We start from the raw sequence: 57,671 nt of genomic DNA, 5'->3' as shown, positions 1-57,671 counted from the left end.
AAATAACTATTTACAGTGTCTAATGCTACAACATCTCCATTAATTACATTATTTTCAATATTTTTAACTGCCACATCCCATACTGATGACCATGAACCAACATCACTCCAACCAGCATCCATAGGAACGACAATCGCATCAGAAGTCTTCTCCATAACAGCATAGTCAATAGAATCCGATGGGCAGGTTTGGAACGACTGCTGATCAATTCGAATAAAATCTAAGTCAGCATGAGAAAGTGCTAATGCTTTTGTACAAGCCTCAATGATATCTGGGCGGAATTTTTTCAACTCTTCAATATATTTACTTGCTTTGAAGAGAAACATGCCGCTATTCCAATAATATTCCTGACTTGAGACATAGGTGGCTGCTTTTTCAATGTCTGGTTTCTCGACAAAAGCTGAAACATTGAAAGCTAAATAACTTGCGCAAGTATTAACCGAATCTCCACGTTTTATATAACCATAACCGGTCTCAGGTTTAGTCGGAACAATTCCAAATGTAACTAACTTATCACTCTCGGCATAATAGCAAGCTGACATTATCGCTCGTCGAAAAGAGGTTTCATCGTTGAATACATGGTCTGCCGCAAGTATTAACATCAATGGATCTTTTGCATCTTCTATATTTTTCAAAGCGGCTAATGCTATAGCTGGCGCTGTATTTCTTCCAAAAGGCTCCAGTATTATACTTTCAGGCTTTCTATTAGTGGCACGAATTTGCTCAGCCGTAATAAATCGATGTTTTTCATTACATATTAAAACCGGGGCTTCTACAGGTAACCCTTCTAATCGACTTAGGGTACGCTGAAGCATCGATTCACTTGCATTAATATTAAGAAATTGTTTTGGAAATAACTCTCGAGACAAAGGCCATAATCTCGTGCCATTCCCCCCACAAAGAATAACTGGTTGAATATAATTCATATATTATTTCTCAACATTAATATAAGGTGCTGAACGTTTATGCAACAAAAAAGCATTTTTACAATACATTATCCAAAAAAATAAAGACTTATGGAAAGAAATCAATTCGATCTTTCTGTAAATATGCCAAACCGTTTTAACTGCTCTAAGCTTATTTGAGGAGCGTGTATTCTCTGAAAGTCTATATCTAGCAAGATCATATGGAATACGATGCCCTACATAGCCTCTTTTTAAAAGATCACTCCATGCAAGAAAATCTTCTGCAATAACATTTTCAATACTAGGGAAAAAGGGTAAGTCTCCCAAAGTTCGGTCAAACATTATAGTTAAGCAGCCCAATCCACGTCGGGTATGAAGAGTATACCAATCTAATATATTGGAACTACATACAATATCCCCAACCAGCAGTCCATCACTACTCATATGTCTGTAATCATGATACGAGAAATGATATTGATTTTTCAACATTTCAGATACTTGAATTTCTAGTTTATTTTTACACCATTCATCATCAGCATCTAAAAATGCAATAAAACGTCCTTTTGCGAGCTTAATCGCATTATTCCTTGTGCTCCCCGGACCTTGATTGGAGGCATTCTTATAAACTTTTATTCTATGATCATTTTTTGCGATATTATTCAAAACTTCAAAAGTGTTATCAGTAGAACAGTCGTCAATTATAATCATTTCCCATGACTGGTACGTTTGTTCTTTGACTGTTTTAAGCAAATTATCAACCCAAGTAGCGGAATTATATATAGGAGTTATAATTGAAACCAAATCATTATTCATAAGATTTTATCTGCGTTAACATATTTTATAATTCGACACCAGCTATAATTAACATCTAGAGCAAGCAAATGTTATTCTATGGCTAAGAGAACATCTAACTCTTTCCCAGTAAATCTTTTTAGAGAATAGTATTTATCCTGCATTGAGCTGATAACATCCTTATTGAAAATATCATTTTTAATTGAGTATGCTATTGGTGCGTTAACATCTTTTATAACTGTAACGCAGTTTTTATCATTAACAATATCCTCATATCCTACCATCGTATGTTCTGTAGCATATATATGCAGTCCATATGATAAAGCTTCAGCAACCTTTGTCTTCATTCCACTCCCCATAACTAATGGAGAATAAAAAATATCACATGCACATAATAAGGAAGACATTTCTGAATTAGATAGATCGTTGAATGCAATCAAATTATCTAACACCGGTAAATGTAAGGTTGATAGTTTACGTCCTGCGAGAATAAAAAGAATATCTTTCTCATTTTTGGCTTGACTAATTATTTTATGAGCGGCATCTATATTCGGAAAAAAATCGAATGAGGCAGTAAATATTAACTTACGCCTTTCATCAACCTGCACTTTCAAAAGACGTTCTGAAAAATCTTTAGAGAGAGTTTCTTTGCATACACCAGGAGTAAAAATGACAGGCAGTATTAAGCTTTTTGAATTAATTTCCCCATAGTAGCATTCCATTGATATTTTATCATGATTAGTTATATATGAAACTAAATTTGCTTTTTTCAATCCTAACCATTCATTGAATTTTACAATGACTCTTTCCCATACTATACCTAGAGATAATTTTTTTTGGCTAACTAAATCATATTCAAAATTATCGGTAAACAGAATTATTTTCTTATTTGGATAAAACAATCTACATAACAAACAAAGCAACCCCAGTCTAGAATTATGAAACCCAATAATTTCATTTTCTTTAAAAATTTTCATTAACGAAAATAAGTATGGTATATAAAAAGAGGGTAAAAAAAGTAAACGTGAAAAAATATCCTGAAAATAACCTTTTGTAAAAGATAAATGTTTAAAATCTTTATCATCAAAAATAAACTTAGATGAATACTTATCAATCAATGTTAAATCAACGTTATTTTTTTTAAGAAAAGAAACAATTGTTCGTAGATATAATCCTCCACCTGTTAATTCATTATAAGAATTGATTGATACCAGACATATCTTTTTAGTTACCACAACGAAATTCCTTTTTTAACAACTCCATATAACATACATCAGAGAACACATCACGATTATTATAAATATTCATTCTTAAATTATGATATTCTCTATCAGGCAATGACATTATATATTCAATTTTTGAAATCATATCATCTTTATTATTTACCATAAAGACACCACAATAATTTTCAGTAGACAATTCACGTATCGCCCCCACATTATATCCAACAACCGGTGTACCACAACACAATGATTCGACTGTTACTAACTCAAACCCTTCATATTTAGATGGTAAAATAAGCACTTTAGCATTTTTGAATATATCTGGCATCGACTCATATGATACACCTATACTAATTTTAACATTAGAAAGCTCATACAATTCAACTGTTGGTGCAATACTTGATACAAAGTGAAAAGTATAACCGGAGAGAGTAGTGCATATATCAATAAGCTCCGATATTCCTTTACCTTTCTCCAGACGGCCTACAAAAATAATTTCTTTACTATTAGCGGGACCTAATTGATTAAACTTATCAATATTTATGTAATTCCGAACAACGCAAATTTTATTTGTATTAACTGAGTACAAATCGACCCATTCCTGCATTACTTTTTTTGATACAGCCCATATTTTTTTTGAGAGTCGGCCTGAACATTTTTCATAAAATGCTGTAATACCACTACCAGAAAAATTTTTTATTTCTGTTTGGTTGATGGTTTCGAAGTAACATTTCATATTCCCATGGGCGATAAGAAGATCATTTTTATAAAAGGGACAAGAATAACCATGTGATATTGTTAAAAATTTATTTCTTATAATTCGCTTAAAATTGAAGAATATAGAAACAATTAGTGGGTATAAAAATAGCGAAGCCTTCCTGCTTTTTATTTTCCTTGTGAGTAAAAAGTAATTTCTGTCTATTAATATTACTTCAAACCCTAAATTAGTTAGCATATTCTTTTGTTGAGCGACTACTCGCTCAACTCCACCCTGTCCTCCTTCCCCATTAAAAGCAGCAATGTAAACTTTCATTTAATTAATTTCCTCCCAAACGCAATAAACTTTGAATAAATAAATAAAAATTGTCGATAAAATATCGTATGATTATCATTTGTGAGATTATTTATTTCTGCATTATACCTTTTTAAAAAGGTATAATTATTGATTATGCTTTCATAATGATATTTAACTTTATTTGATGTTCTTGCCCCCCCCGTTGCCTTCTGAGGAGGTAAATTTATTAATAGCGCTTGAGAGTCGTAAACAAATTTGAGGCCTTTTATATATAAAGAGAGCATAAAATCAGTTTCTTCTCGGTAACAGTTACCAAAATAACTTAAATTAAACCGATGATTACCAAGCTTACTTTTCTCAACTAAGATAAGCGCCTGAGCATAAAAACACTCCACTGGTTCTCCTAAATCAGCAGTGAAGTTGAATTCTAGTTTACTAAGATCACTGCGGAATAGACCATGTTTTTTATGTCTATGAATACATTGTTCAAATGCGCTCTCCTCTTTATTCATATATAAAATCCTAGCGCCAATAACATCAGCGTTAGTTAATAACTTCGTTTTCAACAACTGTTTAATAGCCCCAGGCATTAAAAAAGAATCATCATCTCCAAAAAAAATATACTTACCTTTAGCAACTTCAATACCTTTATTTTTTGAAGACATCTGTTTAAGATTTCTATCATTCACAAGAATAATTAGATCTGGGTATTTTTCCTTTATCTCTAAAAGAACTTTTTCAGTATTATCCGTTGAGCAATCATTAATTACAATAACCTCAAGAACCTCTTCCTGAAAATAGCTGGGAATTATTTCCCATAACAAATGAGCTCTATTATAACTAGGTATAATTATACTAACATTGCGTTCAACCATTATTAAATCTTCTCATTTTAATATTCACGTAAAATGTAAATAAAAATACCACAATAATGCCTTTAACTGCATAAGGGAAAAAATAGAACAAGGTTTCTCTGGGTATAAATAAAACAGATGGTAGAGAGCTATAATATACAAAATAAAAAGTTTTATTATATCTGGTAAATACTTCCAGCTTATTAATAAGAAATAAAACTATAAATGGAATAATAAAGCATCCTATTAGTCCCATAGCTAGATATGATTCACCAAGATAGCTTCCTCCTAATCCAAACCCTTGTTCATATAATTGTGGGTTCGCAGTTTTAGATGCCAAATGGCTGTAACTAATTCCAGGTAAATATACCTGAACTCCTAACACTGAAGATATAGTAATTAATAGTTGACTGATTAAATAATGAAATTCAAACATTCCCGAGATCAAACTTATTTTAACCGATTGGTAAAGTGTAATATATGATACTCCCATTCCATATATAAATTGCACGAGTGGATTATCGCCTTCAATAAGAGCAATAAAACTGCCGCCTGACCGCCACATCGAAACAAATTCACTTATAATAAAAACAGCAATAAATATTAAAAACATTTTCAATAGTAAGCTAATATTGCTTACTTTCCTCTCATTATAATAAATACAAAAGACTGTAAGCAAGAATGTAACAAACTCCCCTCGACTACCTTTCATGGCACTAAAAGCAGCAATCAATATTGATATTAATAAAAATGATTTATTAACTCGGAATTTGTCATAAAATGCACATATGAGGAAAAATGAACAATAAAAAAGATATGATAAAAAATTATATCCCATGGGTAAATTTACTTTATCTTGATAAATTCCAACATAACTATTCGACTCAATGAAGGAATAAAAATAAAAACCTTTAAGGATTTGTCCTAATGAGCCAAAAAGAAAAAGTATAGACAAAAATATAATATTAGGTTTTATTTTATTTATATTGTAACATTCTCTATGTGCTGAATTATTATTACTTAATATCAATGCAACACTATATCCAAAATACATAAAAGAAACAGCATAATTAGTATAGATAACATTCTCATCTAAATAACCAGTTATAAACCAATCGGCATTTCTATAATCGAAACTTGTGAATAATGAGAGAAATGGCCTACAACCAAGGAAAACAAAGGAAGAAATAATTAATAAACTTGCAGGGGAGGTTATTTTATTACAACAATAGCATATAAAAAAAACGCTTAGTGTGGATATACAAAGTATGTATAAGGATCGATTTATACCATCATCGATAATTAACGACATCAAGATACTTAATAACAAAGTTAAATATAATATTAACAATGGTTTTTTTCTGGTTTTAATCTGAAACATATCCCATCCATACCCTCTTAGCTATATTTAATAAGAATAAAAAAACCAGAAACTCACCCATTAGATTAAGAATGACTCCACCAAGAACGTTATAATATGTTATAAAATACCATGATAAAGAAACTACCAAAATTCCTGATATCAGATTAGCACTACGTAACGATTTAACATTATCAGTAGGGATAAGCAGTTGGACGCCAAGAACATTATTCAAAGATGAAAATATAGTAATAATCGATGCAGTCGCTATAATAGTAAATGGAACATCCACTTTTCCAATAATTTTTGCAACAAACTGGCCCAGCACAAGATAACATAAGCATGCCAAAGAACTTATAATTAAATGGATATAAAAGCTTTTCCGAATTCTAAGTAAAAAATCTTTTTTTATGCTATCTCTTGATACTTCTGAGAGCATAAACTGTGAAACTGGTGTAATTAAACTTTGGCATGCGGTTGTTAGTTTTTGGATAATAGAGTAAACAGCCAGACTTGAGTTACCACAATAGTTACCGATTAGTATTGGAATTAATCCACCATACCCTATAGTTCCCAGAACGCCAATGAACACATTTCCAGCCTTCTTAAACTCAAGGAAACATTCTTTGAAATTGATATCATCTTTATTAATTTTATATATTTTTCTATTAAGACTAATATAACATAAAACCAACGTGCTATTTTGTAATAAACTAATAATAAATATATTTACTCCACCACCCAGCAAATATAATATCAAAACGATAAATAATGTTACCCTACTTATTATTTGTGATATTGACAGTAGTTTGAAATTTCCTGTACCTTGAAATAACCACAGTGGCATCAACACATTACCAAGAGCGCACAAGAAGATTGATAATATATACATCGGTGTTAAGTTAAGAACACTAAAAAATGACATTAACAAAATAAAAGTAATTACAATAGCAAAAAGAATAAATTTTATAAAAATTATTTTCGAATAATATTGTTGTAATTTACATTCATTATCCCGATACCGAGAAGCAACAACTGGTGCTGTATACGTAAAACCAAAATCAATAAATAATGAGGACACTTGATAAATTGATGTAATATACATTAACTCACCATAGTCCGCTAAACCAATATGACTTATTATAATCGGTATAATAATAATCGGTATAATGTAATTACATAATTGTAATGCATAAAGCCCTAAAAAAACATCTCTTACAATTTTTTTGAAGCCAATATAATTAAACAAGATTTTATCCCTATATTATTCTCATAATTTTATTTGTACAATATCGGCGACGTTTTAATCAAAGATGATATTATTTTCAATCATGCTACAAACTATAAATTTAAAGATAATGACTTACTATATATTATCTTTAACCCATTTAAATCACTGTCAACCTACAACTAACTATCTTATACGCTTATCAAATCAAATAATATCATGCGAGATATTATTAACTTATCCTTGATTATTCCTATAATATTATAAAAATAACAATATTTAAACCTCTCACAACAGCTACCGTATTACTTTTAGCCAATAAAGTCCAGCCCATGCTTATCAAAGACATAACCATTATATACCAAGCTATTACGCTTGATTCAATAAACTTTAAAATTATGACTGTATGAGGTGATTATATGCTTTTTAGCATATAGTGCTACTGTAATTTTATTCTATCTTCACCAAAATATTTTCCTTGTTAAATTTATGGTTCAACTCTCTTTATATCCAACAAAGAAGGAAAAGAAAGCTATTCACCATCAAAAAATTGTAACGAGCAAGATTCCAAGCTTTTTTAAAATAAGCCCCGATTTTTAGTTATCCGAACATACCCTAATATATAATTAATATCATTTTTCAATATGAGTTGGTATTATTTATTACACTAACTAACCAGTGCCGACAATATCTATAATCAGATCTTAGATTACTCAAAAATAAAAGTAATATAGTATTTCTTATCATGTGCAAATTTGTATTGAAATAAACACTCCAGTCTCTGTAATATAAGATATATGGAGCAACAACTCCAGAATTATGCAATTTTGTTTCATCAAACTGAGGCACTGTGCAGGCAGAACTCACTGCATACTTTTTACTAATTGCCTTGCTCAGAATGTCAAAGCAATATCCGCCTAACATGCCCAGTGGATAAGACAAATGCACGGATGAAAACTTTTTCTCTTAACCTTTTTTCGATTTCAGCCATTAATTGATTCATATTTAGGTCTGGCTTATCAACATAATTATAAACTTCATAACTTTTCGTTATATTCTTAAGCTTGTACTTAATGAACTCAGCGATGTTTCCAATATAAGCCATTGATTTATAGTTATCCACAGGCCCACTATTTCAGTAGGTGTAAAATTAACCTGGATTTCAGTGATTTTTTGCCTCTGTTGCCGTACTACTACTTTTAATTTTATTATCGTAAATGCAATTCAATTAATACCATGTTAATATATTAATGATTAATAGCCATCTGGGTTTTTTATTTGCCAACGCCAAACATCCTGCAGCATTTCTTTTAAATCTTTGGTTGCTATCCATTTTAATTTACTTCTAGCCAAATCGGCAGATGCCCATGACTCTGCTATATCCCCAGTACGTCTTTCACAAATCTCAAATGGTATTGTTGTATTGGCAATTTTTTCGAACATACGCACTACTTCAAGTACAGAATATCCACGACCAGTTCCTAAATTGAATACCTCATAATTAACATCATTTAAAAATATATAATCTAATGCTTTTACATGGCCTAAAGCCAGGTCAGAAACATGTATATAATCTCTAATGCCTGTTCCATCTTTTGTGGGATAATCATTCCCGAATACATGTAACTTTTGTAATTTTTTTTGTGCAACCTTACTTATATAGGGTATAAGATTATTAGGTATACCATTGGGATTTTCTCCCATCATCCCAGAGGAGTGAGCACCAGTAGGATTAAAGTATCTTAAAGAAACAATAGAGAAATTTGGGTCACTCTTACAAAGATCTTGAAGTATTAATTCCATCATATATTTTGATGTCCCATAAGGATTAGTTGTTCCTCCTATGGGATCACTTTCCTTATTAGGTGCAATATTTTTATTGCCATAAACTGTAGCTGAGGAGCTAAATATCATTTTCCTAACATCAAACTGTTTCATTACTTCAAGTAAGCTAAGTGTCCCTGTAAGATTGTTAGAATAATAATCTAAAGGATAAGCATTTGATTCTCCAACAGACTTTAATGCGGCAAAATGTATGACTGCATCAATTTTATTATCCAAAAAAATATTTTTTAAAAGAGATTTATCACGAACATCTCCTAAATAAAAATTTATTTTTTTGTGCATTATTTTTTCAATACGCTTTATAGATTCAAATGATGAATTACATAAATTATCAAGCACAATGACGTTATAATTATTTTCAAGCAACGATATTATAGTATGCGAACCTATATATCCCGCCCCACCAGTAACTAAAATCAACATCTTTTGTCTCCCACAAAAGACTAGCAATTTATTTACACACGCTACCGCCCCTGGCTCATCAGCTACCAGTGCACTGCGTACATATCGACTTGTTACAAACCTCGCCCATACAGGGCAAAGCTCACTAAAACTTAAACGCCAATTGTCTTATCAATTGCCGTTAGAAACAAGGATAAATCTTATAAAATCAGCATTAAAATGCTCCAGATAACCCCTTGTTACTTAAGTCCTTTATACAAAACTAAAACGGCAGTCAACACTCGTTTCAGCCAACTTGCCGCTTCGAATGTTCACTGCCGTTATTATGTTTATCACCAACCATTTATCACGGTTGTTAATACTTATTCATGCAAAAGCTGCTCTATGCTCTTACGGAACTTCGTCCCTTCTTTCAGGTTACGCAGCCCATATTTCACAAATGCCTGCATGTAGCCCATTTTTTTACCGCAGTCATAGCTGTCGCCCGTCATTAGCATCGCGTCAACCGACTGTTTTTTCGCCAGCTCAGCAATGGCATCGGTGAGCTGGATACGGCCCCAGGCGCCCGGTTCGGTTCTTTCCAGTTCCGTCCAGATGTCGGCTGAAAGCACATAACGGCCTACTGCCATCAGATCGGAATCCAGCGTCTGCGGCTGATCCGGTTTTTCGATAAACTCCACGATCCGGCTGACTTTGCCTTCATTATCCAGAGGTTCTTTCGTCTGGATAACGGAATACTCCGATAAATCACCTTTCATGCGCTTCGCCAGCACCTGGCTACGACCCGTATCATTGAAACGCGCCACCATCGCCGCAAGGTTATAGCGCAGCGGATCGGCGGTAGCATCATCAATAATAATATCCGGGAGTACCACAATGAAAGGGTTATCGCCCACGACCGGACGCGCGCACAGAATAGAGTGCCCCAGCCCTAACGGCTGCGCCTGGCGAACGTTCATAATCGTCACGCCCGGTGGGCAGATAGATTGCACTTCCGCCAGAAGCTGACGCTTAACGCGCTGCTCAAGAAGTGATTCAAGTTCATAAGAGGTGTCGAAGTGGTTCTCAACGGCATTTTTAGACGCGTGAGTCACCAGTACGATTTCTTTGATCCCTGCAGCCACAATCTCATCGACAATGTATTGAATCATCGGTTTGTCGACGATCGGTAGCATCTCTTTTGGGATTGCCTTGGTGGCAGGCAACATGTGCATACCCAACCCTGCTACCGGTATAACTGCTTTCAAATTAGTCATTATCTCTCCTACCTCTAAATGGCTGATAAAGTATAGACTTTCGCTACGTGTTAGCCAGTTTATATAAATAGCCCCCCAACTTGCTGTAATAACTACAGTTATGTTGCGGTAAACCATCTACTAACACTACACTTCATCAGCTATGTGGGTATTCAGATTACTCGGAATTGAGCGCATCAATATACCCAAGTATGGCATGCGGTACTTCATGGCAAACATAGCAGCATCACTCGGAAACGAATGTAATGTCATCTTGCTTTGCATGAACAAACTCATATTGCAGTGTACGATCCAACCCCTGAGATAAGGTGTATGGCGCAACAAAACCAGAAGAATGCACTTTTGTTGCATCAAACTGCGTTGTCGCACAGAATTTTTTAACACGAACCGAGCTTACAGCATACTTCTTGCCCGTTACTTTGCTCAGAATATCGAAACAGTAGCCTCCCAGCATACCTAATGGATATGGAAGGTGCATCGATGGGATTTTTTTCCCCAGGCTCTGTTCTACCTCGGCAACCAGTTGATTCATATTCAGATCAGGTTTATCAACATAGTTATAAACTTCATAGCCCGCCGTAACATTCTTGAGTTTGAATTTGATAAACTCGACGATATTACCAACATAAGCCATTGATTTATAGTTAGTTCCCGAACCAACCATCGCAAATTTACCACCAGCGATCTGTTTCAAGAGATTGTAGACATTACCGCGGTTACGCTCCCCGAAAATAACGGTAGGACGAATTATGGTCAAAGAACGCTCATTCGGCGCTTTAGCATGCCACTCACGCAAAACTTCTTCTGCTTGCCATTTGCTTTTTCCGTAATGATTAAAAGGATCGTGAGGGTGCGTTTCGTCAGGATTTTTCTTGTTGAGGCCATAGACTGCAACAGAACTGGTGAAGATGATGTTTTTTACGCCATTTTTTTCCATCGCCGCCAGTACGTTACGTGTCCCCTGGACGTTGACATCATAATAAAGCGAGGTAGGACTGACGTCATCACGATGCTCTGCAGCCAATAGTACGACTGTATCAAAACCAGCCAGCGTCTGATCAAGGATTTGTTGGTCACGAACATCGCCAATCCGGGTAATCTCTGGATAGAAATGGCTTTGCTGTTTATCCAGATTCTTGATATTAAAATCATCCACAGCCGTTTCAAGGAGTCGGGTTCCTACGAATCCGGAAGCACCAATGAGCAAAACGTTATCGTTCATAAATCACTTAGTCTGGTTGAAATACAAGAAAACAAGATAAAGATGAGTATCTTCCCTGAGTAGTCAACGCTGCTCAGTCCCAGCTTTAACGGTATCGGATGATTATAATCTTTTACTGGATGATATCCACTAAGATTGTGCCGCCTGGATTTTACCCTCCCCGCTTCGGCAGCGGAAAATTCACCGCTTCGACATTCACGGTTTGGTGATTAATCCTGTCGATATCCACAGAACTCTGCCCGTTTTCATTGATGGCATGAACATTAGCGAGGGAAAGCAGCGTGTCCTGGCGGGCCATAAATTGACCACGGACATCTTTACGCAAATCGAAGTGCATTTTTAACGCCGGGCCAATCGCTGAAGTTTGCATCACGTTGATATTACGCAGAAAGAGGTGCTGCGGTTGATTATGCAGTTCCAGCGTAGCACGCGTCATCCGTACATTGGTGATGGCGACAAAAGAGGGGGTGTTGCCGGAGGAAATTTGAATACCGCGCAATTTATAAGCAACCTGGCGGTTATCCAACCGAATAGCGTTTAATTTAAAGTTTTGCGGAATTGACAGGTATTTTCCTTTAGCGACGCCATAGCCGATGAGCATCCCGGCACTATTCGTCATATCAATATTATCAATGACAAAATTATCACAGCCATAAATTGCGATCGTTGCGTTATCAATACCCGCATTTTTACTGAAATCGGGCGTGATGTTTTTGGCTTTGACATTGCGAATGACGAAATGTTTGCCATTTTCTACGTGTACCAGCTGTCGGCAATCAGATCCGGTAATATTGGCCACCACAAAGTTTTTTACTGCCTGGTCTTCAGGATAACTATTGTCATAGGTGCTACCCGCCAGCCCGATGCCGATCCCCCAGTTGATTTTGCCATTGGTACAATCAATGCGTTCGATGACATGATCGGAAATCAGGATGTCGCGGTCGTGAATCGCGACATTCCACTCAATGGCGTCCCCCTGTAAATCGCTAAAACGGCTATGCGTAATCCGCGCGCCGTCCATTTGGTTATGAAATCCCTGGCGGAGAATGGCGTAGTTGGCGTGGGTAACGGTGATGTCATCGATAATGAGATTACGCATCACCTGCGGTTCCTTACCGCCGATGAAAATTTGCGCGACGGGGCCAAAGCCGCTCATCGTCACGCCTTTAATCACACAGTCCGACCCGCGAACATCCAGCGTCACATTGTGCAGACTGCCGCCCTGCTCCCCCACCACCTGACACCCGTCCTGCAAAATAAACCGTCCCCGGCCATTCCCACGCACCGCGCCCTGTATCCGCAGCGTTTTTCCCGCCGGAATCGTTATCGCCGCATTGATATTTTCACACACCCATCCTGGCGGTACGACCACGGTCTGCCCGTCGGCGAAGGCCTGTTTGAACGAGGCGATACCGTCATCCGCCGGATAATCCTTAATATCGACGGTCTGGCGAGGTTCACGCGCCTGTACCGGCAAGGCGCGCAGAAAAGGAAGAACAGCAAGCGCGGAACCTGCCGTCAGGAGGGTACGTCGGGAGAATTTAGTCGTGGGCATACCACCTCGTTTATATCGTTTGTAGCAGGCTGGCTAACTGACGATTAATCGCCTGCTGATTAAAATCTTGCGCCACTTTTTCACGGGCACGCGTGATCACCGACTCCAGCGTGTCGTGGTCAATCCGGCTGAACTCAGCGAGTCGGGCCGCCAGCGCCTGCGCATCGTGTTCCGGCACCAGCCAGCCGGATTTGCCGGCCTCCACCAGTTCCGGAATACCGCTATGCACGGTAGACACCACGGGAATCCCCACCGCCATCGCCTCCATCAGCGCTACCGGAATACCTTCCATATCGCCATCCGTACCGGTAATCGACGGCAGCAAAAAAACATCGGCGTCATCCAGCATCGCCTTCACTTCATGGCTCGGTTTAAACCCCGGCATCTCAATGACATCCTCTAACTGATACTGCTCGATGAGCGTGCGCAGCCGACGTTCCCACGGGCCAATCCCCAGAATGCGGTAGCGAAACGCCACGCCCTGCGCTTTCAGTTGCCGACAGGCTTCAATCGCCACATGCAGGCCTTTTTTCTCGGTCAGGCGCGCGACGGAAATCATCTCCAGCGGCATTCCTGGCGCTTTCACCGGACGATGGGTAAAACGCGTCATGTCGACGCCCATGCGCGAAACGGCAATCTTTTCCGGCGGGCAGCCCATACTTTTCAGACGACCGGCCCACAGATCGCTGATGGGCAGCATCAGATCGCCACGACGAAACAACTGCTGATACTCCGGCGTGTAATGACTGAGCACTTCGCGGCTGGAGATATCAATCCCGTGGAAAATAGTCACGATTTTGCCGCGAAGCACGCCCAGTTCGCGTAGTTTGGCCGCCGTCACGCCCGCCGGACCAAAGTGTGCGATGAACACATCCGCCACAAAAGGCTGGCCCACCTGCGCGCAAATCGCGGAAAGGATCAAATTGCGTGATTCATCGCCATAGCGGGTAAAATTGAGCGCTTTCCAGGTCGCCGCCCGATGCAGCCCCGGCAGCGTTTTACATGCCCGGTAGCGCAGTTTCGCCAGCCGTCCCTGGGGCTCATCCTGTAACCAGCGGGTTTTCGCCGCCAGGCCATACTTCTCCCAGGCGGCGTGAGTATGTTGGGTATCGCCTTTTTGTAACGCGACAATCTCCACCTCATGGCCCATATCAATAAACGCAGTAATCTGATTCAGCACAAAGGTTTCCGATGAGAGTGGAAATTTCAGCAGAAAAAAGCTGACTTTCATTGTTCCTCCCGAATTCTGTCGAGAACGGATTTGATCATCGTGAACCCTTTCGCTCGCTCCCCGGTGACGGCGTTAGCCACTTTTGCCTTTAGCGCAGGCAATTGACTGAGCGTATCGGCCACCACGCTTTGTAATGAACCGTTCAGCAAGTGACGGATATCGATGGCCAATTCCGCCAGGCCTAGCTGCTGCATAATCCCGGCGGATTTATGCTCATAATTAATGGCGATGGCGGGCGTGCCAAAATTCATGGAGATAATGGCGGAATGCAGGCGCGTCCCGATGGTCAGTACGCAGGATGCGAGGATCTTTCCGATTTCCACGTCATTGAGTTCGTCCATCGCGATATGGAAATGCTCTGAGTCGTTTACATACTTCGCCATCCGTAACGCAACCATCCGGTCATCGCGGTTATAGCGATCAATACTGGTGCAGGTCGACAGCGCCAGTACCTGATAACCGTCCGCAATCAGGCGATTCACGACCTGGGCAAATGCCTGCTCATAGGCCTGCTGAGTGGTGCCCAGGCGTTTATCAAACGGCTCCAGATCGCGCAACGTAATCGCGACGGTTTTGCGGCGCCCGGTGACGTCCAGCCAGTGCTGCACAGCATAACTGGCGACAAACTCGTCGTGACGGCGTTCGACTAACCAGGCGGTATCCACCCCCTGCTCCACTTTCCGGGTATCGATCTGCGCGGCGGTCATCAGATCGCGGCTGACGGTTTCACGCAGGATCAGCGCACTGGTGCGCCCAAAAACATAATTGGCGAGCTGGTTAAAGTCAGGGTTCTGGAAAGGGCCGACGCTATGTCCCACCATATAAATTGGTTTATTCGCCATAAACGCGCACAGCGGATATTCAAAGTGAGTCAAACCGTATAAGTCGACATAGTTTGAACCGCCCACCTGAATGACGGCGTCATACTGCGCAATAAATTGCGCGAATTCGGCAAATTCCGGCGCGATAGCAAAATTACGCAGCGATCCTTCCTGGGCGACTTTAGACAATAAAATTTTATGCTGAAAACGACGGCGTAATACTTTTTTCACCCGACCGTTAAGCCCTGCCGCCGCCTGCTGTTTCTGGCTTAACTGATACAGCGGGTCGGCAATAATCGGGCGCCCCTGCAACCAGGCGGAACTCACCGGGAAACGGCTCATCACATCCATCTCCGCCTCTGGCGCCTGTTGACGGATGGCATCAAGCAAACCGCGCATAATGGCGCTATCACCACGGTTGCCGCATGTGTGGTTGCCTAAAATTAATAATTTCATAAATAGCCTCTTATATCCCCGTCATCCGACACGTAATAACTTTTTCAGTTTTGCACTGCCAACAAGCTGATTTTTTATTTCCATCACCAGCGCATTGCGTGAAAAAATAATCATCAAAATAAAACTCAAAATACCGACCATAACCTGTAGTGCGAATACCCCTGACAGCGGTAAATAGCCGTCGACCAACTTTCCTGCGCCGTAGCTGGTAATAAATGTTGGCAATGAGAGATAAAACGGTAGCCACAGGCTGAGAATATACTGACGATAGCTGGAGCCGAGTACCGGCTTAATCATCACGAAATAGCTCAGAATGGTGTTGATGATTTGCACCACCAGGAACCCCAGCGTCACGCCAATCGCCCCCGCCAGATGGCCGCCAATGAGAATTGCCGGGATAAACAGAAACGTTTTAAAGACGTTGAATTTAAAGCTGATATCCACGCGCGCTTTCGCCATCAGCAGCGAACCAATCGGGTTGCCGACCGAGCGCAGCAGCCCCACCACGCACAGCAATTGCAAGATCGGGATAATGCTGTTCCACTTCTCGCCAAACACTAACGGCACAAAATTGTTCGCCACTACCATCAGGCCCAACAGCGCGGGAAAATTGATAATTCCCACCACGGAAAGCAACTTATAGAAGTTGACGCGCAGCTTCTCGGTATCGTCCTGGATTTTGGCGAATGCCGGAAATAGCACGCGAGTAATGATGGGGTTAAGCTTCGCCGGCGGCACAACCGCCACGTTGTACGCGAGGTTATATCCCCCGGCGACGCTTGCGCCGAGAATTCTCGCCAGTACCAGCGTCGATAAATTCGTGTTGATGTAATTGACGATACTGTCCGCCGTCAGCCACGCGCCAAAACGCAGGTTCGTGGACACCGATGTCAGCGAAAAATGCAGTCCCGGACGGTAAATCTTGCGGCCAAAGTAACCAAAGAGCAGCGTTCGCACCGCACTGTTCACCAGATAGCCGAGAATCGCGGTTAACGCCAGCGGCCAGTAATGGGCGCTAATCACCGTAAAGGTGAACCCCGCCAGCACGGAGGTCGTTTCGATCATGCCGATCTTATTGAACTCCAGCTCTTTTTGCATCAGCGCGCGGAACTGCTGCCCGTGAGGGATCACAATAAACGCCAGCGACAACGTTTTGATTAACGGCGCGAGATCCGGGTTATGCAAAACATGGGCAATCGCATCGCTCAGCCAAAAGACCACCGCAAATACCACAATCCCAAGCCCAACGTTTAGCCAGTAGAGCGTGGTCAGCTCCAGATGCCCAATCGTTTTACGCTGGATAATCGAGTTCGCGATGCCAAAGTCCGAGATCGTGTCGGCCAGCGCGATAATCACCAGCGAGACGGTCAACAGGCCAAACTGGTGGTTGTCGATGATTCGCGCCAGCACCGTCATCTGAATTAACCCCAGACCGATAATCACTATCGTGGCGATAGCCGACCATTTCGCACCACTGATCGTTTTTTGTCGTAAACTCATTCTTTTCTCCAGAACCTGTTCACAAGGCATCATTGGCGCAGCCAGATTGAACACTGCCCTGGTGCAATATGGCAAGTAAAATAGCCTTGTGGGTCAGGTTCTTAATACGCTGCTTTATTAACAAACCCTTTAAAAATCGTCAGAAAAACGATTTTGATATCGAACCAAATACTCCATTCGCGGATGTATTCCAGGTCGAATTCCACGCGTTTTTCCATTTTCTCCAGCGTATCGGTCTCACCGCGCCAGCCATTAATTTGCGCCCAGCCGGTGATGCCCGGCTTCATCTTGTGGCGTAGCATGTAACCTTCAATCAACTGACGATACTGTTCGTTATGCGCCACCGCGTGAGGGCGAGGACCGACGATGGACATCCCGCCGGTTAATACATTGATAAACTGCGGCAATTCATCCAGCGAGGTACGACGCAAAAAGTTACCTACCCGGGTGACGCGCGGATCGTTTTGTGTCGCCTGGGTAACGACCTTATCGTTTTCCATCACCTTCATTGAGCGGAACTTCCAGACCTTGATCGGCTTGCCGTCCATCCCGTAGCGCGTCTGACGGAAAATCACCGGCCCGGGCGAACTCAATTTGACCGCCAGCGCAATGCAGCACAGTACCGGTGAGATGAGCAGCAGAATCAGCGACGCCAGCACGATGTCTTCTGCCCGTTTAAGCAGACGGTTAATCCCTGATAGCGGCGTGTCATACAGCGGAACGACCGGAACGCCGCTCATCTCCTCCACGCGCGAGTGGAGAATATTAAAGGTGAACACATCGGGAATAAGGATCACCGAGCAGGTGGTGTCGGCCAGCTCGCGCACCAGTTTTTTCACCATGGCGCCGTCGCTCATTGACATGGCGATATAAACATTGTGAATTCGCGAGGCTTTCGCATCGTCAATTAACTGCTCGAAGTTCCCGGCCCAGTCAGCAGAGACGCCGCCCGGTTTGGGATCGTGATAGACGCCCACCACCTCAAAACCCAGCCACGGCTCATTACGGAAGCTATCCAGCAACGTCTGGCCCGCAGGCAAATCTCCGGCGACGGCGACCCGGCGAGTGTTATAACCACGATTGCGTAGCCAGCCCGCGCCGAAACGAATAAATGAACGGCATAACACTAAGCCCAGGCTGGACAGCGCATACCAGGCCAGCCAGGTGGCGAGGCGGTTGTCAAAGTCATCATTAAACGCCACCAGACCGGCGCTGAAGATCAGGCTCAGCGTCCAGTTTTGCAGTAACAGCGTTAACTCTGTCGACATTTTGACGCCGCGCCAGGAGCGATAAAAATCGGTCATCCCGCCCAGCATTTGAAAAACAACCAGCGTAATCAGCACCACCAACAGGTGCATGTACAGGAATGGCAGTCCACTGACTTCACAGATGAACCACAGCCCGCCAAACATGATGGTGATATCTGAAAAGCGTTGCACCATAGAGATTAACGATGCATTGGTTTTGGCTCGTTCGCGCTTTTTTAGATTTGTCATCGTTGTTCCTGTGATTGGCCCCTTACCCGCAGGCGGTAAGGGGAGATCTGACGTTACTGATTCAGCAGCGCCAGCAGAGTACGTGTTCGCGCTTCCATCAGCGGAATATCGCCGCGTGATTCCACATTCAGGCGCACCACCGGTTCGGTGTTCGACGAGCGCAGGTTGAAACGCCAGTTGGCGAACGACATGCTGAGACCGTCCGTGCGGTCCACTGCCTGCGCCTCTTCCGCGAAGTGCGCTTCCACCCGCGCAATGGCCTCCGCCGGCTCCGCCAGCCTGCTGTTGATTTCCCCGCTCGCCGGGAACGCCGCCATCCGGTCGCGGACCAGTTCACCCAGCGACTGCCCCTTCAGGCACACCAGCTCCGCCACCAGCAACCACGGGATCATCCCGCTGTCGCAGTAGGCAAAATCACGAAAATAGTGATGCGCGCTCATTTCCCCGCCATAAATGGCATCCTCCGTACGCATCCGCTCCTTGATAAAGGCGTGCCCGGTTTTTGACATCACCGGCGTCCCGCCCGCCGCCGTCACCACTGCCTCCGTGTTCCAGGTCAAGCGCGGGTCGTGGATAATCTTCGCCCCCGGGTGTTTTTCCAGAAACGCTTCCGCCAGCAGCCCGACGATGTAGTACCCCTCGATAAACTGCCCTTTCTCATCGAACAGGAAGCAGCGGTCGAAGTCGCCGTCAAAGGCGATGCCCATGTCCGCCCCGTGTTCAATAACGGCCTTGCGGGTGTCGTCGCGACACTCCGGCAGCAACGGGTTGGGAATGCCGTTCGGGAAGGTGCCGTCCGGGATGTTGTGGATTTTGATGAACTCCACCGGCGCGCCCAGCGCCTCCAGACGCGCTTCGATGGCGTCAATGACCGGCCCCGCCGCCCCGTTGCCGGAATTCACCACCAGCTTCAGCGGGGTGAGATTGTTAACACTGATATAGCCGAGCAGGTGGTCGATGTAGGCGTCGCGCAGGCTGATTTGTCTGTAGCTGCCGCGCGCGGCCTCGTTCACCGGCGGGAAATCGCCCGCTTCCGCCAGACGCTGAACGTCGCGCAGACCGGTGTCGCCGCTTATCGGGCGGGCGCCCTCGCGCACCAGCTTCATACCGTTGTAGTCCATCGGATTATGGCTGGCGGTCACTTCAATACCGCCGTCCACGCCGAGGTGGAAGGTGGCGAAGTAAATCTCTTCGGTGCCGGACATACCGATATCCAGCACGTCAACGCCCGCGTCCTGTAACCCTTTCGCCAGCGCCAGCTTCAGCGCCTCGCTGGTCAGGCGCACGTCGCCGCCCAGCACGATGGTTTTCGGTTTTAAATATTCGCCATAGGCGCGGCCAATCCGCCACGCGATATCTTCATTGAGCTCTTCGCCCAGCCTGCCGCGAATGTCGTAGGCCTTGAAACAGGTTAATTTTGTCATGTTCTTACCCTTCTTCAGGCAACAGTTAGCCCTGACCGTAAATGGCCAACATCGTTATTGTTGTTCATTGCCGGATGGCGCGTTGCGCTTACCGGGCATAATTGCAGGCGTCAGACCCGCCCGTAACGGTCCTCGAACCGCACCACGTCGTCCTCTTCGAGATACGAGCCGGAACGCACTTCAATTAAATCGAGCGGTATTTTTCCCGGATTTTCCAGGCAGTGGGTCGCCCCCAGCGGAATATAGATGGACTCGTTTTCACCGAGCAGCTTAACCTCGCCGTTGATGGTGACTCTGGCGGTCCCCGCCACCACCACCCAGTGCTCGGCGCGGTGATGGTGCATCTGTACCGACAGTCCTTCCCCCGGCTTGACAGTAATGCGCTTCACCTGATAGCGCTCGCCCGCGTCGATGGAGTCGTATTTGCCCCACGGACGGTAAACCTCGCGGTGCATGTGGTGCTCATGGCGTCCGTCGGCCTTGATCTTCTCTACCACCTTTTTCACGTCCTGCACCGCGTGGCGATCGGCAATCAGCACGGCGTCTTTGGTCTGCACCACCACCAGATCCTTCACACCGACGGTGGTCACCAGGCCGGATTCGGCGTAAACGTAGCTGTTTTCCGTTTTATGGCTGATGACGTCGCCGTGATGGACGTTTCCCTCCGGGGTGTGGGCGCTGATTTCCCACAGCGAGGACCACGAGCCGACATCGCTCCAGCCCGCGTCCATTGGCATCACCACCGCGTCCGCCGTCCGCTCCATCACCGCGTAGTCAATGGACTCTTCCGGACAGGCGAGGAAGGCCTCTTCATCCACGCGAATGAAGTCAAGATCCGGATCGACGCCGCGCATCGCCTGCTCACAGGCGGCCAGAATATCGGGGCGGAACTTTTTCAGCTCCTCCAGATAGCGTCCGGCGCGGAACAGAAACATGCCGCTGTTCCAGTAGTAATCGCCGCTGGCGACGTAGGCCTGAGCGGTTTCCAGCCCCGGCTTCTCAACGAACTGCGCCACCTCAAAAGCCACCGCATCCGTCGCGCCCGGCACGACATCACCACGCCGGATATAGCCATAGCCGGTTTCCGGCAGATCCGGCACGATACCGAAGGTCACCAGTTTGCCCGCGTCGGCATAGGGCATGGCGCCGCGCACTGCGTCGCGGAAGGCCTCTTCATTGGCGATCGCATGATCCGCCGCCAGTACCAGCATCAGCGGATCGCAGTCCGTATGCTGGCGCGTCGCCGCCAGCGCCGCCAGCGCAATCGCCGGCGCGGTATTGCGCCCGGCGGGCTCAAGAATAATGTTCTCCGTCAGCTTATTGAGCTGGCGGAGCTGTTCGGCAACGATAAAACGGTGCTGTTCGTTGCAGATAACCACCGGGCTTTCGCACTCCACGCCGTTCAGACGGCAAATGGTGGTTTGCAACATGGTGAGATCGCCTTTCAGGCACAGAAACTGTTTTGGATAAAGCACGCGAGAAAGCGGCCACAATCGGCTACCGGAGCCACCGGCCATCACAACCGGGTAAAGTTTTGTCTGACGCATTATCATCCCCGAATATCTGCAATAAATTGGCGTAGCACGTTCTCTTTATTGAGCGTGCGTTCGGCGTATTCACGTGCCGTCGTGTTGTTTTTCGGCATGGCGAGCGCCTGGCTAATCCCGTCGACCAGCGCGTCGGTCGACTCCGGTTCCACGCAAACGGCGATGCCCGGATAGCGCGCGCAAAGTTGCCCTAATTCGGTGTGCGGCTCAGCGGTAATCACCGCATTACCGCCGACCGCCAGAATGTTAGTCAGCTTGGAGGGCAGTACCGCATCCGCTGCGCCGCGCTTTTGCACCACCAGATGGCAGTCGCCCATTTTCAGCAGCGCGGGTAAGGCGTCGTAAGGCTGCAGCGGGAGGAATTTAATATTTGCCAGGCCGCGTTCGCGGGCCATGTTCTCCAGCCGCGCCTTGCCGCCCCCCTGGCCGACAATCGCAAAAATCAACGGTCGATCGCGTAATCGTTCCGCGGCGTCAATTACCTTTTCCAGCCCTTGCTTTTCGCCGATATTGCCGGAATAGAGCACAATTTTTTTGCCCTCTGGCAAGCCAAGCTGCTGACGCAAAGCCGTCACGTCAGCGTCATTAACGTCCTGAAAGCGCGCCACTTCCGACCAGTTCGGAAAAAAGAGGATTTTTTCCGCCGCGACGCCCTTTTCCCGCGCTTTATTCATCATGGAGCGAGAGATGGTCGAAACATTATCAACGTTACGCAGCGCGCTGCGTTCAAAGGCCGTCGCTAACCGTGCTACGCTGCCGCGCTTGCCTTTTCCCGCCATTCCTAAGCCGAGCATGGCGTCCACTTCGTAATCCTGAATATGCAGTACAGTACGCGCGCCGGAGAGTGTCGCCAGCAGGCGCATTCCCGGCGTACAAAAGAGCGTCGGTACAACGCCGATAATCCGATCCGGCTTCCAGCGACGCTGCGCCATCAGTGGGAAAAAACTGCTCAATGCAAAGCTCCCCAGATGAAGCAGTCGTTTTAGGGTGGAGGGCTGTTTCGGCACATACAGCGGGCAGCGCCAGACGGTAGCCTCGCCCTCTTCCCGGCGATAGCGCCATGCGGAATAGCGCTCGCCAACCTTCCACTGCGGGTAGTACGGCGGCGCGGTGATTACCCGCACCTCATGGCCTTCCCGCGCCATCCACGCCACCATTTCGCCGGTATATTTGCCAATACCGGTCAGTTCCGGCGAATAGTTAATGCCATAGACCAGGATCTTCATAGGCCCACCGCCGGCGCGTCAGGAAAGAAGTAGGCCCGACTGTTCTCATGAACATTGTCGCTTGCCAGAAGCTTTTCCGGCGACAGCCAGCGGTAACTGCCATGCTGGGCGTCAGGCAGGCGTAAATCGCTCTCCGCCACGCGCAGACGAAAGCCGAGCACGATGTAGTGAGTTGAAAAATCCTCACCGGAAAAGTTGTCGTCATAGAAGTGCTGCCAGACGCCATAAAACGTCCCTGCCACCAGCGGCAGACGCACGCCCAGTTCCGCCTGCGTCAGGCGTGCAAAGGCGGCCTCCAGCGTTTCGTCTTTGCACACCCGCCCCCCCGGCACAAACCAGTAGCCCTGCGCCGGACGGTTGAGTCGCTGGCCCAGTAAAATTTCCCCCTGGCCGTTTTCCACGATGAAATCGAGGGAGATGAGGGGCGTCGCCCGCACCACGGCGGCGAAATCTTCCTGACGTAAAAACATTGTCACCCCCGGAACCGTTGCTGATTCTCAAGGAACCACTGGTAAGTACCGGCAAGCCCTGCCTCCAGTGAAATTTCGTGATACCAGCCAAGCTGATGCAGGCGCGTGACGTCGAGCAATTTACGCGGCGTGCCGTCCGGCTTCGCGGCGTCGAACACCACCCGGCCCTGGTAACCCACCACCTTTGCGATAGTCTGCGCCAGTTCGCGGATAGTGCAGTCCACGCCAGTGCCGACGTTAATGTGCGACAGCATCGGGTCGGTGTTCTCCTGCCACACCTCGCGCGCCAGCTCCATCACGTGAATGCTGGCCGCCGCCATATCGTCAACGTGCAGAAATTCGCGCATCGGCGTGCCGCTGCCCCACACCACCACCTCCGGCGCGTGGCTCTGCGCAGCCTCATGAAAGCGGCGCAGCAGCGCCGGGATCACATGTGAATTGTCCGGATGGAAATTGTCATGCGGGCCGTACAGGTTGGTCGGCATTACCGAACGGTAGTCGCGGCCGTACTGCCGGTTGTAGGACTCGCACAGTTTAATCCCGGCGATCTTGGCGATGGCATACGGCTCGTTGGTCGGCTCCAGCGTCCCCTGCAGCAGCTCGCTTTCCGCCATCGGCTGCCTTGCCAGTTTCGGATAGATACAGGACGAACCGAGAAACAGCAGTTTGTTCACGTTGTGCAGGTGCGCGGCGTGAATAATGTTGCTCTCTATCATCATGTTTTCATAGATAAAATCCGCCGGATACGTGTTGTTGGCGACAATGCCGCCCACTTTCGCCGCCGCCAGATAAACCTGGTCGATACCCGCCCCGGTAAAGAACGCCTGTACCGCGCGCCCGTCGAGCAGATCCAGCTCATCGCGGGTGCGCAGCACCAGTTCCACGTCGCCGCGCTGCGCAAGCTGCCGTACAATGGCGGAACCCACCATCCCGCGATGGCCCGCCACAAAAATTCGTTGCTTGTTCATTCTCAGGACTCCAGCGCGATGGCCACCTCGTAACCGTGAGATTTCAGCAGTGAGTGTTTTTTCGCGGCCTCCAGATCGTTCGCCACCATCTCGGAGACCATCTCCGAGATGGTGATTTCCGGTTTCCAGCCCAGTTTCTCATGCGCTTTGGACGGGTCGCCCAGCAGGGTTTCCACTTCCGCCGGACGGAAATAACGCGGATCAACGGCCACAATCACATCCCCCGGTTTCACGCCCGGCGCATCGTGTCCGGTAACGGATACCACAATCCCTTTCTCATTAATGCCTTCGCCTTCAAAGCGCAGTTTTATCCCCAGTTGCGCCGCCGCCAGCTCCACAAACTGGCGTACGGAATACTGCACGCCGGTGGCAATCACAAAATCTTCCGGCTGCTCCTGCTGTAACATCATCCACTGCATCCGCACGTAATCTTTCGCATGGCCCCAGTCGCGCAGCGAGTCCATATTGCCGAGATACAGGCAGGACTCCAGTCCCTGGGCGATATTGGCGATGGCGCGGGTGATCTTACGGGTGACGAAGGTTTCGCCGCGACGCGGGGACTCATGGTTGAACAGAATGCCGTTACAGGCGTAAATACCGTAGGATTCACGGTAGTTGACGGTGATCCAGTAGGCGTACAGTTTCGCCACCGCATAGGGGGAACGCGGGTAGAACGGCGTGGTCTCTTTCTGCGGAATTTCCTGCACCAGCCCGTACAGTTCAGAGGTGGAGGCCTGGTAGAACCGCGTTTTCTTTTCAAGACCGAGGAAGCGGATCGCCTCCAGCAGGCGCAGCGTGCCCATCGCATCCACATCGGCGGTATATTCCGGCGACTCAAACGACACCGCCACATGGCTCATCGCGCCCAGATTGTAGACCTCATCCGGCTGCACTTCCTGTAAAATGCGGGTCAGGTTGGAGGCGTCGGTCAGGTCGCCATAATGCAGATGAAATTTCGGGTTGCAGCTGTGCGGATCCTGATAAATATGGTCCACGCGCTCGGTATTAAACGATGACGCGCGGCGCTTGATACCATGCACCTCATACCCTTTTTCCAGCAGAAATTCTGCCAGGTAAGACCCATCCTGTCCGGTTACGCCAGTAATGAGAGCGACTTTTGACATTTTCATTTCCTCAAATAGTCCCGTTAGGGAGTAACTTTCTGAACGCGCTGGCGCGTTACCACTGCGGGATTGCCCCGACAAATCGCATTTGCCGGTAATGATTTAAATACACTGCTGCGCGCGCCGACGACGGTGCCATGGCCTATCGTCACGCCGGGCGCGACAAAAACATCGGTCGCCAGCCAACATTTTTCGCCAATAACAATCGGCGCGGCGTTAATATCGAAATGGGCGCTGGTATAATCATGGCTACCGGTACACAAATAGCCTTTTTGTGAAATAACCGCATGTGCGCCAATATTAATTTCACCCAACGTATATAACACAGCGTCGTCGCCTACCCAGGCATAATCGCCGACGGTTAATTTCCACGGATAGGTAATTTTTACTGACGGTCGAATAACCACATTCTTTCCAATTTTGGCGCCAAACAGACGCAGCAAAAAGGCTCGCCAGCGATACAATATTTGCGGCGATCCGGCGAATAATGTCGCCTGTACCGCCCACCATAATTGTACCTTTAGCGCATTAGCGCCGCGGAACCCTTTCGGCACCGTAAAGCCGCTAAGATCCTGCATAATAACTCCCGGTGATTAGACTTTGTTATACCGCGCTTTTGTTTTACCCGTCGTTTTCAGACGTAATAAATAGGATAATTGCGCCCAAAATCCTGGCACACGTAATATTTTTCGCTGTACATTTTTTGCATCCTGACATAATTCCAGATTATTCGAGGTTGACACGCCGCCCATCGAAAATTCAGATACCAGTCCGTTAATTCGCCGAAAAGGATAGCCTGCTTTATAGAGACGGGCCGCCAGCGCATAATCTGAAGAGACATGATATTGCAGATCATAAGGATACTTTTTTAACGCTGCTGTCGGGAAAAATATCGCCTGATGGCTGGCTGGCAAACTATGGTAGATATAATACCCGGGTTTAGCCTTCCGGCGTATTTTATGCCCGCCGCCGAAATCCAGCAGCGCGTCGCCAATATACATCGCCTCGCCCTTTTGTCGCGCCAGTTGGCGGACAAACAGCGCGGCATCATCATGGAACGCATCACCGGAATTAAGAAACAGGGTATAGCGCCCCTGCGCCAGCGCAATGCCTTTGTTCATGGCATCATAAATACCGCGATCCTTTTCGCTGATAAAACGCAGGTTAAACTCACCGTGACGTTTTTGCAGAAATTCGCGCGTGCCGTCCTCCGAACCGCCGTCCACTACGATCCATTCAAATGACAGACCCGGATCGCGTGCCAGATTGCGCAGCGAGCGCCAGGTTTTTACCACCCCTTCGTAATTGCGAAAGGCGACGGTAACGACGCTTAAAAACATGCCACCACCCCGTTATGAAATTTTTAACGCCTTGCGCAAAATGAACGGACAGACGATTAAAAAAGCATATTCCGGGCTAAATATTGAACCGGTAAAAAACAGCGACACCGGCGTAAAAAGATAGAGCTGTACCCGAAAATTGCGATTATCGCCAAACGCATTTAGCGCCATTTTTAAAACTTTCCCCATATACCACAGCGTCATTAGCACTGCGAACCAGGAAAAATAAATAATCAGTAGATACAATCCATTGTCTATGGTTTTCCCGACATCCGCACCGTTAAAGATTCCGAATGATGCGACATATTCATAAAGTGAGCCAAATCTGACTACACCATCAATATGGGTCAAGGAATATCCGACCATGACTAACGGGCCCACAATACGATAATAAGAAGATGAGCCTTCCGTCCCTAAATCGCCAAGTCGTGTCGCGATATAAGGAAATGCAATAATTACCCCAACCAAAAACAGGGTTAATGAGACCAGCGCCAGTGGAAGTTTTTTCTTTATCGCATCCTTATTCAAATATTGGAACGCCCACTCCAGAAGGTAAAACAGGATAAAGGTCATTACCCCTGAAAATGATCCTGATAATATTATCCCTGCCAGAATCATAGCATCGCTTTTCGGTGTTTTGATACCAAACTGTTTGATGCTCAGCCAAATTGAGATTAGTGCCAAAGCGAAAAATGCCGGTTCAAAATAAAGTGCAGTGGTACGCTTACCGCCAAATTTTATGAAGTTCAGTACGTAGCTATTACTGTAAATGAGATATTTCGAAATTCCTTCCATAATACTGCTGCCGCCGGTAAGGATAATTTGCGCCATCTCAACCGCGGCGAGCGCGACCACTATACCCACCACCAGATAAAAAAAACGCAAAATCTTTCGGTGGTTATGCGCGGAAATGGTTTTGAATCGGATACTCCAGACCATCCCGATAATGACCACAATATAGACAAACAGCATCGTGGACGTGACATATTTACCGGCATTCAGCGACTGGCCGAACAGGAAGTTAAATGCCGTAAGCCCTGCGCCGATGCCTAAGGCGATCATCAATTTTTTTACACTAATGCGTTCCACAAATAACAGCAGCAACAGAGGTAAAAAAGTGACAATGGTAATGGGAAAACTTTCCCCCAGTTGGGCAATCTTGACATTGACCAGTAGGTAGATCAGCGGCAGCAGCAGGTAGCTACAGATTCTGATAGAACGAGACATACTCCTCCAGCATCTGTTGACCGCTGTACGCGACGCGGCTACGCATACGAAAGGCGTCCAGCGTTGCACCAAATACCGCCTGAGCAATCTCTGGCTTACGCCGCTGCGCCAGGCGCAGTACATCTGTAGCGGCAAAGGTCTGGCCGCCGGATTTCGCCAGCACCTCCTGCGCCGCCTCGCTGTGGGTAGCGAGCACCGGTACGCCGATCGAGAGCGCTTCACACAAGATCAGCGGATAGTTATCGACCCGCGAGCTAAAGACCAGCGCGTCCATCTCATTGAGCGCGCTCATTAATTTACGCTTATCGGTTTCAAAACCGTGATTAACAACGTTTTGGCCAGTAAAAGGCGAAAATTTACCAAAGGTATGCAGTTCAATTTTTTCGCCCAGCGCCATCATGTCGTGTACCAGACGCTGGTCAGTTTTGCCGTCATAACGCAAGTCATGCGCCACAATGGCAATTCGCGGTTTGCCCGGATTCAGCGGCACAGGTGATAGCTGCGCGAGAATCGCCTCGGTCGCCAGATCGATACCGTTGTTAATAATCTGGCAGCGCCCCGCGCCATAAACGCTGTTAAAGGCCTCGGCCACGTGCTGGCTCGGCGAAATAAACTGGCAGCCCAGCCGCAGCATGTCCCGAAAGCGCTGACGTTTGCCGTCAATAAGCTGGTGCGCCCGATCCACCCTGACCGGCGGATAATTGCTTAGGGTCGGGCATTTTTGGCAGCCGCTTTTCCAGCCCTCGCAACCGTCGGTGAAGGCGCAACGCCCGGTGACGCTCCAGTGATCGTGCAGCGTCCAGACCAGCGTGACGTCCGGTTTTTGCGCTTTGACTTTTTCGCAAAACGTCACGATGTCCGCCAGGTTTAGCCAGTAACTGTGGAGAACATGAAAATGCAGCACCAGCGGGCCGGATGTCTGGATAACCGTGCGGTAAAGATTGTCGAGATTGCCAAACAGATCGCGATTCAGGAAACGAAACAGCGCGATATTAGCGATTGCCGTGCCGCGCGGCGTCTGTTTTATCACCTGCGGATAACGGTGGTGGCTGACGCTTTTTTTTCCGCCTTTGCCATAACCATAGACAAAACGCGACGTCAGCCCTTTTTGCAGCGCCCGCAGATGGAGATCCAACGCCACTCCCGCCGCGCCGCCTTCCGCCAGCCGTACATTAAATTGCAGAATATTCATGTGCTGACCTTTACCCGTGCTTTTTCCCCCACCACCAGCGCATGGTCCGGAATACTGTCAAGCACCACGCTACCCGCGCCAATCGTGACGTGATTACCGATAGTAATATCGCCAAGCAGGATGACATTCGCTCCCAGCTCAACGCCGTGACCAATCACCGGACAAGCCAGGCTGTCCGCGCCGCGATTGCCAATGGTGACGCCGTGGCGAATGGTAAAATCGTCGCCGGCGACGACATGTTTGTTGATCACTACCGCGTAACCATGATGGATAGTGAACCGCCGACCAATGGTCGCGGCGGCCTGGATTTCATACCCGAACAGGCATTCCGTGATCACGCGATACAGCACCAGCACCGGCGCGGCCCACAGATTATTCAGCACATTCTTTTTGCGCCAGACGGAACAAAAATGAGCGATACGGTAGGCCAGCACCATGCAACAGGGGCGTAAGCTCCAGCTATTCGCGCGTAAGTCTTCCAGCATCGTTATCGCCCCCGCAGCCCGGCCGCCAGGCGTTTGCTGTTACGCACGGAGAGCAACGTCAGCAACGTGCGCCAGGTCATTCGCTTATTGCGAATTTGGTACAGCGTAAAAAGCTGGTATTTTTTGCTGGCGCGATCAAATTTATCTTTGTGCTTACGATAAAAATGGAAATAGCCGGAGAACTTTTTCGGCGAAGAGGTAATCTGCATCTCGCCGTGGTTGATATGTAAAATTTGCGTCGCCTCTTCGACTTTCCACGGTTCGCCATATTCCACCACCATGCGCAGAAAAATGTCGTAATCCTGCGCCGCCTTGAGTTCGGTATCGAACAAACACGCTTTAAAACGCCAGGCCCAGGTAAAAACCTGATTGCCAATAATATTGCGCTTGTAGAACAAACGGCGCGAATAAGGGGATTTCGGATACAGCGGCAGGCTGGCAGGCTGAGAGTAGACCTCGCCCTCGCACACATAGTCGTTGGCATACAAAAAGGCGTGCGTAGTCAACTGGTGTTTATGGGCCAGAAACACGCTCAGACGGTTTGGCGTCCATTCATCGTCATCATCAATACCGGTAATGTAGTGCCCTTGCGCCTGCATAATGGCCTGGTTGCGAACCGCGCAGGCGCCGGTATTCCTGGCGTTATGGGTATAACGGACGCGCGGGTCGTTCAGCTCCTCAACAAATTGTTGTAGCTGCTGATAAGATGAGGAGCAATCATCCACGATGATCATCTCCCAGTGACGGTAGTCCTGACGTAGTACTGATTTAATCGCCCGGATAGCCAACTGCTGCCTGTTCCAGGTTGGCATATAAATTGAGATCAGCGGATTGTCTGTTGTCATGCTTATTCCCCAGATAGTTTTGCCGCATGGCGCTACGCTTGTCCGGCCTACAGTCACAGGCCGCGCCATCCGGCACGCCTTATTTTTTATTTGGAATCTGACTGGTATTCATACTCGTAATAGCCATAATCCTGGTAGCCCGTCGCCCGGCGGAAAATGGAGTTGAGAATGACGCCTTTGACCTGAATGCCATTCTGGTCAAAACGGCTCAGACTGGTTTCCACCTCTTTTAAAGTGTTGACGGCATAACGCGCCACCATCAGCGTCGTCCCGACGTGACGACCCACAATCGCGGCGTCCGTCACGGCCAGAATCGGCGGCGTGTCGATTAATACCAGGTCGTAGCGGCTGCTTGCCCAGGCGATCAGCTCGCCGAAGCGCTCGCTCATCAGCAATTCCGATGGATTAGGCGGTACCTGACCGCGCGGAATAAGATCAAAATTAGCGATCGCCGTGGGTTTCGCGCAGGAGGCTATCTCGCCTTTGCCCGCCAGAATGTCAGATAAGCCGTCCACGTTATTGGTGCCGAGCAGTTCATGGGTGTAGCCCTTGCGCATATCGCAGTCGATCAGTAATACCCGTTTATGCGTCTGGCTGATGACGGCCGCCAGATTGGCGCAAACAAAGGTTTTGCCGATAGAGGGGCTGACGCCTGTGAGCATGAGTACATTATTTTGCGCCTGCATCATGGCGAAATGCAGGCTGGTGCGCAGGCTGCGAATCGCCTCAATCGCCAGATCGGTCGGATTGCCCACCGCCAGCAGTTGGCTCTGCTTGTAACGCTTAATTCCTTTAATGGTTTTGACGCTATCGCGCGCTTTTTGCCATTCCGACAGCGGAATACTGGCATAGACGCTGATCCCGTGCTCCTCCAGCGCCTGCGGGCTTTCGATACCGCGATTAAACAGCGAGCGCAGCAGCACGCCGACAATCGATAACATTAATCCCAGAATAATGCTGCCGAGAATAATCAACGCCTTTTTCGGCTTCAGCACGCCTGGCTGGGTAATCGCCGGGTCAACGATGCGCACGTCGCCAACGGTGCTGGCTTCGGTGATTTTCAGCTCCTGCTGTTTATTAAGCAGTTGCATATAGACCTGCTGGCCGGACTCCACATCACGGGTCAAACGCACAATCTCCTGCTGGGTTTTCGGCATCGCCGTCACCCGCCCGTTCAGTTTGGCTTTTTCATCTTCCAGCGCTTTACGTTTTTCCAGCAGGGTGCGGTAAGCCGGATGCGCTTTGGTAAAGAGCTTGGAAATTTCCGCCTCTTTAAACGTCAACTCATTCAACTGGGCGTCGATATTAACCATCGAATCGAGCACCGCCTTCGCCTCCAGCGGTAAATCCACCGAGTCTTTATCCTGGCGGAAAGCGTTTAGCTTGTTTTCCGCCACATCCAGACGGCTGCGGACTTCCGGCAGTTGTTTTGCCAGAAACGCCAGACTCTTCCCCGCCTCTTCAGATTTCCGCGCAATATCCTGTTGCAGATAGTTACGGGTAATACTGTTGAGAATGTCGCGGATTTGGTCGCGATCCTCTCCCGTGAACGTCAGACTCAGAACGCCGGTATCTTTGCCGGTTTCCGTTACGGTGAGGTTATTTTGCAGGTTATTAATCATGCCAGGCGTTGAGAATTTACTCACCGTAAATTCCGTATCAGGACGGGCGTCAATCGCCTCTACCTGCATCGTCACGCCGTCTTTATTAAGTGGCTGGCCCACAACGCCCTGCGCGCTAAATCCGCCGTCGCTAACCAACTGATAACGTTTGTCGCCCAGCACTTTGAGGGTGAAGATCTGTCCGCTCATCGTCTCTGGTCGGGTGAATGTCGTGACTTTCACCCTTTCATTGTGACGTCCCATCAGCCGCTCCCACCCGGCGCCGAACAGCGGAAAGGTGTTTTTGGTGACGGCAATATCCAGATCCAGATCGTCAACGGTCTTCCCCAGCACCAGACGCGATCGAATGAGCTGAATTTCCGCATCGGAAGCCGGCGGCTTATTCGCTAATGCGCTGTTGATATCCTGTACCAGCGAATTACCGGTGTTTTGTTCAATCTGCACCAGCGCATCGGCGCTATAGATGGGCGTGGCGAAGAGCGTATAAATTACCGCGCACAGCGCAAATATGGCCGTCGTCCCCAATACCCACCAACGCGCCTCAATCACCGTTCCGACCAGACGCCCGATATCGATTTCATCGCTACCCGTAACCGCCGCAGATTGTTTTACTTTTTCTGTCATGATTTTCCCTGCTCTGCATTCAGTGCCTGCGCCCACTGGCGGGCAGACCTTTCCAGTAATGTGTACACCGCCTCAAACGCATCGCGGCTTTTGCGATACGGGTCCGGTATTTCACGCTCGCTGTCCCAGTGACCAAACAGCATTACCTTGCCGCGCATTTCCGGCGCAATGTCGCACAGGGCGGCGATGTGACGTTTCTCCATCGTCAGAATCAGGTCATATTCCCGGCACAGACGCGCGGAAATTTGCCTTGCACAGTGATTTTCCAAAGACAGATCGTGGGCGCTCGCCACGCTCGCCGCCGCAGGATCGGCTCCTTTGCCGACCAGCGCGCCTAATCCGGCGGATGCAACCGTCAGCGAGGGATGAAAGCGCTTTAGCAAACGTTCCGCCGTCGGAGAACGGCAAACATTCCCCACACAGACCACTAAGATTTTGTTAAACATAACGATTACCAGGAATGAATGTCGCTGGCCGTATCCGTCATATAACGGACACCGCTAATGGTCGGCAGCAACTGATTGATCAGACGGTTCCAGCGAGCAACCGGCGCGGTCGTGACGTACACCACATCGTAAGGCTGAAGTCGGAATTCCGTCGCCATCACCAATGACGTGGCGTCAGACATATCAAGCTGGTAGATATTGGCGATCTTGCCGCCGCGTCCTCCCTCGCCTTTCAACGGACGAATCACAAAAATGCCGCTGGCGTTGGAGGTGGTCAGATCGATGCCTTCCGCATTGCCTAATGCTTCGGTGAGCGTCATGCCGCTGAAATCCATTTTGAGGGTGCTCTGTTTTTTCACTTCGCCCATGACAAAGACTTTCAGATCGTCATTGCGCGGCACATACAGAATGTCGCCAGGGTAGAGCAAGCGGTTCTGGCTAAGATCGCCATTTTGCATCAGCGCCTGTAGCGAAATGCGCTGTTCTTTGCCGTTGTGCGTCAACACGACGTTGCGCCAGTCCGCCATATCGGTCAGGCCGCCCGCAGCGTTAATCGCATCCAGGACTGTTAGCGGTACGTTAGTAATGGCCTGCTGACCGGATTTATTCACCTGCCCGGAGATGTACGCTTTTTGCGAGCGGAAAGCGGCGATATTGACATCCACCTGCGGGTCCGCGATGTACTTCGCTAAACGCCCGGTAATATCGCTGCGAATCTCTGACAAAGTTTTACCGACGACGCTAACCTTGCCAATGTAGGGATAAAACATGGTGCCGTCCGGCTGAACCCAGTTGCCGGTATCGCTTGAGCTGCGGTACTGGCCTGCTGGCGTGGTCAATTCCGGGTGATCCCAGACGGTGACATTCAGCACATCGCCAGGCCCGACACGATACTGATAGCTGGCGATCTCATGGTCCAGCGACATATTCGGTTGCGCGACATTGGGTCGCGGGCGTAATTGCTCAACCAGCCGTGGCGTCAGCGGATACACATTGACCATCCGGTCGAGATCAAAGTCAGCGTCTTGCTGTTTGATCACATCTTTCCCCATCGTAGACATATTGCTGCCCGGAAGTACTGTGCAACCACTTATCAAGCTGAGCGACGCCAATAATGGCATCAATTTCATTTTGGATTTCATCATTGATTATTTATCACTTTGGCAGAGTCATTATCCTGTGCAATTTAAATAGCGGCTTCGTCCGTGCACATTTACCTTGCAGTTAATGGCAGAGAAAATTAACTGGCATCATTCTGAAAAAAAATCAATTCATCCGCAGGCTATTGACAGAATAATAAAGGCTTATATTCAGGCTTTCAGGCACGCTACCGCCCCTGGCTTCTTAGCTACCAATACACTGATTATTCTAAATTTTCGCATTCCCCTCCGATTTCATCCTCGTTCAGATAAAAATCTTCAGCGAAATAAAGGTTACGTATTAATTGTTTTCTCGATGTCGTGACAGGATATTTAAGAGCGCTATCTTAATCCTGCAAGAATTGTTGCAGCTAACCTAATGACAGGCAAGGTAACAAACCCGCCATTCTATATTTTTAAGATTAATATTAAATGAATTAACAGATGATTTTAGGATTTTATTGATGTTGACAATATTTATTTACTCCACTCCACCTGCGATATTTCCTAAATATATTCTTGACATTATTTAGTTTCCGACAGAAACATTACGGCTATTTTAAAGTTATTTTATAGCCGCGTAACAAAGATAAATTGCTCTGCGGCATTGCATTTTTCCGCCGTATTATCCATGATCGAATTGTGACAATTGTCATATTACAGAAGGTATTGCTCTTACTATGGAATGGATTGCCGATCCGTCAATCTGGGCCGGACTGGTAACGTTAATCGTTATCGAACTTGTTCTCGGCATTGATAACCTGGTCTTTATTGCCATCCTCGCTGAAAAACTACCGCCGGGGCAGCGCGACCGCGCGCGCATTACCGGCCTGATACTGGCGATGATCATGCGCCTGCTGCTGCTGGCATCAATCTCGTGGCTGGTCACCTTGACTAAGCCGCTCTTTAGCGTACAGGCGTTAAGCTTCAGCGCCCGCGATCTGATTATGCTGTTCGGCGGCTTCTTCCTGCTCTTTAAAGCCACCATGGAGCTCAACGAACGGCTGGAAGGGAAAGATAGCGCCAACCCTACCCAGCGTAAGGGGGCGAAATTCTGGGCGGTGGTCGCGCAAATCGTGGTGCTGGACGCTATCTTTTCTCTCGACTCCGTGATTACCGCCGTGGGGATGGTCGATCACCTGGCGGTCATGATGGCGGCAGTGATAATCGCCATTAGCCTGATGTTGCTCGCCAGCAAGTCACTGACCCGATTTGTGAACAACCATCCCACCATTGTCATTTTGTGTCTTAGCTTCCTGCTAATGATCGGCTTTAGCCTGGTGGCGGAAGGGTTTGGTTTCCACATTCCGAAAGGGTATCTGTACGCGGCTATCGGCTTCTCGGTGATGATCGAGGCGCTCAACCAACTGGCTATTTTTAACCGCCGCCGTTTTCTTTCCGCTAACCATACGCTGCGCCAGCGCACAACGGAGGCCGTGATGCGGCTGATTAGCGGTAAAAAAGAGGATGCCGAACTGGATGCGGAAACCGCTGCGATGCTGGCAGACCATGACGACAGCCAGATTTTTAATCCGCAGGAGCGCAGGATGATCGAGCGGGTGCTGAATCTCAACCAGCGCACCGTAAGTAGCATCATGACGTCGCGTCACGATATCGAGCATATCGATCTCAACGCGCCAGAAGCGGAAATCCGCGCTCTGCTGGAGAAGAACCAGCATACGCGTCTGGTCGTGACGGGTGAAAATGAACAGGAAGATTTACTCGGCGTCGTCCACGTCATCGATCTGTTGCAACAATCGCTGCGCGGCGAACCGCTCAACCTGCGGGCGCTGATTCGCCAACCGCTGGTTTTCCCGGAAACATTGCCGCTGCTGCCTGCGCTGGAGCAGTTCCGTAACGCCAGAACCCATTTTGCCTTTGTCGTAGATGAGTTTGGCTCGGTTGAAGGCATTGTGACATTAAGTGATGTCATGGAGACTATCGCCGGTAATCTGCCGAATGAAGTCGAGGAAATTGACGCCCGCCACGATATTCAGAAGAACCCGGACGGTTCCTGGACAGCAAACGGCCATATGCCGCTGGAGGATTTGGTGCAGTATGTGCCGCTACCGCTGGATGAAAAACGGGAATACCATACGATTGCCGGATTATTGATGGAATATTTGCAGCGCATACCGCAAACCGGTGAAGAGGTTCAGGTGGGCGATTATTTGCTGAAAACATTGCAGGTAGAAAGCCATCGAGTGCAGAAAGTGCAGTTAATTCCGCTGCATAACGGCGAGCCAGACCAGGAGTTGTAACGCCTGCTCGCCTGCCCCGGCCTGCTTACCAGGCAGGCCGGAGGCGCGTTAGCCTCGCCATCCGGCTCTGCCCTTTGGCCAAAAACTAGAGCTTATTCAGCAGCTTCTTCACATCTTTACCGTTACGGGTATCTTTATTGCGATCCGCCCAGTCGTTGAGCCGACGCTTCGCCTCATCCTGTAAATGCTTGCGCAATAACTGATCCACTTGCAGGGTATAGTTCAGCTCCTGCCACTTGCCATAGACGCGCAGCGGCACCGGCGTCTCTTTCAGGAAGGTGATCAGGTTGCTATTGCCGTTCCAGCCGCCCAGCACACGCAGATTAAATTGCGTATCACAGCTCTGCTTAACCAGGTCCAGCGTTCCGCTGCCGGTTAACGCCAGCATAGAAGATTGCCCGACCATGTCGTCGAGCGTCAGCGTGCCCTTATTTAGCGTCAGATCGGTCGTGAAGCGATCCAGTCGGGTCGCGTTGTCCATATTTTCCTGCGACTGCTGCGCGTCGCCGCCGCTTCGCTCTACGGCCTGCTGCACCAGTTGCTGGAAATTCATTCCTTCGAGGCGCGTATTGCTCATGTCAACATGCGCTTTTCCTTTCCAGCTGTGGCGAAATGCCTCCGCGTCAATATCCGCCCCGGAGAAATCGCCAACCAGCGACATCTTACCGGTCAGGCTAATCGGATAATTGAAGGCTTTCAGGATAGTCCCAATCTCAACATGGTTGAGGCGAGGGTGGAATTCGATGCGTGGACTGGCGGTGCGGGCGTCCAGCGTGCCGGGCAGCGACATCTCTCCGTCGGCCAGTTTCCCCTGCAACTCGGTGATATCCAGCAATCCGGCCTGATTAGACATCTTCGTCGAAACCTGGGTAAAGTCCATTCCCCGCCAGCGAACTGAATCCGCCTGTAAAGCAATCTCCGCCGTAAAGCTTTGCAGCCCCTGATAAGGCGGCGCACCAACACGCGACGCGATAACTGGCCTGGTCAGGGGGAGCGTATTTTGCCCCTGCGACACCGCGCCGCCCGTCTGAGCCACGGTGCTATGATGCGGCAACAGGTTGTCCAGATTAAGCTTGCTGGACTGGAGGTCAATTTGCCATTCCGGCTGCTCCGCCAGCGTTACCTGAACATGCCCGGTCAGCGAACTGTCATTCGCCGTTAAATTTAAGTGGTTAAATGAAAGACGTTTTTGCGCCTCCTGCCACTGCGCCTGCAATTGTCCCTGCCCCTCAATTCCCTGCGCTGGTAGATCCGCGCCCTGCAATTGCCAGCGCAGTTGCTCAATACCCGCGGTTAAATTATGCGGATAATCGGAAGCATCCACCGTTCCGCTGAACGATAAAGCAAGATCCCGCTGATCGCGGTTCACGCGTCCCGAAAAATCAAACGTGCCGCGATGCTCGGCATCTTGTTCCATATTCAGACGAATATCGCGCACCGTGACCTGATCATCATTTTCATGCTGGAAAACCAGCACGCTGTCGGCAACGCGCAGGCTACGAATATCAAACGACCAGCCGCGATCTTCCGCTACGTCCGGCAAGGTATTATCTTTCGGCGCGACCGGCGCATCATCGCTGCGTACCGCTTCCGTTTGCGGCGTCAGTTGAATCACCCCGCCTTTCAGCATCACCTGCTTAACATGAAGCTGATGACTCAACAGCGGCCATAAAGCGACATCCAGGCGCATATTGTCAGCCCGCACCAGCGGTTCGCTGGCACCTCGCGCCGTTAGCGTCATTCGCCCGGAAAGGATACTGAGTTGCGGCCATACGTGCCAGCGCAGCGGCCCGTCCAGTTGCAACTGATATTCACTACGCGCGGCAACCTGCTGCACCATATAGGCGCGGAAATCATTCGGATTGACCAACAATACCAACGCAGAAAATCCGGCCACCAGCACGACCAGGAGAATCATCAGCGTCGTCAGAAATCGTCTCATGCTACCCTCAATGGACCGGCAGTATTGCGCCGAATGGCTCAGTCTTTATCAATCCTGCTGGCAACAGCGCCCTGCTGATCGCGATATTTGGCATCCTGACGGCGGTTATAAGGCCGCGCCGCCGGGCCGGACAGCGGCTCAAAGCTCAACGCGCCGATGAGCATACCCGGACGCAACGCCAGCGGCAGCTTCCCGGAGTTGTAAAACTCAAGCACAATGCAGCCCGACCAGCCAGGATCGATACGGTGCGCCGTCACATGCACCATCAGCCCCAGACGCGCCAGCGAGGAGCGACCATCCAGCCAGCCCACTAAATCCGGCGGCAGGGTAACGGATTCAAAGGTGACGGCCAGCGCCAACTCACCCGGATGCAGATAAAATGCCTCGCCGTCCGGCAAAACGATTTCATCGCTCATCACGCGATCCAGCGCCGCGCTGACCTCATCTTTCGGCCCGCTCAGATCGATAAACGCCGCCGTATGACCACGGAAGGTTCGAAATTTATTGCCAAGACGTACATCGACCGTCGCGCCGTTAATGCGCTCTACGGGAGGTCGCGGGGTGATAGACAAACGGCCTTCATCCAGCCAGGCTTCAATATCTCGGTCGCATAAACGCATGGCACTTTCTCCTTTCGCGCATCAAGCCCTTAAATCAAGCACATCAAGGGCTAACCAGGTTATCACTGAACGGTACACAATTCGCCAGATTTATTCAAAGAACTGGCTGATTTTCGCTTTCAGAATATCAATAGCGATGCGGTTTTTACCGCCGCGCGGCACGATAATATCCGCATATTGTTTGGAAGGCTCAATAAATTGCAGGAACATCGGACGCACCGTTTTCTGATATTGCGCCATCACCGAATCCATTGAGCGACCACGCTCGTTCACATCGCGTTTGATACGGCGCATCAAACAGATATCCAGCGGCGTATCGACAAAAATAGAGAAGTTCATCTCTTCACGCAAACGCGCGTCGGTCAGTAACAGAATACCTTCAAGAATAATCACTTTCTTCGGTTCTACGCGAACCGTTTCCTGCATACGGGTATGCTCAACATAACTGTATACCGGTAATTCAATCGCCGAACCGCGCTTGAGCGCCTGAAGATGCTGAAATAGCAGGCTGTGATCCATCGCATTCGGATGGTCATAGTTAGTTTTTACGCGTTCTTCCATCGACAGATGGCTTTGATCTTTGTAATAACTGTCTTCGGGAATAACGCCAATATGTTCGTCACCCACTTGTTCACGCAATTCGCGGTAAAGGGTACTGGCAATAAGACTCTTGCCGGAAGCCGATGCGCCAGCGATACCGATAATGACGCACTGATGAGACTGATCAGTCATAAATTTAGCGACCTGATTAACCTGGATGTAAGGAAGGGGGGCGCCGAAACGCCAAACGCGGCAATTATAGGGATTTCAGCAGCGCGATACCAGTCCGGCGCTATGCCACGGTGAATTTGTTGGCGGCGCATTCGACGTCGCGACGTAAAAGCGTTCAGTTTTAACGCGGGCAGCGGTTTTATCGACCCGTCTGGAGGAGGAATACGCCGGGAGCCACAATTTATATTCAGCCAGCGTATAAATCATTACGCGTTTATACTAGCATAATCACAGAGTAAACTGACGCGTCCGGTATTCCGCGACGTTACCGGCGATTCGGATAGAGTGGTAATGAGTAAACCATCCCAACATGTTTTCGTTACCGTCCCCCACCCGCTATTGCGTCTGGTCAGTTTAGGCCTGGTCGCGTTTGTCTTTACGCTCTTTTCGCTCGTATTATCGCGTGTCGGCACCCAACTCGCGCCGCTGTGGTTCCCCACCTCCATTATGATGGTCGCGTTTTACCGCCATGCGGGCCGTCTGTGGCCAGGGATCGCGGTCGCCTGCTCGCTCGGCAGCATCGGCGCCTCACTGACTTTATTTCCTGCCGCCTCGCTTAACTTTAGCTGGACGGCAATAAATATTATCGAGGCGGCCACTGGCGCGATACTGCTGCGAAAACTGCTCGCCAGGTACAACCCCTTACAAAATTTGAATGACTGGTTCCGTCTGGCTATCGGTAGCGCCGTGATTCCGCCGCTACTCGGCGGCCTGTTATTTTGGCTGATAGCGCCGGAAGCGGTCGCCTCGAAAGCGTTTCTGGTTTGGGTATTATCGGAAGCCATCGGCGCGCTGGCGCTGGTGCCGTTAGGTTTACTGTTTAAACCACACTATCTGTTGCGTCATCGTGACCCGCATCTGTTGCTGGAAACGCTATTGACGCTGATCATTACGCTGGCGCTAAGCTGGCTCGCTATGCGCTATATTCCGTGGCCATTTACGTGCGTTATCGTCCTGTTAATGTGGAGTGCGGTGCGCCTGCCGCGAATGGAGGCGTTTTTAATTTTTTTAGCTACCGTTATCGTGGTCTCGCTCATGCTGGCCAATGACCCCACGCTGCTCGCCACGCCGAAAATCGACGTGATGGTCAATATGCCGTGGCTGCCTTTTTTAATGATCCTGCTGCCTGCCAATATGATGACGATGGTGATGTACGCGTTTCGCACGGAGCGTAAACATATCACCGAGAGCGAATCCCGCTTTCGCAACGCGATGGAGTATTCCGCCATTGGTATGGCGCTGGTCGGTACGGAGGGTCAGTGGCTACAGGTCAATAAATCTCTGAGCCATTTTCTTGGCTATAGCCAGGATGAATTACGCACGATGACATTTCAGCAATTGACCTGGCCGGAAGACCTGAATAACGACCTTGAACAGCTAAACATGCTGGTGCGCGGCGACATCAACAGCTATTCCATGGAAAAACGCTACTACACCCGCAACGGCGATGTCGTCTGGGCGCTACTGGCCGTCTCGCTGGTTCGGCATAAAGACAATAAACCTCTCTATTTTATTGCTCAGATTGAAGATATTAACGATCTCAAGCAAAGCGAGCAGGAAAACCAGCGGTTGATGGAGCGTATTACACAGGCGAACGACGCGCTATTTCAGGAAAAAGAACGGTTGCACATCACGCTTGACTCTATCGGAGAAGCGGTGGTGTGTATTGATGTCGCGATGAATATCACCTTTATGAACCCGATCGCCGAGAAGATGAGCGGCTGGCGGCAAGAGGATGCTTTAGGCGCGCCATTATTAACGGTTCTGCGCATTACGTCAGGTGATAAGGGGCCGCTGCTGGAGGATATTTATCGCGCCGACAGGTCGCGATCGGACATGGAACAGGAGATAGTGCTCCATTGTCATAACGGCGGCAGCTACGATATTCATTACAGTATCACGCCGCTCAGTACGCTTGACGGCGATAAGATTGGTTCGGTTCTGGTTATCCAGGACGTTACCGAATCACGAAAAATGTTACGCCAGCTCAGCTACAGCGCAACGCATGACGCCCTCACCCATCTTGCCAACCGCGCCAGTTTTGAAAAACAGCTTCAACAGCGCCTGCAAACAATACAGGAATCGCCTCAACATCATGCGCTGGTGTTTATCGATCTGGACCGTTTTAAAGCGGTTAACGACAGCGCGGGACATGCCGCCGGCGACGCCTTATTGCGCGAGCTCGCGTCACTGATGCTCAGTATGCTTCGATCCGGCGATCTTCTGGCCCGTCTGGGTGGCGATGAGTTTGGCCTGTTGCTGCCGGATTGTAATAGTGACAGCGCGCGCTTTATCGTGACGCGGCTTATCAACGCCGTTAATGAATATCACTTTATGTGGGAAGGACGCCTGCATCGGATCGGCGCCAGCGCCGGGATCACAATGATAAATGAACATAACTGCCAGCTCACAGAGGTCGTGTCTCAGGCCGATATTGCCTGCTACGCCGCGAAAAATAGCGGTCGCGGCCGTCTGACCGTGTACGAACCGCAGCACGCATTAACCTCCTCAAAGGGAATGATGCCGCTGGAAGAACAGTGGCATATGATTAAAAATAACCACCTGCTGATGCTTGCCAGAAACGTCGCGCCGCCGCGTACGCCGGAGGCCACCAGCTTTTGGCTGGTCTCACTCAGGCTGTGGACCAGCGAAGGGGAAGTGATGGAAGAGCGCGCGTTCCGGGCAGGGTTAGCCGACTCCGCGCTGCATCACGCGCTTGACCGACGGGTATTCCATGAGTTTTTCCACCATGCGGCGACCGCCGTCGCCAGCAAGGGATTAAGCGTTGCGCTGCCGCTGTCCGCCGCGGGATTATGCAGCGCGACCCTTATTGATGAACTGCTGGAACAACTGGAGCATAGCCCACTGCCGCCACGGTTATTACACCTGATTATCCCGGCTGACGTTATCGTTAAGCAGGCGCAGACCGCCGCTGCGACTCTGCGAAAACTGCGGCAACGCGGCTGCCAGGTGATTCTCAGCCATGTCGGGCGCGATTTACAAATGTTTAATTTACTGACCCCGCATATCGCCGATTATTTACTGCTGGATAGCGACCTTATCACCAACGTTCATGAAAGTTTAATGGATGAAATGCTGACCTCGATCATCCAGGGACACTCCCAGCATCTGGACATCAAAACGCTCGTCGGGCCGGTACAAACCCCACAGGTGCTGGATACGCTCTCCCGTATTGGCGTGGATCTGATTTATGGCGACACTATCGCCGAAGCGCAACCGTTGGATTTGTTACTGAATACCAGCTATTTCGCTATCCATTGACGGTTGCCAGCCGTGGGTATACCAGATATGCAGGAGCGCGTAGGAACGCCACGGTTTCCAGCGCTCCGCGTAGCGACGGATCTGCGCGGCCGTCATCCCGGCGAAGCGCTGCTTAATTAAGTAATCATCGGGTAAAAAGATATCTTTTGCCTGCCAACCGCGCAGGGCGAAATAGTTCGCCGTCCAGCGGCCAATTCCCGGAAACGTTTGTAAATTTTTAACGCTCTGCTCAATATCCGGCGGCGCGGCAAGCGCCAGTTTTCCCGCCAGAGTCGCCTGCGCCAGATGAATCAGCGCTTCGGCGCGCCGCAGCGGCATCCCCAGAGCTTTAAGCGCCAGCGGATCGGCCAACGCCAGCGTTTCCGGACCGGGAAAACAGACATAATCGGGCGCATCCGGCAACGCCTCGCCATAGCGGCGCGCCACTTTCGCCGTCAACCTTGCCGCCATCGCGACACTCACCAGTTGCCCCAGTATCGCCCGCACGCCTTGTTCAAACGTATCAACCGATCCCGGTAAACGCAGCCCCGGTCTGTCCTCGCCCAGTGGCCCCAGCACGGCGGCAACCTGCGCGGGCTGGCAGTCAAGATCAAACAGACGCGAAACCTTCGCCAGACACGCCGGCGCGACGGGAAGTAATCCGGCGCTCACGCTAACCTGCACAGTGTGGGTGGGCAGATGGGGCCTCACGCTGACCAGTCCGCGATGCTCGCCCACCACCAGGCTGCGCGCATAAAAGCCCTCGCCTACCGTTTCCACGCCGTCCACCGCACGCGCGGCAAGAAAGCCCAACATCCACGACCAGTCGTAAGGCGGCTGCCAGCTCAGGGTAAACATACTTTTCTCCTTTATTTGACCTTTCAGCATAAACGCTAATCGCACGCAACGCCTTGCTTTCATATTCCAGTTGTCGCCGCGACGACATTTCGCTAAAGTCACGCCCCTTCTTCACTGGCATGGGGATTTTAAGGTGTTTATAGGATTTGATTACGGTACGGCAAACTGCTCGGTCGCCATTATGCGCGACGGGCATCCACAGTTGCTGACAATGGAGAATAACAGCGCATTACTGCCGTCTATGCTGTGCGCGCCGACACGCGAAGCGGTGAGCGAGTGGCTGTATCGCCATCATGATGTGCCGGCAACGGACGAAGAAACCCAGGCGCTGCTGCGCCGCGCGATACGCTACAACCGCGAGGAAGATATTGAGGTTGGCGCGCAAAGCGTACAGTTTGGTCTGGCGTCGCTGGCGCACTATATTGACGATCCCCAGGAGGTCTGGTTTGTCAAATCGCCAAAATCCTTTTTAGGCGCCAGCGGCCTGAAACCGCAGCAGGTCGCGCTGTTTGAAGATTTGGTCTGCGCCATGATGGTACATATTCGTCATACGGCGCACAGCCAATTACCGGAGGCCATTACCCAGGCGGTGATCGGTCGCCCGATCAACTTTCAGGGACTCGGCGGCGATGACGCGAACCGCCAGGCGCAGGGTATTCTGGAGCGGGCGGCAAAACGCGCCGGTTTTCAGGAGGTGGTATTCCAGTACGAACCGGTCGCGGCGGGCCTGGACTACGAGGCTACGCTGCGGGAAGAGAAGCGTGTGCTGGTCGTGGATATTGGCGGCGGTACCACCGACTGTTCCATGCTGCTGATGGGGCCGCAGTGGCGTCAGCGCGCCGATCGTGAAAGCAGCCTGTTGGGGCACAGCGGTTGCCGCGTGGGCGGAAACGATCTGGATATCGCGCTGGCCTTTAAAAATCTGATGCCTTTGCTGGGCATGGGCGGCGAAACCGAAAAAGGCATCGCCCTGCCGGTACTGCCGTGGTGGAACGCCGTCGCGATTAACGACGTCCCGGCGCAAAGCGATTTTTACAGTAGCGCGAATGGTCGTCTGTTGAATGATTTGGTTCGCAACGCGCGTGAAGCAGACAAGGTCGCGTTGCTGCTCAAGGTCTGGCGCCAGCGGCTTAGTTACCGCCTGGTACGCTGCGCGGAAGAGAGCAAAATCGCCCTTTCCGGCCAGGCGGATGTTACGGCGAAGCTGCCATTTATCAGCGACGACCTGGCGGTCGCTATCAGCCAGCAAGGACTGGAAGCGGCGCTGGATCAACCGCTGGCGCGTATTCTGGAACAGGTGCAACTGGCGCTGGACAGCGCGCAGGAAAAACCGGATGTCATCTATCTGACCGGCGGCAGCGCCCGTTCGCCATTGATTAAAAAAGCGCTTTCCGAACAGCTACCGGGCATACCCGTCGCTGGCGGCGATGATTTCGGCTCCGTCACCGCAGGACTGGCTCGCTGGGCAGAGGTCGTTTTCCGCTAAGCGCCTCGCAAGCCCAGCGCTGATGGATTGACATTATTCTTGATGTGGCTTAACGTCAGGAGTGAGGGTAAGGGAGGATTCCTCCTCCCCCTGGTGTCTTAGTAAGCCTGGAAGCTAATCACTAAGAGTATCACCAGTATGATGACTACCTTCATCATAACCCTTTCCTTATTTTGGCCCCTTCCTCGGGAGGGGCTTTCCCGTTTCAGCGTCCTGCTGAAATCGGTGGCTTACCTTTATTGCCGTGCCGCCACTTTACCGCACTCCGGCGCGTTAACGATTTTCACCGATGAGAGTTGCGTAGCGCCTCGCAAAGCGGGTCGCCATTCAGAATAATCCCGACCGTGTTCCATAATTCCTCCATTTTTCTCCCTTCCCTGCTGACTACAATAGAGGGAGCAACATTCCGCAAAACGTTTCAGGATGAGAAACTTATACCGATGAAAGGCAGTAATACTTTCCGCTGGGCAATAGCGATTGGGGTTGTAGTGGCCGCCGCCGCATTCTGGTTCTGGCATAGCCGTAGCGAAAGCCCGACCGCCGCGCCGGGCGTCGCCGCGCAAGCGCCGCATACCGCCGCCGCAGGTCGCCGCGGTATGCGCGACGGCCCTCTGGCGCCGGTACAGGCCGCGACCGCGACCACGCAGGCCGTACCGCGCTATCTGAGCGGGCTGGGTACCGTGACCGCAGCGAATACCGTTACGGTGCGTAGCCGCGTGGACGGTCAACTCATCGCCCTGCACTTTCAGGAAGGTCAGCAGGTCAACGCAGGCGATCTGCTGGCGCAAATCGATCCCAGCCAGTTTAAGGTCGCCCTGGCGCAGGCTCAGGGACAGTTGGCAAAAGATAACGCTACGCTGGCGAATGCACGTCGTGATCTGGCGCGCTATCAGCAACTGGCAAAAACCAATCTGGTTTCCCGTCAGGAACTGGATGCGCAACAGGCGCTGGTCAACGAAACCCAGGGAACCATTAAAGCGGATGAAGCCAATGTCGCCAGCGCGCAGTTACAGCTCGACTGGAGTCGTATCACGGCCCCGGTCTCGGGACGCGTAGGTTTGAAACAGGTGGATGTCGGCAACCAGATTTCCAGCAGCGATACCGCCGGTATTGTCGTCATTACGCAAACGCACCCGATTGATCTCATTTTTACTCTGCCGGAAAGCGATATCGCGACCGTAGTTCAGGCACAGAAAGCGGGGAAAGCGCTGGTCGTAGAAGCCTGGGATCGGACTAACTCGCACAAATTGAGCGAAGGTGTGTTGCTCAGTCTGGACAACCAGATTGATCCCACAACGGGAACGATCAAAATTAAAGCGCGCTTTACCAATCAGGACGATACGCTGTTCCCCAATCAATTTGTGAACGCCCGGATGCTGGTCGATACCGAACAAAATGCCGTTGTGGTGCCTGCCGCGGCGGTGCAAATGGGCAATGAGGGCCACTTTGTGTGGGTGCTGAACGACGAAAATAACGTCAGCAAGAAGCGGGTAAAAATCGGTATTCAGGATAACCGAAACGTGGTGATCAGCGCAGGCTTGTCGGCAGGCGATCGCGTCGTTACCGATGGTATTGATCGGCTGACGGAAGGCGCAAAAGTCGAGGTCGTTGAGCCGCAAACCACCGTGGCGGATGAAAAATCCCCTTCCCGCCATGAAGGTCAAAAAGGAGCGCGCGCCTGATGCAGGTATTACCTCCGGGCAGCACGGGCGGCCCTTCGCGTCTGTTTATTCTGCGCCCCGTGGCCACCACTCTGCTGATGGCGGCGATTTTACTCGCCGGGATTATCGGCTACCGCTTCCTGCCCGTCGCCGCTTTGCCGGAGGTCGACTACCCCACTATTCAGGTTGTTACGCTCTACCCTGGCGCCAGCCCGGATGTCATGACCTCCGCCGTCACCGCGCCGCTTGAGCGCCAGTTCGGCCAGATGTCGGGACTTAAGCAGATGTCGTCGCAAAGCTCCGGCGGCGCATCGGTGGTGACGCTACAGTTTCAGTTGACGCTGCCGCTGGACGTTGCCGAGCAGGAAGTACAGGCGGCGATTAACGCAGCCACCAATTTATTGCCTTCCGACCTGCCGAATCCGCCGATTTACAGCAAAGTCAACCCGGCGGACCCGCCGATTATGACGCTTGCCGTCACCTCAAACGCGATGCCGATGACCCAGGTAGAGGACATGGTAGAAACCCGCGTGGCGCAGAAGATCTCGCAGGTCTCCGGCGTCGGGCTGGTGACGCTTGCCGGCGGGCAGCGCCCTGCGGTACGCGTAAAACTGAATGCTCAGGCTATCGCCGCGCTCGGTCTGACCAGCGAAACGGTCCGTACCGCAATTACCGGCGCCAACGTCAACTCGGCGAAAGGCAGTCTGGATGGCCCCGAACGGGCGGTGACGCTTTCTGCTAACGATCAGATGCAGTCTGCCGACGAATACCGCAGGCTTATCATCGCGTATCAAAACGGCGCGCCGGTACGGCTGGGCGATGTCGCCACCGTCGAACAGGGGGCGGAAAATAGCTGGCTCGGCGCATGGGCGAATCAAGCGCCGGCTATCGTGATGAACGTTCAACGCCAGCCTGGCGCCAATATCATTGCGACAGCGGACAGCATTCGCCAGATGCTGCCCCAACTTACCGAAAGCCTGCCGAAATCGGTGAAGGTCACGGTCCTGTCCGATCGCACCACCAATATTCGTGCTTCCGTGCGCGATACCCAGTTTGAACTGATGCTGGCGATCGCACTGGTCGTCATGATTATCTATCTGTTTTTACGTAATATTCCCGCCACAATTATTCCCGGCGTCGCCGTACCGCTGTCGCTTATCGGCACCTTTGCGGTGATGGTATTTTTGGATTTTTCCATTAATAACCTGACGCTGATGGCGCTCACTATCGCCACGGGTTTCGTAGTGGACGATGCGATTGTGGTGATCGAGAACATCTCGCGCTACATCGAAAAAGGAGAAAAACCGCTGGCGGCGGCGCTCAAAGGCGCGGGCGAAATCGGCTTTACCATTATTTCCCTCACCTTTTCCCTGATTGCGGTGCTGATCCCGTTGCTCTTTATGGGCGATATTGTTGGTCGACTGTTCCGCGAATTTGCAGTGACGTTGGCGGTAGCGATTTTAATCTCCGCCGTCGTCTCTTTGACGCTCACGCCCATGATGTGTGCGCGTATGCTCAGCCAGCAGTCTCTGCGTAAACAAAACCGCTTTTCCCGCGCCTGCGAGCGGATGTTTGACCGCGTGATCGCCAGCTACGGACGCGGATTAGCGAAAGTGCTCAACCATCCGTGGCTTACATTGAGCGTGGCATTCGCCACGCTCCTGCTCAGCGTTATGCTGTGGATAGTCATCCCGAAAGGATTCTTTCCGGTACAGGATAACGGCATTATCCAGGGGACGCTGCAGGCTCCGCAATCGTCATCGTATGCCAGTATGGCGCAACGTCAGCGCCAGGTGGCGGAGCGGATATTACAGGACCCGGCGGTACAAAGCCTGACGACTTTTGTTGGCGTAGACGGCGCTAACCCCACGCTGAATAGCGCGCGCCTGCAAATTAACCTCAAGCCGCTGGATGCGCGTGATGACCGCGTGCAGCAGGTGATCTCCCGGCTGCAAACCGCCGTGGCGACGATTCCCGGCGTGGTGCTGTATCTCCAGCCGACGCAGGATTTAACCATCGACACGCAGGTCAGCCGCACGCAGTATCAGTTTACCCTGCAGGCCACGACGCTCGATGCGCTCAGCCACTGGGTGCCAAAACTGCTGAACGTGCTACAGTCGTTGCCACAGCTCTCTGAGGTAAGCAGCGACTGGCAAGATCGGGGATTAGCGGCCTGGGTGAATGTCGACCGCGACAGCGCCAGCCGTCTGGGTATCAGCATGGCGGATGTGGATAACGCGCTCTACAACGCGTTCGGACAACGCCTGATTTCAACGATTTATACCCAGGCGAACCAGTACCGCGTCGTGCTGGAACATAATACCGCCAGCACGCCGGGCCTGGCGGCGCTGGAGACGATTCGCCTGACGAGCCGCGACGGCGGCACCGTACCGCTCAGCGCGATTGCCCGCATTGAGCAGCGCTTTGCCCCGCTCTCCATCAATCATTTAGATCAGTTTCCGGTGACGACATTTTCGTTTAACGTGCCGGAGGGCTATTCGCTCGGCGATGCGGTGCAGGCGATTCTCGATACGGAAAAAACGCTCGCCCTGCCAGCGGATATTACAACGCAGTTTCAGGGTAGTACGCTCGCCTTCCAGGCGGCGCTGGGCAGCACCGTCTGGCTTATTGTCGCCGCCGTGGTGGCGATGTATATCGTGCTCGGCGTGCTGTATGAGAGTTTTATCCATCCGATCACGATTCTCTCAACGCTGCCTACGGCGGGCGTCGGCGCGCTGCTGGCGCTGATCATCGCCGGTAGCGAGCTCGATATTATCGCCATTATCGGCATTATTTTGCTGATCGGCATCGTGAAGAAAAACGCCATCATGATGATTGACTTCGCCCTCGCCGCCGAACGCGAACAGGGGATGAGTCCGCGCGACGCTATCTTCCAGGCCTGTCTGCTGCGTTTTCGACCGATTCTGATGACCACGCTGGCGGCGTTGCTCGGGGCATTGCCATTAATGTTGAGTACCGGCGTTGGCGCGGAATTACGTCGCCCGTTGGGGATCGCGATGGTGGGCGGCCTACTGGTCAGCCAGGTATTAACTCTGTTTACCACTCCGGTGATTTATCTCCTGTTTGACCGCCTGTCGCTGTACGTGAAAAGTCGCTTTCCGCGCCATAAAGAGGAGGTGTAGATGCGCTTTTTTGCCCTTTTCATCTACCGCCCGGTCGCTACCATTTTGATTGCCGCCGCCATTACGCTGTGCGGCATTCTGGGCTTTCGTCTGCTGCCGGTCGCCCCGCTGCCGCAGGTCGATTTCCCGGTGATTATGGTTAGCGCCTCGCTACCGGGCGCCTCGCCGGAAACCATGGCTTCGTCGGTGGCGACGCCGTTGGAACGTTCTCTGGGACGCATTGCAGGCGTCAATGAAATGACCTCCAGCAGCTCGCTCGGCAGTACGCGCATTATTCTCGAATTTAATTTCGATCGTGATATTAACGGCGCGGCGCGCGACGTGCAGGCCGCCATTAACGCCGCGCAAAGCTTGTTGCCAGGCGGAATGCCCAGCCGCCCGACTTATCGCAAGGCCAACCCGTCCGACGCCCCGATTATGATTTTAACGCTCACCTCGGAGAGCTGGTCACAGGGCAAACTGTATGATTTCGCCTCTACCCAACTGGCGCAAACCATCGCGCAAATTGACGGCGTCGGCGACGTTGACGTCGGCGGCAGCTCCCTGCCCGCAGTACGTGTAGGCTTAAACCCGCAGGCGCTCTTTAACCAGGGCGTCTCGCTGGATGAGGTCCGCGAAGCGATCGACAGCGCCAACGTACGCCGACCGCAAGGCGCAATTGAAGATAGCGTCCACCGCTGGCAAATCCAGACCAACGACGAACTGAAAACCGCCGCCGAATACCAGCCGCTGATTATTCACTATAACAACGGCGCGGCGGTACGCCTGGGCGACGTCGCCAGCGTCACCGACTCGGTGCAGGATGTCCGTAACGCCGGGATGACGAACGCTAAACCCGCTATTTTGTTGATGATCCGCAAGCTGCCGGAGGCCAATATTATTCAGACGGTCGACGGCATCCGGGCAAAACTGCCGGAACTGCGGGCAATGATCCCCGCCGCTATCGATTTACAAATCGCCCAGGATCGTTCGCCGACGATTCGCGCGTCGCTGCAAGAGGTAGAAGAGACGCTGGCTATCTCTGTCGCGCTGGTGATCCTGGTGGTGTTTTTATTCCTGCGTTCCGGGCGCGCCACGCTAATCCCCGCCGTCGCCGTTCCCGTTTCGCTCATCGGCACCTTCGCCGCCATGTATCTGTGCGGCTTCAGCCTCAACAATCTGTCGCTGATGGCGCTGACTATCGCGACCGGGTTTGTCGTTGATGATGCCATTGTGGTGCTGGAAAATATCGCCCGCCATCTGGAGGCGGGAATGAAACCTTTGCAGGCGGCATTACAGGGTACGCGGGAAGTCGGGTTTACGGTCATCTCCATGAGTCTGTCGCTGGTGGCGGTATTTCTGCCGCTGCTGTTAATGGGCGGTCTGCCAGGGCGATTATTACGGGAATTCGCCGTTACCCTCTCGGTGGCGATTGGCATTTCGCTGGTGGTCTCGCTCACGCTGACGCCGATGATGTGCGGCTGGATGCTTAAATCAAGCAAACCGCGCACCCAACCGCGTAAACGGGGCGTTGGCCGTTTGCTGGTTGCCTTGCAACAGGGTTACGGCACGTCGTTAAAATGGGTGCTTAATCATACGCGTCTTGTCGGTGTGGTTTTTCTTGGCACCATTGCGCTGAACATCTGGCTTTATATCACCATCCCTAAAACATTCTTTCCGGAGCAGGACACTGGCGTGTTGATGGGCGGTATTCAGGCTGACCAGAGCATCTCTTTCCAGGCCATGCGCGGCAAGCTGCAGGATTTTATGAAAATTATTCGCGACGATCCGGCGGTGAATAATGTCACTGGTTTTACCGGCGGCTCGCGGGTGAATAGCGGCATGATGTTTATTACGCTGAAGCCGCGCGGCGAACGCAAAGAGACGGCGCAGCAAGTCATTGATCGACTGCGGGTCAAACTGGCAAAAGAACCCGGCGCCAGGCTGTTTCTGATGGCGGTACAGGATATTCGCGTCGGCGGGCGGCAGGCTAACGCCAGTTACCAATATACGTTGCTGTCTGACTCTCTGGCGGCGCTGCGCGAGTGGGAGCCGAAAATACGCAAAGCGCTCTCGGCCCTGCCGCAACTGGCGGACGTAAACTCCGACCAGCAGGATAACGGCGCGGAGATGAACCTTATCTACGACCGCGACACCATGTCACGACTGGGCATTGATGTTCAGGCCGCAAACAGTCTGTTAAATAATGCTTTCGGCCAGCGGCAAATTTCCACCATTTATCAGCCGATGAACCAGTATAAAGTGGTGATGGAAGTCGATCCGCGCTATAGCCAGGATATCAGCGCGCTGGAGAAAATGTTCGTTATCAACCGCGACGGAAAAGCGATTCCCCTCTCTTATTTCGCCCAATGGCGGCCCGCCAATGCGCCGCTGTCGGTGAACCATCAGGGACTTTCCGCGGCGTCCACGATTGCCTTTAACCTGCCGACCGGCACATCGTTATCGCAGGCGACGGAGGCCATTAATCGCACCATGACGCAGCTTGGCGTCCCCCCGACGGTACGCGGCAGTTTTTCCGGAACGGCGCAAGTGTTCCAGCAGACCATGAATTCGCAGCTTATTTTGATAGTGGCGGCGATCGCTACCGTCTACATTGTGCTGGGGATACTGTACGAAAGTTACGTCCATCCGCTGACCATTCTCTCTACTCTGCCATCGGCGGGCGTTGGGGCGCTTCTGGCGCTGGAGCTCTTCAATGCCCCTTTCAGCCTAATCGCCCTGATAGGGATCATGCTATTAATTGGCATTGTGAAGAAAAACGCCATTATGATGGTCGATTTTGCGCTTGAAGCGCAACGAAGCGGCGGCCTGACGCCGGAACAAGCCATTTACCAGGCCTGCTTGTTACGCTTCCGTCCAATAATGATGACCACGCTGGCGGCGCTGTTCGGCGCACTGCCATTGGTGTTATCTGGCGGAGACGGTTCGGAATTACGGCAGCCGTTGGGGATAACCATTGTCGGCGGTTTGGTCATGAGCCAGCTCCTGACGCTCTATACCACGCCGGTGGTGTACCTCTTTTTCGATCGTCTGCGACTGCGTTTTTCGCGTAAAAATAGCAAACCGGTAGTAGAGATATGACAGAACTTCCTGACAACACCCGCTGGCAACTCTGGATTGTGGCATTCGGCTTTTTTATGCAGTCGCTGGATACCACCATCGTCAACACTGCGCTGCCCTCCATGGCGAAAAGCCTGGGGGAAAGCCCGCTGCATATGCACATGGTAGTGGTGTCATATGTTCTTACCGTCGCCGTAATGCTCCCCGCCAGCGGCTGGCTGGCAGACAAAATCGGCGTGCGTAATATTTTCTTTGCCGCCATTGTGCTGTTCACGCTGGGTTCGCTGTTTTGCGCCCTTTCCGGCACGCTTAATCAACTGGTATTAGCGCGGGTTTTACAAGGCGTAGGCGGCGCGATGATGGTGCCGGTCGGACGCCTGACGGTCATGAAAATCGTGCCGCGCGCGCAATATATGGCGGCGATGACCTTCGTCACCCTACCGGGACAGATCGGGCCGTTACTCGGCCCCGCGCTGGGCGGGGTGCTGGTGGAATATGCTTCATGGCACTGGATCTTTCTGATCAATATCCCGGTGGGAATTGTCGGCGCTATGGCAACCTTTATGCTGATGCCAAACTACACCATAGAGACCCGGCGCTTTGATCTGCCGGGGTTCCTGCTGTTAGCTATCGGCATGGCGGTACTCACGCTGGCGCTGGACGGTAGTAAAAGCATGGGGATCTCGCCCTGGACATTAGCCGGACTTGCTGCGGGCGGCGCGGCAGCCATTCTACTCTATCTCTTCCATGCCAAAAAAAACTCAGGTGCGTTATTCAGCCTGCGATTGTTCCGCACGCCCACGTTTTCACTGGGGTTGCTGGGCAGTTTTGCCGGGCGTATCGGCAGCGGTATGCTGCCGTTTATGACGCCGGTCTTTTTGCAAATTGGTCTTGGTTTTTCACCGTTTCATGCCGGTTTGATGATGATCCCCATGGTGCTGGGCAGCATGGGAATGAAGCGGATTGTGGTGCAGATAGTTAACCGTTTTGGCTATCGTCGGGTTCTGGTGGCGACCACGCTCGGACTGGCATTGGTTAGCCTGTTGTTTATGTCGGTCGCGCTGCTCGGCTGGTATTATCTCCTGCCGCTGGTACTGCTTTTGCAGGGAATGGTGAACTCGGCGCGCTTTTCTTCCATGAATACCTTAACGCTAAAAGACCTTCCCGATACGCTGGCCAGCAGCGGCAATAGCTTATTATCGATGATTATGCAGCTCTCGATGAGTATCGGCGTCACTATTGCCGGAATGCTGCTGGGTATGTTTGGCCAACAGCATATCGGGATAGACAGTAGCGCCACACATCACGTCTTTATGTACACCTGGTTATGTATGGCGGTTATTATCGCGCTACCGGCGATAATTTTTGCCCGCGTGCCGAACGATACACAGCAAAACATGGTCATTTCACGGCGTAAAAGGAGCCTGTAATGAAAGTCTGGCGGCCCGGAATCACCGGCAAGCTGTTTCTGGCGATTTTCGCCACCTGCATCGTGCTGCTGATCAGTATGCATTGGGCCGTGCGCGTCAGTTTTGAACGCGGATTTATTGACTATATCAAACACGGCAACGAGCAGCGGCTACAAATGCTGGGCGATGCGCTGGGCGACCAGTACCAGCAACACGGCAACTGGCGTTTTTTACGCAACAACGATCGCTTCGTTTTCCAGATTCTGCGTTCATTTGAGCATGACAACGACCGGGATAAACCCGGCCCCGGTATGCCGCCGCACGGTTGGCGCACCCAGTTCTGGGTCGTCGATCAAAATGGCCGGGTGCTGGTCGGCCCACGCGGTCCGGTGCCGCATGACGGTACTCGCCGCCCCATTCTGGTCAATGGCGTCGAAGTCGGCGCGATTATCGCCTCTCCTGTCGAGCGGCTGACGCGCAATACGGATATTAATTTTGATATGCAGCAGCGGCGCGCCAGTTGGATGATCGTGGCGTTATCAACGTTACTGGCCGCGCTGGCGACATTTTTGCTGGCGCGTGGCCTGCTCGCCCCGGTCAAACGGTTGGTCGAGGGTACGCACAGACTGGCGGCGGGGGATTTTACCACGCGCGTGACTCCAACCAGCGCTGATGAGCTGGGAAAACTGGCGCAAGACTTTAACCAGCTTGCCAGCACGCTGGAAAAAAACCAGCAGATGCGCCGCGACTTTATGGCGGATATTTCCCACGAACTGCGCACGCCGCTGGCGGTATTGCGCGGCGAACTGGAAGCCATTCAGGATGGCGTTCGCCAGTTCACGCCAGAATCGGTTACCTCGCTACAGGCGGAAGTCGGTACGCTTACCAAACTGGTTGACGACCTGCATCAGCTGTCGTTGTCTGACGAGGGCGCGCTGGCTTACCAAAAAACGACCGTCGATCTTGTTCCCCTGTTGGAAGTCGCTGGCGGCGCGTTCAGAGAGCGCTTTACCAGCCGGGGGCTAACGTTACATTACGCGTTGCCGGATAGCATGACCGTCTTCGGCGACCCGGATCGCCTGATGCAACTGTTTAATAATCTACTGGAAAACAGTCTGCGCTACACCGACAGCGGCGGCGGCCTGCATATTTCCGCCGAACAACGCGACAAATCATTATTCCTGACCTTTGCCGATTCTGCACCGGGCGTCAGCGATGAACAGTTACAAAAGCTTTTTGACCGTTTTTACCGCACGGAAGTGTCCCGTAACCGCGCCAGCGGCGGTTCTGGACTGGGGCTGGCAATATGCGTCAATATTGTACACGCGCATAACGGTCATCTTCACGCCGCTCATTCGCCTTTTGGCGGGGTTAGCATTACAGTAGAGTTACCGCTGGATCGCGATTTACAGAGAGAAGTATGACTGAATTACCCATTGATGAAAACACGCCGCGCATTTTGATTGTTGAAGATGAACCCAAGCTGGGTCAGCTGCTTATTGACTACTTACGCGCGGCGAGTTACGCCCCCACGCTCATCAATCACGGCGACAAGGTACTGCCGTATGTGCGTCAAACGCCGCCGGATCTGATCCTGCTGGATCTGATGCTGCCGGGTACCGATGGTCTGACGCTATGCCGGGAGATTCGTCGTTTTTCCGACATCCCCATTGTGATGGTCACGGCCAAAATCGAAGAGATCGACCGGCTGCTTGGGCTGGAAATCGGCGCCGATGATTATATCTGTAAGCCTTACAGCCCACGCGAAGTCGTGGCCCGCGTGAAAACCATTTTGCGCCGCTGTAAACCGCAGCGCGAACTCCAGCAGCAGGATGCCGAAAGCCCGTTAATGATTGATGAAAGCCGCTTTCAGGCCTCCTGGTGTGGTAAAGCGCTGGATTTAACCCCCGCTGAATTCCGCCTGCTAAAAACCTTATCGCTTGAACCGGGTAAAGTTTTTTCCCGCGAGCAGTTGTTAAACCACCTCTACGACGACTACCGTGTGGTGACCGATCGTACTATCGACAGCCACATTAAAAACCTGCGCCGTAAACTGGAATCGCTGGATGCCGAACAGTCATTTATACGCGCGGTCTACGGGGTGGGATATCGCTGGGAAGCGGATGCGTGTCGCCTGGTATAATGATTATTGGCATAACAAGGTCGTAAGACGATATTTTCCGCCAACGCTATTCTGGCGGAATTAACACACTGTCCTCTTTCCTTTGGCCGAGCGGTATCCCGAAAACCACGACGAACGCGATCGGGGACAATAAATTATTTAGCCGCTCTTTTTAGTTTACCGATATATACCCTTCATACTTCAAGTCGCTTATGTGTTGGCTACGCTCACTCACCC

44 protein-coding genes and 1 pseudogene (1 of these 45 running past the window's edge) are annotated in these 57,671 nt (G+C 50.5%); 9 read left to right on the top strand and 36 right to left on the bottom strand.

Features of this window, described 5'->3' with window-relative positions; genetic code table 11:
• From ACLD4K_RS16385 to ACLD4K_RS16235, 31 genes and pseudogenes are all read right to left on the bottom strand, one after another.
• Positions 1–926, bottom strand: the 5' portion of a protein-coding gene (locus ACLD4K_RS16385) for a mannose-1-phosphate guanylyltransferase/mannose-6-phosphate isomerase (RefSeq protein ID WP_052907458.1). Its footprint begins 499 nt before the window's first position; the window shows 926 of its 1,425 coding nt (coding positions 1–926); its start codon is at positions 924–926; its stop codon lies beyond the left edge, outside the window.
• Between the two features lie 3 nt (positions 927–929).
• Positions 930–1,718 carry a glycosyltransferase family 2 protein gene (locus tag ACLD4K_RS16380; RefSeq protein WP_001629774.1) on the bottom strand — a complete coding sequence of 263 codons (789 nt, stop codon included), beginning with the start codon at positions 1,716–1,718 and terminating at the stop codon, positions 930–932.
• A gap of 71 nt (positions 1,719–1,789) precedes the next feature.
• On the bottom strand, positions 1,790–2,932 hold the full coding sequence (locus ACLD4K_RS16375) for a glycosyltransferase (RefSeq protein ID WP_052907457.1): 1,143 nt from the start codon (positions 2,930–2,932) through the stop codon (positions 1,790–1,792).
• On the bottom strand, positions 2,922–3,953 hold the full coding sequence (locus ACLD4K_RS16370) for a glycosyltransferase family 4 protein (protein ID WP_411012158.1): 1,032 nt from the start codon (positions 3,951–3,953) through the stop codon (positions 2,922–2,924). The genes ACLD4K_RS16375 and ACLD4K_RS16370 overlap by 11 nt, the downstream gene beginning before the upstream one ends.
• A complete protein-coding gene (locus ACLD4K_RS16365; protein ID WP_052907455.1) occupies positions 3,950–4,810 on the bottom strand; it encodes a glycosyltransferase family 2 protein in 861 nt (286 codons plus the stop codon). The genes ACLD4K_RS16370 and ACLD4K_RS16365 overlap by 4 nt, the downstream gene beginning before the upstream one ends.
• Positions 4,803–6,170, bottom strand: coding sequence for an O-antigen polysaccharide polymerase Wzy (gene wzy, locus ACLD4K_RS16360; RefSeq protein WP_139386603.1), 1,368 nt, complete (start codon positions 6,168–6,170; stop codon positions 4,803–4,805). The genes ACLD4K_RS16365 and wzy overlap by 8 nt, the downstream gene beginning before the upstream one ends.
• Positions 6,157–7,398 carry an oligosaccharide flippase family protein gene (locus tag ACLD4K_RS16355; protein WP_052907454.1) on the bottom strand — a complete coding sequence of 414 codons (1,242 nt, stop codon included), beginning with the start codon at positions 7,396–7,398 and terminating at the stop codon, positions 6,157–6,159. The genes wzy and ACLD4K_RS16355 overlap by 14 nt, the downstream gene beginning before the upstream one ends.
• Before the next feature lie 688 nt (positions 7,399–8,086).
• Positions 8,087–8,506: pseudogene (locus ACLD4K_RS16350) on the bottom strand (UDP-N-acetylglucosamine 4-epimerase); the annotation flags it as partial.
• Positions 8,507–8,631: 125 nt separating this feature from the next.
• The gene (gene galE / locus ACLD4K_RS16345) at positions 8,632–9,645 is read right to left on the bottom strand and encodes a UDP-glucose 4-epimerase GalE (protein ID WP_052907452.1); all 1,014 of its coding nucleotides are present in this window, start codon (positions 9,643–9,645) and stop codon (positions 8,632–8,634) included.
• A gap of 341 nt (positions 9,646–9,986) precedes the next feature.
• The gene (galF, locus tag ACLD4K_RS16340; RefSeq protein ID WP_001667086.1) at positions 9,987–10,880 is read right to left on the bottom strand and encodes a GalU regulator GalF; all 894 of its coding nucleotides are present in this window, start codon (positions 10,878–10,880) and stop codon (positions 9,987–9,989) included.
• 226 nt (positions 10,881–11,106) lie between these two features.
• Positions 11,107–12,102: an N-acetyl-alpha-D-glucosaminyl-diphospho-ditrans,octacis-undecaprenol 4-epimerase gene (locus ACLD4K_RS16335; RefSeq protein ID WP_183060657.1), complete on the bottom strand. Its 996-nt coding sequence runs from the start codon at positions 12,100–12,102 to the stop codon at positions 11,107–11,109.
• Between the two features lie 151 nt (positions 12,103–12,253).
• On the bottom strand, positions 12,254–13,657 hold the full coding sequence (wcaM, locus tag ACLD4K_RS16330; RefSeq protein ID WP_411012157.1) for a colanic acid biosynthesis protein WcaM: 1,404 nt from the start codon (positions 13,655–13,657) through the stop codon (positions 12,254–12,256).
• A 10-nt stretch (positions 13,658–13,667) separates the two neighbouring features.
• Entirely contained in the window at positions 13,668–14,888 is a 1,221-nt protein-coding gene (gene wcaL, locus ACLD4K_RS16325; protein ID WP_411012156.1) for a colanic acid biosynthesis glycosyltransferase WcaL, read from the bottom strand.
• Positions 14,885–16,165, bottom strand: coding sequence for a colanic acid biosynthesis pyruvyl transferase WcaK (wcaK, locus tag ACLD4K_RS16320; RefSeq protein WP_411012155.1), 1,281 nt, complete (start codon positions 16,163–16,165; stop codon positions 14,885–14,887). The genes wcaL and wcaK overlap by 4 nt, the downstream gene beginning before the upstream one ends.
• 21 nt (positions 16,166–16,186) lie before the next feature.
• Positions 16,187–17,665, bottom strand: coding sequence for a colanic acid undecaprenyl disphosphate flippase WzxC (gene wzxC, locus ACLD4K_RS16315; protein ID WP_115285864.1), 1,479 nt, complete (start codon positions 17,663–17,665; stop codon positions 16,187–16,189).
• Positions 17,666–17,766: 101 nt separating this feature from the next.
• Positions 17,767–19,161 (bottom strand): undecaprenyl-phosphate glucose phosphotransferase, encoded by a 1,395-nt coding sequence (wcaJ, locus tag ACLD4K_RS16310; RefSeq protein WP_411012154.1) that lies wholly within the window; start codon positions 19,159–19,161, stop codon positions 17,767–17,769.
• Positions 19,162–19,214: 53 nt separating this feature from the next.
• Complete coding sequence (cpsG, locus tag ACLD4K_RS16305) at positions 19,215–20,585, bottom strand: colanic acid biosynthesis phosphomannomutase CpsG (protein ID WP_411012153.1); 1,371 nt, start codon at positions 20,583–20,585, stop codon at positions 19,215–19,217.
• Between the two features lie 110 nt (positions 20,586–20,695).
• A complete protein-coding gene (gene cpsB, locus ACLD4K_RS16300) occupies positions 20,696–22,138 on the bottom strand; it encodes a mannose-1-phosphate guanyltransferase (RefSeq protein WP_000605946.1) in 1,443 nt (480 codons plus the stop codon).
• Positions 22,135–23,358, bottom strand: a complete 1,224-nt coding sequence (gene wcaI, locus ACLD4K_RS16295) for a colanic acid biosynthesis fucosyltransferase WcaI (protein ID WP_000699648.1) — start codon at positions 23,356–23,358, stop codon at positions 22,135–22,137. The genes cpsB and wcaI overlap by 4 nt, the downstream gene beginning before the upstream one ends.
• Positions 23,355–23,828 (bottom strand): GDP-mannose mannosyl hydrolase, encoded by a 474-nt coding sequence (locus tag ACLD4K_RS16290; protein WP_411012152.1) that lies wholly within the window; start codon positions 23,826–23,828, stop codon positions 23,355–23,357. The genes wcaI and ACLD4K_RS16290 overlap by 4 nt, the downstream gene beginning before the upstream one ends.
• Before the next feature lie 2 nt (positions 23,829–23,830).
• A complete protein-coding gene (locus tag ACLD4K_RS16285; protein WP_411012151.1) occupies positions 23,831–24,796 on the bottom strand; it encodes a GDP-L-fucose synthase family protein in 966 nt (321 codons plus the stop codon).
• 2 nt (positions 24,797–24,798) lie between these two features.
• Entirely contained in the window at positions 24,799–25,920 is a 1,122-nt protein-coding gene (gene gmd, locus ACLD4K_RS16280; RefSeq protein WP_080194362.1) for a GDP-mannose 4,6-dehydratase, read from the bottom strand.
• A gap of 23 nt (positions 25,921–25,943) precedes the next feature.
• Positions 25,944–26,498: a colanic acid biosynthesis acetyltransferase WcaF gene (gene wcaF / locus ACLD4K_RS16275; protein ID WP_001153603.1), complete on the bottom strand. Its 555-nt coding sequence runs from the start codon at positions 26,496–26,498 to the stop codon at positions 25,944–25,946.
• A 15-nt stretch (positions 26,499–26,513) separates the two neighbouring features.
• A complete protein-coding gene (wcaE, locus tag ACLD4K_RS16270; RefSeq protein ID WP_000480132.1) occupies positions 26,514–27,260 on the bottom strand; it encodes a colanic acid biosynthesis glycosyltransferase WcaE in 747 nt (248 codons plus the stop codon).
• A gap of 12 nt (positions 27,261–27,272) precedes the next feature.
• Positions 27,273–28,487 (bottom strand): colanic acid polymerase WcaD, encoded by a 1,215-nt coding sequence (gene wcaD, locus ACLD4K_RS16265; RefSeq protein ID WP_000091392.1) that lies wholly within the window; start codon positions 28,485–28,487, stop codon positions 27,273–27,275.
• Positions 28,462–29,679, bottom strand: coding sequence for a colanic acid biosynthesis glycosyltransferase WcaC (gene wcaC, locus ACLD4K_RS16260; protein WP_023138392.1), 1,218 nt, complete (start codon positions 29,677–29,679; stop codon positions 28,462–28,464). The genes wcaD and wcaC overlap by 26 nt, the downstream gene beginning before the upstream one ends.
• The gene (gene wcaB, locus ACLD4K_RS16255; protein ID WP_000888724.1) at positions 29,676–30,164 is read right to left on the bottom strand and encodes a colanic acid biosynthesis acetyltransferase WcaB; all 489 of its coding nucleotides are present in this window, start codon (positions 30,162–30,164) and stop codon (positions 29,676–29,678) included. The genes wcaC and wcaB overlap by 4 nt, the downstream gene beginning before the upstream one ends.
• Positions 30,165–30,166: 2 nt before the next feature.
• A complete protein-coding gene (gene wcaA / locus ACLD4K_RS16250) occupies positions 30,167–31,009 on the bottom strand; it encodes a colanic acid biosynthesis glycosyltransferase WcaA (RefSeq protein WP_000205695.1) in 843 nt (280 codons plus the stop codon).
• 86 nt (positions 31,010–31,095) lie between these two features.
• Positions 31,096–33,255 (bottom strand): tyrosine-protein kinase Wzc, encoded by a 2,160-nt coding sequence (wzc, locus tag ACLD4K_RS16245; protein WP_411012150.1) that lies wholly within the window; start codon positions 33,253–33,255, stop codon positions 31,096–31,098.
• Positions 33,252–33,701 (bottom strand): low molecular weight protein-tyrosine-phosphatase Wzb, encoded by a 450-nt coding sequence (gene wzb, locus ACLD4K_RS16240; protein WP_411012149.1) that lies wholly within the window; start codon positions 33,699–33,701, stop codon positions 33,252–33,254. The genes wzc and wzb overlap by 4 nt, the downstream gene beginning before the upstream one ends.
• Positions 33,702–33,706: 5 nt before the next feature.
• Positions 33,707–34,846, bottom strand: a complete 1,140-nt coding sequence (locus ACLD4K_RS16235) for a polysaccharide export protein (protein WP_411012148.1) — start codon at positions 34,844–34,846, stop codon at positions 33,707–33,709.
• Between the two features lie 674 nt (positions 34,847–35,520).
• Here ACLD4K_RS16235 and ACLD4K_RS16230 point away from each other — a divergent pair.
• Positions 35,521–37,101, top strand: a complete 1,581-nt coding sequence (locus tag ACLD4K_RS16230; protein ID WP_411010723.1) for a TerC family protein — start codon at positions 35,521–35,523, stop codon at positions 37,099–37,101.
• An 85-nt stretch (positions 37,102–37,186) separates the two neighbouring features.
• On the opposite strand, the gene asmA is transcribed toward ACLD4K_RS16230, so the two are convergent.
• From asmA to udk, 3 genes are all read right to left on the bottom strand, one after another.
• Positions 37,187–39,043, bottom strand: a complete 1,857-nt coding sequence (gene asmA / locus ACLD4K_RS16225; RefSeq protein WP_031567820.1) for an outer membrane assembly protein AsmA — start codon at positions 39,041–39,043, stop codon at positions 37,187–37,189.
• 38 nt (positions 39,044–39,081) lie between these two features.
• The gene (gene dcd / locus ACLD4K_RS16220; RefSeq protein ID WP_001234783.1) at positions 39,082–39,663 is read right to left on the bottom strand and encodes a dCTP deaminase; all 582 of its coding nucleotides are present in this window, start codon (positions 39,661–39,663) and stop codon (positions 39,082–39,084) included.
• A 90-nt stretch (positions 39,664–39,753) separates the two neighbouring features.
• Positions 39,754–40,395, bottom strand: coding sequence for a uridine kinase (gene udk, locus ACLD4K_RS16215; RefSeq protein ID WP_000132082.1), 642 nt, complete (start codon positions 40,393–40,395; stop codon positions 39,754–39,756).
• A gap of 330 nt (positions 40,396–40,725) precedes the next feature.
• On the opposite strand from udk, the gene ACLD4K_RS16210 reads away from it, so the two are divergent.
• Positions 40,726–43,716: an MASE1 domain-containing protein gene (locus ACLD4K_RS16210; protein WP_411012147.1), complete on the top strand. Its 2,991-nt coding sequence runs from the start codon at positions 40,726–40,728 to the stop codon at positions 43,714–43,716.
• Here ACLD4K_RS16210 and alkA read toward each other — a convergent pair.
• Positions 43,684–44,553, bottom strand: a complete 870-nt coding sequence (gene alkA, locus ACLD4K_RS16205) for a DNA-3-methyladenine glycosylase 2 (protein WP_023195399.1) — start codon at positions 44,551–44,553, stop codon at positions 43,684–43,686. The genes ACLD4K_RS16210 and alkA overlap by 33 nt on opposite strands.
• A 133-nt stretch (positions 44,554–44,686) precedes the next feature.
• Between alkA and yegD the strand changes: the two genes are divergently transcribed.
• On the top strand, positions 44,687–46,039 hold the full coding sequence (gene yegD / locus ACLD4K_RS16200; protein WP_411012146.1) for a molecular chaperone: 1,353 nt from the start codon (positions 44,687–44,689) through the stop codon (positions 46,037–46,039).
• A gap of 98 nt (positions 46,040–46,137) precedes the next feature.
• Here yegD and ibsA read toward each other — a convergent pair whose 3' ends face one another.
• Entirely contained in the window at positions 46,138–46,197 is a 60-nt protein-coding gene (ibsA, locus tag ACLD4K_RS16195) for a type I toxin-antitoxin system Ibs family toxin (protein ID WP_001805500.1), read from the bottom strand.
• Between the two features lie 282 nt (positions 46,198–46,479).
• Here ibsA and mdtA point away from each other — a divergent pair, with 282 nt between their 5' ends.
• The 6 genes from mdtA to baeR are packed head-to-tail and all read left to right on the top strand — an operon-like array spanning position 46,480 to position 57,455.
• A complete protein-coding gene (gene mdtA / locus ACLD4K_RS16190) occupies positions 46,480–47,721 on the top strand; it encodes a multidrug efflux RND transporter subunit MdtA (protein WP_000678813.1) in 1,242 nt (413 codons plus the stop codon).
• Entirely contained in the window at positions 47,721–50,843 is a 3,123-nt protein-coding gene (gene mdtB / locus ACLD4K_RS16185) for a multidrug efflux RND transporter permease subunit MdtB (protein ID WP_411012145.1), read from the top strand. Before mdtA ends, mdtB begins: the two co-directional genes overlap by 1 nt.
• Positions 50,844–53,924 (top strand): multidrug efflux RND transporter permease subunit MdtC, encoded by a 3,081-nt coding sequence (gene mdtC, locus ACLD4K_RS16180; protein ID WP_411012144.1) that lies wholly within the window; start codon positions 50,844–50,846, stop codon positions 53,922–53,924. It abuts the gene before it with no gap.
• On the top strand, positions 53,921–55,333 hold the full coding sequence (locus ACLD4K_RS16175) for an MFS transporter (RefSeq protein WP_000137818.1): 1,413 nt from the start codon (positions 53,921–53,923) through the stop codon (positions 55,331–55,333). Before mdtC ends, ACLD4K_RS16175 begins: the two co-directional genes overlap by 4 nt.
• Positions 55,333–56,736: a two-component system sensor histidine kinase BaeS gene (gene baeS, locus ACLD4K_RS16170; protein ID WP_000870081.1), complete on the top strand. Its 1,404-nt coding sequence runs from the start codon at positions 55,333–55,335 to the stop codon at positions 56,734–56,736. Before ACLD4K_RS16175 ends, baeS begins: the two co-directional genes overlap by 1 nt.
• The gene (gene baeR / locus ACLD4K_RS16165) at positions 56,733–57,455 is read left to right on the top strand and encodes a two-component system response regulator BaeR (RefSeq protein ID WP_000137854.1); all 723 of its coding nucleotides are present in this window, start codon (positions 56,733–56,735) and stop codon (positions 57,453–57,455) included. Before baeS ends, baeR begins: the two co-directional genes overlap by 4 nt.
• Positions 57,456–57,671: the final 216 nt, after the last annotated feature.

Source organism: Salmonella sp. 741265055_HSA (assembly GCF_046569525.1).
In the GTDB taxonomy this organism is placed as follows: Bacteria; Pseudomonadota; Gammaproteobacteria; order Enterobacterales; family Enterobacteriaceae; genus Salmonella; species Salmonella enterica.
This window is presented reverse-complemented; position numbering and strand designations above follow the sequence as displayed.

Coding starts and splice junctions, on each gene's coding strand:
- ACLD4K_RS16380 (WP_001629774.1), bottom strand. CDS start 1,718: ATGAATAATGATTTGGTTTCAATTATAACTCCTATATATAATTCCGCT.
- ACLD4K_RS16370 (WP_411012158.1), bottom strand. CDS start 3,953: ATGAAAGTTTACATTGCTGCTTTTAATGGGGAAGGAGGACAGGGTGGA.
- ACLD4K_RS16365 (WP_052907455.1), bottom strand. CDS start 4,810: ATGGTTGAACGCAATGTTAGTATAATTATACCTAGTTATAATAGAGCT.
- wzy (WP_139386603.1), bottom strand. CDS start 6,170: ATGTTTCAGATTAAAACCAGAAAAAAACCATTGTTAATATTATATTTA.
- galE (WP_052907452.1), bottom strand. CDS start 9,645: ATGTTGATTTTAGTTACTGGTGGGGCGGGATATATAGGTTCGCATACT.
- galF (WP_001667086.1), bottom strand. CDS start 10,880: ATGACTAATTTGAAAGCAGTTATACCGGTAGCAGGGTTGGGTATGCAC.
- ACLD4K_RS16335 (WP_183060657.1), bottom strand. CDS start 12,102: ATGAACGATAACGTTTTGCTCATTGGTGCTTCCGGATTCGTAGGAACC.
- wcaM (WP_411012157.1), bottom strand. CDS start 13,657: ATGCCCACGACTAAATTCTCCCGACGTACCCTCCTGACGGCAGGTTCC.
- wcaL (WP_411012156.1), bottom strand. CDS start 14,888: ATGAAAGTCAGCTTTTTTCTGCTGAAATTTCCACTCTCATCGGAAACC.
- wcaK (WP_411012155.1), bottom strand. CDS start 16,165: ATGAAATTATTAATTTTAGGCAACCACACATGCGGCAACCGTGGTGAT.
- wzxC (WP_115285864.1), bottom strand. CDS start 17,665: ATGAGTTTACGACAAAAAACGATCAGTGGTGCGAAATGGTCGGCTATC.
- wcaJ (WP_411012154.1), bottom strand. CDS start 19,161: ATGACAAATCTAAAAAAGCGCGAACGAGCCAAAACCAATGCATCGTTA.
- cpsG (WP_411012153.1), bottom strand. CDS start 20,585: ATGACAAAATTAACCTGTTTCAAGGCCTACGACATTCGCGGCAGGCTG.
- cpsB (WP_000605946.1), bottom strand. CDS start 22,138: ATGATAATGCGTCAGACAAAACTTTACCCGGTTGTGATGGCCGGTGGC.
- wcaI (WP_000699648.1), bottom strand. CDS start 23,358: ATGAAGATCCTGGTCTATGGCATTAACTATTCGCCGGAACTGACCGGT.
- ACLD4K_RS16290 (WP_411012152.1), bottom strand. CDS start 23,828: ATGTTTTTACGTCAGGAAGATTTCGCCGCCGTGGTGCGGGCGACGCCC.
- ACLD4K_RS16285 (WP_411012151.1), bottom strand. CDS start 24,796: ATGAACAAGCAACGAATTTTTGTGGCGGGCCATCGCGGGATGGTGGGT.
- gmd (WP_080194362.1), bottom strand. CDS start 25,920: ATGTCAAAAGTCGCTCTCATTACTGGCGTAACCGGACAGGATGGGTCT.
- wcaF (WP_001153603.1), bottom strand. CDS start 26,498: ATGCAGGATCTTAGCGGCTTTACGGTGCCGAAAGGGTTCCGCGGCGCT.
- wcaE (WP_000480132.1), bottom strand. CDS start 27,260: ATGTTTTTAAGCGTCGTTACCGTCGCCTTTCGCAATTACGAAGGGGTG.
- wcaD (WP_000091392.1), bottom strand. CDS start 28,487: ATGTCTCGTTCTATCAGAATCTGTAGCTACCTGCTGCTGCCGCTGATC.
- wcaC (WP_023138392.1), bottom strand. CDS start 29,679: ATGAATATTCTGCAATTTAATGTACGGCTGGCGGAAGGCGGCGCGGCG.
- wcaB (WP_000888724.1), bottom strand. CDS start 30,164: ATGCTGGAAGACTTACGCGCGAATAGCTGGAGCTTACGCCCCTGTTGC.
- wcaA (WP_000205695.1), bottom strand. CDS start 31,009: ATGACAACAGACAATCCGCTGATCTCAATTTATATGCCAACCTGGAAC.
- wzc (WP_411012150.1), bottom strand. CDS start 33,255: ATGACAGAAAAAGTAAAACAATCTGCGGCGGTTACGGGTAGCGATGAA.
- wzb (WP_411012149.1), bottom strand. CDS start 33,701: ATGTTTAACAAAATCTTAGTGGTCTGTGTGGGGAATGTTTGCCGTTCT.
- ACLD4K_RS16235 (WP_411012148.1), bottom strand. CDS start 34,846: ATGATGAAATCCAAAATGAAATTGATGCCATTATTGGCGTCGCTCAGC.
- ACLD4K_RS16230 (WP_411010723.1), top strand. CDS start 35,521: ATGGAATGGATTGCCGATCCGTCAATCTGGGCCGGACTGGTAACGTTA.
- asmA (WP_031567820.1), bottom strand. CDS start 39,043: ATGAGACGATTTCTGACGACGCTGATGATTCTCCTGGTCGTGCTGGTG.
- dcd (WP_001234783.1), bottom strand. CDS start 39,663: ATGCGTTTATGCGACCGAGATATTGAAGCCTGGCTGGATGAAGGCCGT.
- udk (WP_000132082.1), bottom strand. CDS start 40,395: ATGACTGATCAGTCTCATCAGTGCGTCATTATCGGTATCGCTGGCGCA.
- ACLD4K_RS16210 (WP_411012147.1), top strand. CDS start 40,726: ATGAGTAAACCATCCCAACATGTTTTCGTTACCGTCCCCCACCCGCTA.
- alkA (WP_023195399.1), bottom strand. CDS start 44,553: ATGTTTACCCTGAGCTGGCAGCCGCCTTACGACTGGTCGTGGATGTTG.
- mdtA (WP_000678813.1), top strand. CDS start 46,480: ATGAAAGGCAGTAATACTTTCCGCTGGGCAATAGCGATTGGGGTTGTA.
- mdtB (WP_411012145.1), top strand. CDS start 47,721: ATGCAGGTATTACCTCCGGGCAGCACGGGCGGCCCTTCGCGTCTGTTT.
- mdtC (WP_411012144.1), top strand. CDS start 50,844: ATGCGCTTTTTTGCCCTTTTCATCTACCGCCCGGTCGCTACCATTTTG.
- ACLD4K_RS16175 (WP_000137818.1), top strand. CDS start 53,921: ATGACAGAACTTCCTGACAACACCCGCTGGCAACTCTGGATTGTGGCA.
- baeS (WP_000870081.1), top strand. CDS start 55,333: ATGAAAGTCTGGCGGCCCGGAATCACCGGCAAGCTGTTTCTGGCGATT.
- baeR (WP_000137854.1), top strand. CDS start 56,733: ATGACTGAATTACCCATTGATGAAAACACGCCGCGCATTTTGATTGTT.